Origin of the sequence: Luteimonas terrae (genome assembly GCF_004358165.1) — a bacterium.
In the GTDB taxonomy this organism is placed as follows: domain Bacteria; phylum Pseudomonadota; class Gammaproteobacteria; order Xanthomonadales; family Xanthomonadaceae; genus Luteimonas; species Luteimonas terrae.
Window position 1 is genome coordinate 1 of the sequence record NZ_SMTG01000009.1, and the last position, 54,627, is coordinate 54,627.

Sequence of the window (54,627 nt, forward strand, 5' to 3'; positions counted from 1 at the left end):
CACATCTTACCGCGACTTTCGAGTCTGTCAACACCGTGTGAAGCGTGTTTCGAACTCTGCCCCGTTCGAGCGCTGCGCCGAAGTGCAGCCCGTCAAGCGGGGCGCGAATTATGCATAGATGAAATCGGTTTGGGAACCCTGGATCGAAGATTTTTTTCTTGACGCTCGCAGGGCGCTCTTCGATGGTGCATGCACCCACTACGGACATCCTCCTATGCGCGCGTTCCGCCTCCTTCTGCTCTCTCTGCTTGCGTCCTTCCTGTTGCCCGCCTGCGCCAGCGGTGGCGACTGGGTGGAACTGGCCGGCAATCGATACAAGGTGGAAATTGCGGCCAGCGACGAGGCGCGCGCCCGCGGTCTGATGTTCCGCGACGTCCTAGAGGAAGGCCACGGCATGCTCTTCATCCACGACAGCGAAGCGCCGCAGGCGTACTGGATGAAGAACACGCGCATCGCACTCGACATCCTCTACTTCGACGACGCCCGCAAGCTCGTCTCGCAGCAGCGCGACGTGCCGCCGTGCTCGGGCGGCAACCGCTGCCCGTCGTATCCGAGCGACGCACCCGCACGCTATGTATTGGAACTCAATGCAGGCGAGGCGCAGCGCATCGGGCTGAAGGATGGCGAGACGCTGGTGTTCTCGCCTTCGATTCCCGCGCCCTGATGGAACGCGCTTGCGGGCATTCCGACGCGGGCGCAGGCTGATTCCATGCACACCCCACTGCAACTGCCCGAGTGGACGTCGCTGGCCGCGACAGCGGATGACGCACTCCCGCTGTTCGCCGGTACGTTGCTGATCGCACGCGACGAGTACCCGGCGCTGAATGCCGCACATCTCGATGCAGTGCTTCAGGGCCATGCCGACCACCTCCGCGTCGAGGTCGATGCGATCGAGCGCATGCCGCTGAAGATGCAGGCGATCAACCGGCATCTGTTCGAGGAAGTCGGTTACGCGGGCAACCACGACGCGTACTACGACCCGCGCAACAGCTATCTCAACGAAGTGATCGAGCGGCGTCTCGGCAATCCGATCGCACTGGCGACGGTGCAGATGGACGTCGCGCGTCGTCTGGGCGTGGCGCTGGACGGCATCTCGTTCCCCGGGCACTTCCTGGTGCGTCTGCCGGTGGGCGACGGCATGCTGGTCATGGACCCGTTCAATGCGGGCCGCCCGCTGGACCTCGAAGAGCTGCGCGCCCGGGTGGCGCCGCACATCGACGGCGGCGAAGCGGACGACGACACGCTGGCCCGCCTGCTGCGACCGGCGGGCACGCGCACGATGCTGATGCGCATGCTGCGCAACCTGCACGGCACCTATGCCGAGGCCGAGGACTGGATGCGGGCGGTCCGCTGCGCCGACCGGTTGCTGACGCTGGCGCCAGGTACGCCGGACGCACTACGCGATCGCGGGCTGGGCTATCTGGCGCTTGGCCACGTCGAAGGTGCGCGCGAGGATCTGGGGCATTACGTGCATCGGCATCCGGATGCGGCCGATGCGGAGGCGGTGCGCGAGCAACTGGTACGGATCGGCCTGACCCGCGACCGCGCGCACTAGCCCGGATGGCGCCTCAGAGCGCCATCATCTCGAAGTCGTCCTTGGTCACGCCGCAGTCCGGACAGGTCCAGGTATCGGGCACATCGGCCCAGCGCGTACCGGCCTCGATGCCCTCGTCCGGGATGCCGACCGCCTCGTCATAGATGAAACCGCAGACCACACACATCCAGGTCTGGTAGGCGCCCTGCGTCGTCGGAGTGTTCATCGGATAATGGTCGTGCGGCAGCGGAAGCGGGCCGCATTGTCCCATCGCGCCCTCCCCACCGGAACCCACGTCGATGAACGCCGCCCCGTCCGCCCCGCGCGGTCTGTATCTGCTCACGCCCGACGAACCCGACACCGCGCGCCTGCTGGCCCAGGTCGCCGCCGTCCTGCCGCACGCGACCTGGCTGCAGTACCGCAACAAGCGCGCCGACGCCGCGCTGCGTCGCACGCAGGTGCAGGCCCTGCTGCCACTGTGCCGCGCGACCGGCGTGCCGCTGCTGGTCAACGACGACTGGGCGCTGGCGGCCGAGCTCGGCGCCGACGGTGCGCACGTCGGCGAGGACGACGGTGCGCTGGTCGATGCCCGCGCTGCACTCGGCCCCGGCGCGATCCTCGGCGCGTCCTGCTACGACGACATCACGCTGGCGCAGCGCGCGGTCGAAGCCGGCGCGAGCTACGTCGCCTTCGGCGCGTTCTTTCCCTCGCCGACCAAGCCCGATGCGCGCGTGGCGCACAAGTCGCTGCTGCGCGAGGCCGCGCCGCTCGGCGTGCCGCGGGTGGCGATCGGCGGCATCACGCCGGAGAATGCCCGCCTGCTCGCGGCCGCGGGCGCCGATCTCGTGGCCGTCATCAGCGGCGTCTTCGCCGCCCGCCATCCGGCCGCCGCCGCGCAGGCCTATCGCGCCGCATTCGGCGCCTGACCCTTCTTCACCGGAGTTTCCATGGATACGTCCCGCTCGCATGCCCTGTTCGAACGCGCCCGCACCCTGCTGCCCGGCGGCGTGAATTCGCCGGTGCGCGCGTTCAAATCGGTGGGCGGCGAGCCGTTCTTCGTGCAGCGCGCGGACGGCCCCTACCTGTTCGACGTCGACGGCAACCGCTACATCGATTACGTAGGCTCGTGGGGACCGATGATCGTCGGCCACAACCATCCGAACGTGCGCCAGGCGGTCAAGCGCGTGCTCGGGGATGGCCTGTCGTTCGGCGCACCGACCGAAGCCGAGATCACGATGGCCGAGCGCATCACCGCGCTGGTGCCGTCGTGCGAGATGGTGCGCATGGTCAATTCCGGCACCGAGGCGACACTGTCGGCGATCCGTCTGGCGCGCGGCGCGACCGGCCGGCCGTGCATCGTCAAGTTCGAAGGCTGCTACCACGGCCACGGCGATTCGTTCCTGGTCAAGGCCGGCAGCGGCGCGTTGACCTTCGGCGTGCCGACCTCGCCGGGCGTGCCCAAGGTGTTGGCCGATCTCACGCTGACGCTGCCCTACAACGATTTCGAGGCGGCGACCGCGCTGTTCGAAACCTCCGGTGCCGACATCGCCGGCCTGATCATCGAGCCCGTCGTCGGCAACGCCAACTGCCTGCCGCCGCGCGAGGGCTACCTGCAACATCTGCGCGATCTGTGCACGCAGCACGGCGCACTGCTGATCTTCGACGAGGTGATGACCGGATTCCGCGTCGCGCTCGGTGGCGCGCAGGCACGCTACGGCGTGACGCCGGACATCAGCACCTTCGGCAAGATCATCGGCGGCGGCATGCCGGTCGGCGCCTACGGCGGTCGCCGCGAACTGATGGAGCAGATCGCGCCGGCCGGGCCGATCTACCAGGCCGGCACGTTGAGCGGCAATCCGGTGGCGATGGCGGCGGGTCTGGCGATGCTGGATCTGGTGTCGGCACCCGGCTTCCATGACGCGCTCGAAACGGCCTCGAACACGCTGTGCGACGGCTTGGAAGCCGCGGCGCGCGAGGCCGGCATTGCGTTCACCACGACGCGCGTCGGCGCGATGTTCGGCCTGTTCTTCACCGACCAGCCCTACGTCGACACCTACGCGCAGGCCGTTGCCTGCGACACCGCGGCCTTCAACCGCTTCTTCCACGCGATGCTCGCGCGTGGCGTGTTTCTCGCGCCGTCGGCGTTCGAGGCCGGCTTCATGTCCTCGGCGCACGATGCGTCGGTCATCGACGCCACCATTGCGGCTGCACGCGAGGCTTTCGCCGAACTGGCGGGCGCGCAGGGATGAGCGCGCGCAGGCCGGCACCGCCGGAGGTCGATCCGCAGGCCAGCGTGTTCGAACGCGACTTCCTGCCCGGCAGCCCCACCGGCCTGCGCAATCGTTTCTACCGGCTGCTGTTCCACCACGACACGCCGGCGGAGCGCAATTTCGATCTGGCGCTGATCGCCACGATCGTCGCCAGTGTGGTGATCGTGCTGCTCGACAGCGAGCCCTCGATCAAGGCGCGCTGGCATCAGGCCCTGCTCGTGGCCGAATGGGTGTTCACGATCCTGTTCACCATCGAGTACGGCCTGCGGCTGTGGGCCGTGCGCCGCCCGCTGCGCTATGCGACCAGCTTCTTCGGCGTGATCGATCTGCTGGCGATCCTGCCCAGTTACCTGTCGCTGCTCATCGCCGGCAGCCAGTACCTGCTGGTGATCCGCGTTCTGCGGCTGCTGCGGATCTTCCGCATCCTCAAGCTGGTGCAGTACTCCAGCGAAGCCGGTGTGCTGATCACGGCGCTGATGCGCAGCCGCCGCAAGATCGCGGTGTTCGTCTGCACCGTGGTGACGATCGTGATCATCTTTGGCGCCCTGATGTACGTCATCGAAGGGCCGGCGCACGGGTTCACCAGCATTCCGACCGGCATGTACTGGGCGGTGGTGACGATGGGCACGGTGGGATTCGGCGACATCTCGCCGGGCACGCCGGTCGGGCGCTTCATCACCTCCATCCTGATCCTCATCGGCTACAGCATCATCGCCGTGCCGACCGGCATCTATACCGCCGAACTGGCCAGCACCCTGCGGCCCAAGCGCCGCCAGGTGCGCTGCCCCGAGTGCGCGCTGACCGATCACGAGCAGGAAGCCTGGCACTGCCGGCGCTGCGGTCACAGCCTGCCGGCGGAGACGCGCGAAGGGTGACAGTGGCGCCGCTGCGGCTGGTGCTGTTCGACTTCGACGGCGTGCTGGCGCGCTATTCGCGGGCAACGCGCCTGCGCGCGTTGGCTGCGGCGACCGGCTGCAGCGCGACGCAGGCCGGCGCCGCGCTGTTCGGGTCCGGACTGGAGCGCGCTTACGACAGCGGTGCGCTCGATACGTCCGCCTATCTCGCGCGACTGGGTGATGGCCTGGGGTCGCCGATCGACGCCGCGACCTGGATCGACGCGCGGGTCGCCGCGACGCAGGCGGACACCGGCGCCATCGCGATGGTGCAGACGCTCGCGACACGGATGCCGATCGGCGTTCTCACCAACAACGGCCCGCTGATGCTGCACGCGATCCCACGCATCGTGCCAACGCTGTTCCCGGCGCTCGAAGGCCGCGTGCTGTGCAGCGGGGTGCTGGGCGTGCGTAAACCCCAGCGCGCGATCTTCGACCACGCGCTCACGCACTTCGGCGCGAACGCGCACGAGACGCTGTTCGTCGATGACCTGTTCGTCAACGTGCGGGGCGCCCGCGCCGCCGGCCTGCACGCCGACACGGTGGTCGACGCGCGTTCGATGCGGAAGGTGCTGCGACGTTACGCGCTGGCCTGAGCGCCGAGATGGTCGACCAGCGCCGCGCGCAGGCGCGCCAGACCTTCGGCGATGTCGGCATCGGCGATGTTGAGGGCCGGCACGAAGCGCAGCACGTCGGGACCGGCCTGCAGCATCAGCAGGCCATGGCGCGCGGCATGGTCGAGGATCGCACCGGCCTGGCCGGCGTGTTCGGCACGCAGCACGGCGCCGAGCATCAGGCCGCGACCGCGCACTTCGGAGAACAGGTCGAATTCGGCATCGAGCGCGGCCAGGCCATCGCGCAGCGCGCGTGACTGGCGCACGACGTTGGCGGCGATGTCCGGCGTCGCCAGCTTGCGCAGCGCGACGCGCGCGACCGCCGCGGCGAGCGGGTTGCCGCCGAACGTGGTGCCGTGATCGCCGAACTGCATGGCCTCGGCGACCTTGGGACCGGCCAGCAGGGCGCCGATCGGAAAGCCGCCGCCGAGCGCCTTGGCCAGCGTGACGATGTCGGGCACCACGCCGTCCTGCGGATGCGCGAACAGCGTGCCGGTGCGGCCCATGCCGCACTGGATCTCGTCGAGCACCAGCAGCGCGTCATGGCGATCGCACAGCGCACGCACGGCGGCGAGATAGCCGTCGGCGGCAGGCATCACCCCGCCTTCGCCCTGCACCGGCTCGAGCATCACCGCCGCGACATCGCCCGAGGCCATCGCGTCTTCGAGCTGGCCGATGTCATTGAAGTCGATGTAGCGGAACCCGCCGGGCAGCGGCTCGTAACCGGCCTGGTACTTGGGCTGCGCGGTCGCGGTGACCGCGGCCAGCGTGCGGCCGTGGAAGCTGCCGCGCGCGGTCACGATGACGCGGCGGTGGGGACCGCGGCCCTGCGCGGTCGCCCACTTGCGCACCAGTTTGATCGCGGTCTCGTTGGCCTCGGCGCCGGAGTTGCACAGGAACGCGCGCGTGGCGAAACCGCTGGCTTCGACCAGTTCGGCGACCAGGCGCAGCGGCGGCTCGCTGTAGAAGACGTTGCTGGTGTGCCAGAGCTTGCCGGCCTGTTCGACCAATGCGGCCACGAGGTCGGGATCGTTGTGGCCGAGGCCGCAGACCGCGATGCCCGACGACAGGTCGACGTATTCGCGGCCCTCGCTGTCCCACAGGCGTGCGCCGTCGCCGCGTTCGAGCACCAGCTCGCGCGGCCGGTAGACGGGCAACACGTGGCGCTGGGCGAGGGCGATGAGGTCGGCAGGCGTGGACATGGCGCGGAGTCGCTCGGAGCGTGGGGCTGGCGATTGTACGGTGCGGCCCCGGCGCGTCGTCGCGGCGCGTCAGTCGAGGAACAGGTCCGGCAGCAGCGGCTGCGACGGATCGATCGCGTAGGCGTCGAGCTCGGTGATGCCGGCTTCGGCGAGGACCTCGTCGTCGATCAGGAAACGGCCGTGGAAGCCGGCGGCGTCGCGCACGAGGATCGCGTGCGTGGCGTCGCCCATGATCGCCGGGCTGCGGCCGTTGCCGCGTTCGACGCCCGGAATCATGTTCAGCGCATCGGTGCCGATCAGCGTACGCGGCCACAGCGCATTGACCGCAACGCCCTGCGGGCCGAACTCGGCCGCCAGGCCGAGGGTGACGAAACTCATGCCCATCTTGGCCAGCGTGTACCCGGTATGCGGCGCCCACCATTTGGGGTCGAGCGACGGTGGCGGACACAGGGTCAGGATGTGCGGGTTCGGGGCCTTCAACAGGTGCGGCAGGCAGGCCTGTGCGCACAGGAAGCTGCCGCGGGCGTTGACCTCCTGCATCAGGTCGAAGCGCTTCATCGGCGTGTCGAGCGTGCCGCGCAGCCAGATCGCGCTGGCGTTGTTGACCAGGATGTCGATGCCGCCGAAGGCCTCGACCGTCGCGGCGACGGCGGCGCGGACCTGGTCTTCCTCACGGATGTCGCACTTGAGGGCCAGACCGCGGCCGCCAGCCGCCTCGACCGCGCGTGCGGCGCTGTGGATGGTGCCCGGAAGTTTGGGATTGGCGACATCCGACTTGGCCGCAATGGCGACATTGGCGCCGTCGCGCGCCGCACGCTCGGCGATCGCCAGGCCGATGCCGCGCGAGGCGCCGGTGATGAAGAGGGTCTTGCCGGCCAGCGTCGACATGCCGCGCGTTCCTTCGAAGAAGTCGTCGCCATTATGCGCGCGGGGTCCAAAACCCGTTCAGGCGACGGCGCGATACTGGCGTTTCTTCCGCAGCTGGACCTGCCGATGCGCCACGCCGCCCTTGCGCTGTTCGCCCTGTCGCTCGCCGCCTGCGATGCCGCGCCACCGCCTGCCACGCCCGCGGCGCTCGCGCCGGCCGCCACAGCGACGCCGGCGCAGCCGCCCGCCGATGCCCCGCCACCTGAGCAGGCACCCGATGACCTCGACGCCGCGGCCGATGGCGATCTGGTCGTCCGCGCCGATGCGGTCTGGCAGGGCGACGTGTCCGCCTGCCGCACGGGCCAGACGGATGTCGACGACTGCCTGGTGTCGACGATGCGTGCCGGCGGCGCGTCGCCCGATGCGCTGGCGGCGACGACACGTCTGATCGCGCTGGGCAATCCCGGCTACGTGAGTGCCTGGCGCGAGGTCGACGGTGTCGGCCATGCCGAGATCACCTATCCGTTCCGCGCCAACACCAACCAGGGCCTGTGGCTGGTGGACGCCGAGGGCCGCGCGGTGGACGTGGACGAGAACGTGCTGCCCGCCGGTGCGGCGCGCCTGCGCAGCGAGCTCAAGCCCTTCCTCGAGGCGCATCCCGATGCGATGCCGTTCCCGCCCGCGCGCGCGGTTGGCAGCGAAGCCGCACCCGACGGTGGCCTGCGCCTGCGCTTCGATGTGCCGATGCGCACCTGCCACGCCTGCGAGGACGTCGGCTTCCTGGAGCTGGGCTACGACTTCACCGCCGAGCGGCGTTATGAGGGACGCAGCGTGATCGCATTGCGCGAAGCGAAGTAGGCGCCAAGGCCGACGGGTTTGGCACCGGCGTACCCGCGAAAAAAAACATTCCCGCCTTTCGCTCAGGGCTTCGGCCCCTGCCCCTCGTTGTCTTCCCACTTGAGGATCTTCCGCGTCACGACGCGGTAGACCGGCTTGCCGGTGCGGAACCAGAGATCACGCAGCCACGAGGTGCGCTTGAGCACACGCTTCTCCACCGGCGTCAGCTCGGCGCGGCAGTACATGCGCTTGTGCTTGAGCAGGTGCCGCAGATCCTCGCGCGCCAGCAGGCGCATCCAGCGCGAGCGCGGATCGCCGCGCACGGCCAGCTGGAAATCGATGATCGCCGGGCGGCCGTCGTCGAGCACCAGCCAGTTGGCTTCCTTGGCCAGATCGTTGTGCGCGACGCCGCGCCGGTGCAGCCCCTGCAGCAGGCGCCGCGCGCGACGGAAGTACGCCAGATCGCCGTGCGGCGGACGCTGGTACATCGCCGCACCCGACATGTAGCTGCGGTCCAGTCGACGCCCGTCCCAGGCCAGCAGCTGCGGCACGTCCTGCATGCCGGCGACCGCATCGAGCCCGCGCGCCTCCCGTCTGGCCAGCCACCACGCCGGCAGGCGCAGCCACAGCGGCACGTGGCGCAGGTCGCGCCGCACGAACAGCATGCCGCGCGCATCGCGCATCAGCGAGATGCGACCGAAGCTGTCGGACTTGAGCGCCTGCGTTTCAGTGGCGGTATCGGTGGCGTGGTGATGGCGCATGCGGCGCATTGTACGGAGCGTCGCAGCGCACGGCCGTTCCTGAGCGCCGGCCTGCCGCCGTTACATCCCGCAACATTGGCGCCGGAAGGCCGCTGCCATAATGGAGGGATGCTCACCGACTTCTTCAACAGTCTCGTGACCTGGGTGGGCAACCACCCCGTCGCGGCCGGCATCGTGATCTTCCTCGTCGCGTTCTGCGACTCGGTGATCATCCTCGGCGCGATCGTGCCGGCATTGCCGATCCTGTTCGCGATCGGCGTGCTGATCGGACTGGGCGAGATCTCGGGCCCGTACGCGGTGGCCTGCGCGGCGATCGGCGCGATGGCCGGCGACGGCGTGAGCTACTGGGTGGGACGCCGCTGGGGCCACGGCCTGCGCAACGTCTGGCCGTTCAGCAAGTATCCGCAGCTGCTCGACCGCAGCGAGACGGTGTTCCGCCGCAATGCGATCAAGAGCATCCTCGTGGCGCGCTATGTCGGCCCGATCCGGCCGTTCGTGCCCGCGATTGCCGGCATCGCGCACATGCCGATGCGCCAGTACCTGCCGATCAGCGGCGCGGCCTGCCTGTCCTGGGGCGCGCTGTTCCTGGCGCCGGGCTGGCTGTTCGGCGCGTCCTACGATGCCGTGGCCGCGGTCGCCGACCGGCTGGCCCTGGTGCTCGGCGCCTTGCTGGTGGTGCTGGCGCTGGCCTGGGCCGTCGTCATCTACACCTACCGCTGGTTCGACGCGCACGCCAATTCGCTGCTTGCGCGACTGCTGGCGTGGTCGCGTGCGCACCCCACGCTCGGGCGGTACGCGATGGCGCTGGTCGACCCGAACCGGCCGGAGTCCGCCTCGCTGGCGATTCTCGCGGTCTGCCTGCTGGCCTTCGGCTGGGCCTGCTTCGCGCTGCTGGCGACGGTGATCATGCGCGGCGAGCCGCTGCTGATCGACCAGAGCGTGTTCCAGTTCATGTACGAGCTGCGCAATCCGCTGGCCGACCGCCTGATGGCGGGCCTGGCCTCGATCGGCGACGTGCACGTGCTGGGCCCGGCAGTCGCGCTGACGCTGGGCTGGCTGATCTGGCGCCGGCGCTGGCTGGGCGCGGCGCACTGGCTGGCCGCGCTCGCGTTCGGCATGGCGCTGACCGCGCTGCTCGGCGCGATGGTCGACATGCCGCGCCCGCCCACGGTGCACGGCGGCTTCGGCTTCCCGGCGGTCGAGATCACCATGTGCACCATCGTGTTCGGCTTCTTCGCGGTGCTGATCGCACGCGAGCTGCCGGGCCGCACGCGCGTGTGGCCGTATCTGGTGGCCGGCGTGATCGTGGCGGTGCTCGGTTTCGCCCGGCTGTACCTGGGCGCGCACTGGCTCAGCGACATCGTCGGCGGCGTGCTGCTGGGCAGCGTGTGGCTGCTGGTACTGGGCATCGCCTACCGCCGCCACGTCGAACGCTCGTTCTGGATGCGCCCGGTCGCGCTGATCTTCTACATCACCTTCGGCGTCGCGGCGCTGTGGCATGCGCCGCGTGCGGTGGACCCGCTGCTGGCGAAGTTCGCGCCCAAGCAGCCGCCGATCAGCCTGTCGGCCGACGCCTGGTGGGCCACGGACTGGACGCGCCTGCCCGGCCAGCTGCGCGAGCGCGATCCCGCCCATCGCTGGCCGCTGGACCTGCAGATCGCCGGTCCGCTGGCACCGCTGCAGACGCGTCTGGAAGCGCAGGGCTGGCAGGTGCAGCCGCAGGCGGACTGGATGCGCATGCTCAACCTGCTCGACGACGCGGTGCCCCAGGCCGAGCATCCGGTGCTGCCGGCGACGCTCGATGCGGTCGCCGAGACGCTGCTGATGCGTCGCGACAGCGGCGAGGATCTGGTCGAGGTGCTGCGCCTGTGGCGTGCGCCGGTCCAGCTCGACGACGGGTCCGAGCTGTGGGTCGGCACCAGCCAGTCGATGCGCTACACGCGGCCGTTCAACGCCTTCGGTCTGTGGCAGCCCCAGCCCGATGCGCACGGTGTGCACCGCGGCCTGCGCGAAGTGCTCGATGCGTTCCCCTCGCGCGAAGAGGTGCATCCGCAATCGGGCGTGCCGACCCTGCGCCTGCGAACCGCGGGCGCGGCGCCGGCTTCGGTGCAGGACACATCGCGTTCATAGGCGAGGCGGCGCAGTGTCGGAACGTGCGGCGACGGGTGCGCCTACACGACGGCGCGGCACTCAGTCCTCGATGTCGACCAGCCGCAGCAGCATCGCGAGCCGCTCGTCCGGGTCGTCCTCCTGCAGCAGCAGCTGACGGTCTGTCTGTTCGAGCGGCAGCAGTTCGGCCAGCCGCCAGCCCACCCACGCGGCATTGTCGAAATGCGGCTCGGGAAACGCCTGGTCGCCGCCGTCTATGCGCTCGAGGATCTTGCGCAGCACCACGCCCAGCAGGGCATGTTCGGGCTGCAGGTCGACGTCGGGATCGTCGGCGCACCAGTCCACGTCGGCGACGATCAGCCCGTTGTCGCGCACCCGCGTGCGGCGCACGTGGAAGCGCCGGGTGCCGCGCACGCGCAGCGCGAGGATGCCGTCGGCGCCGACGTCGAAATCCTCGATCACCGCCGCAGTGCCCACGCCGGCCGGTGTCGCGGGCGTGCCGGACTCCTCGCCGTCGAGGATCAGACTGATGCCGAAGCCGGTGCCACGGCGGCCGCACTCGCGGACCATGTCGAGATAGCGCGGTTCGAACACGCGCAGCCCCAGCGCGGCGCCGGGCACCAGCACCGTGCGCAGCGGGAACAACGGCAGGGACGCGTCTTCGGACATGCGGCCAGTCTACGCGGCGCGGCGTCGGCGCTCAGTCGCGCAGGCCGGCGGCGAAACGCCGCGGCGCGCCGTCGAAGCCGCCGTTGGACATGAAGACGACATGGTCGCCAGGGCGCGCGAGATCGCCGAGCGCGGCCAGCAGTGTGTCGACATCGGGCACGGCGCGCGAGTCGCCACGCACCGCGGCCACCACCGCGCCGGCGTCCCAGGCCAGCTCCGGGCGATGCAGGAACAGCACCGCGTCCGCCGCATCGAGCGACGGCGCCAGCGCATCGGCGTGCGCGCCCAGGCGCATCGAATTGCTGCGCGGCTCCATCGCCACGACGATGCGCGCCTGTCCGACCTTCGCCCGCAGGCCGGCCAGCGTGGTCGCGATCGCGGTCGGGTGATGGGCGAAGTCGTCGTAGACGGTGATCCCGCGCGCGTCGCCCAGCACTTCGAGCCGGCGCTTGACGCTGCGGAAACCGGCGAGCGCGGGCAACGCGGTGGCGATGTCGACACCGACCGCCGCGCAGGCCGCCAGCGCGGCCAGTCCGTTGAGCACGTTGTGGTCGCCCAGCAGCGGCCAGTCGACCGTACCGACGTGCGCGCCACCGCGCAGCACGTCGAACGCGCTGCCGTCGTCGCGGCGCTTGACCGCGCACCAATCGAACGCGGGATCGAAGCCGAAGCGCTCGACCGGCGTCCAGCAGCCCATCGCCAGCACCTCGTCCAGACGCGCGTCGTGGCCGTTGACCAGCAGCCGGCCGCGCGCCGGCACCGTGCGCACCAGATGGTGGAACTGGCGCTGGATCGCGGCCACGTCGGGGAAGATGTCGGCGTGGTCGTATTCGAGGTTGTTGAGGATCGCGACCAGCGGGCGGTAGTGCACGAACTTGCTGCGCTTGTCGAAGAACGCGGTGTCGTATTCGTCGGCTTCGACGACGAATTCGCGCCCGCTGCCGATGCGCGCCGACGCGCCGAAATCCTCCGCCACGCCGCCGATCAGAAAACCGGGCGCGCGGCCTGCGGCTTCGAGCAGGAACGACAGGATCGTCGTGGTCGTGGTCTTGCCGTGCGTGCCCGCGACCGCGAGCACGTCGCGGCCGGGCAGCACGTGGTCGCGCAGCCACTCGGCGCCCGAGGTGTAGGGCCGGCCGGCATCGAGCACGGCCTCGACCGCCGCATTGCCGCGCGAGAGCGCATTGCCGATCACGACATGATCGACGTCGGCGCCGATGTGCGCCGGGTCGTAGCCCTGGTGCAGGCCGATGCCCAGCGTCTCGAGCTGGGTCGACATCGGCGGGTACACCGCCTGGTCGCTGCCTTCGACGCGGTGGCCGAGTTCGCGCGCGAGCGCGGCGACGCCGCCCATGAAGGTGCCGGCGATACCCAGGATGTGCAGTTTCAAGCGCGGAATTCCTGCAGGACGACGCGGAAGATCGACAGCCGACGCGAGCCGCGATCAGGCCGCCGCCTGCTCCCGGCCGATCGCCTTGACGATGCGGGCGAATACTTCGTCGAGCGAGCCGACGCCATCGACGACGGTCAGCTGGTCGTGCTCGCGATAGAACGCGATCACCGGCGCGGTCTGCTGGTCGTACACGTTCAGGCGATGGCGCACCGATTCGGGGCTGTCGTCGGCGCGGCCTTCGGCCTGCGCACGGCCGGCGAGGCGCTCGATGATCTGTTCGTTGTCGACTTCCAGTTGCACGGCGGCATCGAACTGCACGCCCAGCTTCTTGAGCAGCGCATCGAGCGCGGCGGCCTGGGCGAGGTTGCGCGGATAGCCGTCTAGGATGAAGCCGGACTGCGTGTCCTCACGCGAGAAGCGGTCTTCGAGCATGCCCAGCAGGATCTCGTCGGACACCAGATCGCCGCGCGCCATGATGGTCTTGGCCTCCAGGCCCAGCGGCGTGCCGGCGGCGACTTCGGCGCGCAGCAGATCGCCGGTGGAGATGTGCGGCACCTGCAGATGGTCCTTCAACCGCGCTGCCTGCGTGCCTTTGCCCGAACCGGGTGCACCGAGAAGAACCAAACGCATCGAACGCTCCTGCAACTGTGGGGGGCCGTACCCGCGCGCGCGTACACTCGGCACACACGGCGGCGGACAGCCGCGCCAGCTTACCGTATCCCGCCCAGCCCCATCGAAAGGACACGCGTCATGGCCTCCGGCACCCTGCTCTACGCCCAGTCCGGCGGCGTCACCGCCGTCATCAACGCCACCGCCTCGGCGGTGCTGCAGGAGGCGCGCAGCCGGCGCGTCAAGGTGCTCGCGGCGCGCAACGGCATCCTCGGCGCGCTGCGCGAGGATCTGGTCGACGCGTCGAAGATTCCGCTGGCGACGGTGCGCGCGCTCGCGCACACGCCGGGCGGGGCGTTCGGCTCGTGCCGCTACAAGCTCAAGTCGGTCGAGGCCGACCGCGCGAAGTACGAACGCCTGATCGAGGTGCTGCGCGCGCACGACGTGCGCTGGTTCCTCTACAACGGCGGCAACGATTCGGCCGACACCGCGCTCAAGGTCTCGCAGCTGGCACAGGAGTTCGACTACCCGCTGACCTGCATCGGCGTGCCCAAGACCATCGACAACGATCTGGCAGTGACCGACTGCTGCCCGGGTTTCGGCTCGGCGGCGAAATACACCGCGGTGTCGGTGCGCGAAGCGGCACTCGATGTCGCGGCGATGGCCGACACCTCGACCAAGGTCTTCGTCTACGAGGCCATGGGCCGCCATGCGGGCTGGCTGGCCGCCGCCGCGGGGCTCGCCGGGCAGGGTCCGGACGACGCGCCGCAGATCATCCTGTTCCCCGAGCGCGACTACGACGAGGCCGCGTTCCTTGCGCAGGTCAAGCGCGTCGTCGAACGCGTGGGTTGGTGCGTCGTCGTGGCCAGCGAAGGCATCCGCGACAAGGACGGGCGCTTCGTTGCCGATGCCGGCGGCGGCCAGGACGCGTTCGGGCACACGCAGCTCGGCGGCGTGGCCTCGCATCTGGCCGGCCGGGTCAAGGACACGCTGGGCTACAAGGTCCACTGGACGCTGCCCGACTATCTGCAGCGCTCGGCGCGGCACGTCGCCTCGAAGACCGATGTCGACCAGGCGATGGCCGTCGGCCGCGCGGCGGTGCAGTTCGCCCTCGCCGGCCACAACGCGACGATGCCCACGATCAGGCGCATGTCCGACGCGCCGTATCGCTGGACGATCGAGGCCGCGCCGCTGGAGCGTGTGGCCAACCACGAGAAGACCATGCCCGCCGGCTTCATCCGTCGTGACGGCTTCGGCATCACCGCGGCCGCGCGCCGGTATCTGGAACCGCTGATCCGGGGCGAGGCACCGCCGCCCTACGGCCGCGACGGGTTGCCGAAGTACGTGACGATCGATCTGCCTGCGATCGGCAAGCGTCTGCCCGGTTGGAACGGCTGATCGAAGGACGACGCCGCGACCGGCGTTCAGCCGCACGGATTGAATCCGCGCGGCGACGCCCGATCTAGAGCGCATGCCCGAACTGCCCGAAGTCGAGACCACCCGCGCCGGACTGGCGCCGCACGTGCTCGGCCGCACGATCCACCACGTGCTGCTGCGCCGGCCCGACCTGCGCTGGCCGATTCCGGCCGAAGTGCCCGACCTGCTGCCCGGCCGTCGCATCGAGGCGATCCGGCGCCGCGCGAAGTATCTGCTGCTCGACACCGACGCCGGCAGCGCGCTGCTGCATCTGGGCATGTCCGGCAGCCTGCGCGTGCTGGCGCCGGACGTGCCGGTGCGTGCGCACGACCACGTCGACATGACGCTCGATTCAGGACAGGTGTTGCGGTTCAACGATCCGCGCCGGTTCGGCTGCCTGCTGTGGCAGGCACCGGGCACGACCCACGACCTGCTGCGCGATCTGGGCCCCGAGCCGCTCGACGACGCCTTCGACGGCGACCATCTGTTCTTCGCCAGTCGCGGGCGACGGGCGCCGATCAAGACCTTCCTGATGGACCAGCGCACCGTCGTCGGGGTGGGCAACATCTACGCCGCCGAGGCGCTGTTCGCCGCCGGCATCTCGCCGCTGCGCGAGGCGGGCCGCGTCTCCCGCGCGCGCTACGCCCGGCTGGCCGACGAAGTGAAGCGGATCCTGGCCTATGCGATCGGCCGGGGCGGCACGACCTTGCGCGACTTCATCAGCCCCGACGGCGCGCCGGGCTACTTCGAACAGGAACTCTCGGCCTACGGCCGTGGCGGCCAGCCCTGCCCGGCCTGCGGGACCGCGCTCCGGCAGGCGTCGGTGGGCCAGCGCGCGACAGTCTGGTGCCCGCGCTGCCAGCGCTGAGCCGCCTCCGCCCGCGCGCCGGATAAGCGCTATAGTCGCCGCGCGGATCGAGGGCGGTGGCATGACCGAAGGGGCCGAGATCACCCAGTGGCTGGACGCTGCGCGCGGCGGCGATCGCGACGCGCTCGATCGGGTGCTCGCCACGCTCTACCAGGAGCTCCACCAGATGGCACGGCGCCAGCTCGCCGGCCAGCACGGGCAGACGCTCGATGCGACCGCACTGGTGCACGAGGCCTATCTCAAATTGATCGGCCGCCACGAGGCACAGTTCGACGATCGCGCCCATTTCTTCGCCTATGCCGCCTCGGCCATGCGCAGCGTGGTCGTCGACTACGCGCGCCAGCGTCTGGCGCAGAAACGCGGCGGTGACCTGCACCGCGTGACCGAGCTGCCGGAGAACATCGAGAGCGGCCTCAAGCTCGACGAGGACACACTGGCGCTGGACATCGCGCTGACGCGGTTGGCCGCGGTCGACACGAAACTGGCGCAGGTCGTGGAGCTGCGTTACTTCGCCGGCCTGTCCGAGCTGGAGATCGCCGCGCTGCTGGACCGTTCCGAACGCAGCATCCGACGCGACTGGCAGAAGGCGCGGATGTACCTGCTGGCGTCCTTGCGGGAAGACTGAGTCACCGCGATGGACGGCGCGCGCTGGCAGCGGCTGTCTCCGGCCCTCGACGCCCTGCTCGAACTGGACGCCGAAGCACGCGCCGCCGCACTCGCAGCCCATCGACGCGAGGACCCGGCACTCGCCGATGAACTCGAAGCGCTGCTGGCGCTGGAGGCCGACCGCGACGATTTCCTCGCCGAGCCGATCGTGTCCACGCTCGGCGGCGTGCTGCCGGGCCACCATGTCGGCCCCTACGCACTGGAACGGCTGCTCGGCGAAGGCGGCATGGGCCAGGTCTGGCTGGCGCGCCGCGCGGACGGACTGTACGAGCGTCGGGTCGCACTGAAGCTGCTGCGTCCGGGGCTCGCCGACCCGGGCCTGCGCCTGCGCTTCACCCGCGAGCGCCAGATCCTCGCGCGGCTCGAACATCCGCACATCGCGCGCCTGCTCGACGCGGGCATCAGCGCCGACCAGCAGCCCTATCTCGCGCTCGACTACATCGACGGCGAACCGGTCACCGACTGGTGCCGCCGACACCGGCCGGGCGTGTCCGAACGCGTGCGGCTGTTCCTGCAGGTCTGCGATGCGGTCAGCCACGCGCACACCAATCTGATCGTGCATCGCGATCTCAAGCCGTCGAACATCCTGGTCACCACGCTCGACGACATCCGCCTGCTCGATTTCGGCATCGCCAAACTGCTCGATACCGCCGGCCACGCGCCCGAGCAGACCCGCACCGGCGTGCGCACCTTCACCCTGCACTACGCCGCGCCCGAGCAGATCCGCGGCGAGCCAGTGACCACGCTCACCGATGTCTATTCGCTGGGCGTGGTGCTGTACGAGCTGCTTGCAGGCCGCAAGCCCTACCAGCCGTCCCATCCCAGCGACGCGCAGTGGGAACAGGCGATTCTCGATACCGATCCACCGCGCCCGTCGCTGGCCCTGCAACGCGCGCAGGACGACGGGCTCGACCCCGTGCAGCGGCGGCGCATGGCGCGCGCGATTGCCGGCGACCTCGACACCATCGTGCTGCGCGCGCTCGCCAAGCTGCCGGCGCATCGCTATCCCTCGGTCGAAGCGCTGGCGCTTGACCTGCGCCGCTGGAGCGAGGGCAAGCCGATCCTCGCGCGGCCGCAGCATCTGGGGTATCGCGTCGCCAAGTATCTGCGGCGGCATCGCTGGGCCGTGTCCAGCGCGGCGGGTGTGGCGCTGACCCTGGTGGCGTCGATGGTCGCGGTGACGTGGCAGGCGAACCAGGCGATCGAGGAATCGGCACGCGCGCAGGCGATGCAGGACTTCGTGGTGAGCCTGTTCGAGCAGGCCGGCACCTCCGTCGGTGGCGCGCCGCTGGACGTGCGGCAGCTGCTCGATGCCGGCGTGCAACGCGGCGATGCGGAACTGGCCTACCAGCCAGCCGCCCGCGCCGAACTCTACGGCGTGATCGCACGCCTGCGCCTGGGGCTGGGCGACTACGAGCCGGCGCTGGCCCTGCTCGAGCGCCAGTCGCTGATCCTGCGCGCGCTCGACAATCCACCGGCCAGCCTGCGTCTGCAGTCGGCCAGCGATCACGGACGCACGCTGCGGCTGCTCGGCCGGCAACACGACGCGATCGACTGGATGCAACCGCTGCAGCCCCTGGCGCTGCAGCGCGAACAGGTATTGCCGCGCCTGGCCGCCGAGCTGTACACGCAACTGGGCCGCGCGCGCCGCGACGTCGGCGAGCTCGAAGCGGCCGGCCTGCTGTTCAAGCGCGCGCTGGTGCTGCGACGCGACGGCCCGGTGCCCGACGAAGCCGGCACGGTCGAGAGCATGGCCGACCTTGCCTCGCTGCACAGCGCGGCCGGCCGGATCCCGCAGGCCCTCGCCGGCACGGATGCCGCGCTGCAACGCCTGCACGCACGCCTCGATGCGCGCCATCCGCTCGCGATCGAACTGCTTCGCACCCGGTGCGCGCTGCTCCGCGTCGAAGGTCGCACGCGGATCGCCGAGCAGAGCTGCCGTGACGCCCTGGCGCTCGCGCTCGAACTGCACGGCGCCCGGCATCCCATGACGCTGGATGCGCGGCGCCAGCTCGCCGCGCTGCACGTCGACCAGGGCCGCTTCGCCGAAGCCGATGCCGAATTCCGAGACGCCCTGGGCTGGACCGTCGCGCGCCTCGGCCCGCGGCATCCCGACGTCGCGCGCATCCACAACAGCATGGGCATCGTGGCCTGGGAACGCGGCGACGAAACCGCGGCGCTGACGGAGCTCGCGCGCACGGTCGACATCTGGCGACAGACCAGCCCGTCGAGCATGCTCGCCGACGGCCTGTTCAACTACGCGATGGTGCTGCACGCCACAGGCCGCGATGCCGAGGCGCGGCCGTTGCTGGAAGAGGCGCTGGCCCTGCGCCGCACGCGCTACGGACCTCGACACGGGCTGATCGGCGACACGCTGCGCATGCTCGGCGAAGTGGAGCACGCGCTGGCCCCCGGCAGCGGGACTGCGCATCTGCAGCAGGCCGCACAACTGACGCGCGACGCCTACGGCCCGGACCATCCCAACGCCCTGCGCGCCGCGCTGTCGCGCGATCGCATCGGCGCCGACGGCGGCGATGCGCAGGCGCTGGTGGCACTCGATCGGCTGGCCCGCATCCCGCCCGACGACGGGGAGCTGCGCAAGATCGCCTGGCTGGCCCGTGCCCACGCCGCCGCGGCCCGCTGTGACGGCGCAGGCGCCACGCGTGCACGCGCCGAGCTGACGGCGCTGGCCGCGCAACTGCGCGAGGCCTTGCCCGAAGGCGGCGCGATCCGCCGCGAAGTCGATGCCGCGCAGCAGCGCTGCGGCGCGCTGCTGGCGCAACGCTAGAACGTCCGGGCGATCAACCCAGCGGCAGCGGCGGCTGCACCGGCTCGATGCGACCCTCGCCACGCGCGATGCGCTTGAACTCCGCGCGACTCACCGACACGTAGCGCTCGTTGCCGCCGATCTCGACCTGTGGCCCGTCCTGCACGGCGTAGCCGTTGTCGTCGACGCGCACGGTCATCGTCGCCTTCTTGCCGGTGTGGCAGATCGTCTTGATCTCGCTGAGCTCGTCCGCCCACGCCAGCAGGTGCTGGCTGCCCTCGAACAGATCGCCACGGAAATCGGTGCGCAGCCCGTAGCAGAGCACTGGAATGCGCAGCGCGTCGACGACTTCCGACAGCTGCCACACCTGCGCCCGCGACAGGAACTGCGCCTCGTCGACCAGCACGCAATGCAGGCCACCCTCGCCCTCGACCAGCCCGCGGATGCAGGCCAGCAGATCGTCGCTGCCGCCGAACGCGATCGCATCGGCCGACAAGCCGATGCGCGACGCGACGCGCCCCACCCCGGCCCGATGGTCGAGTCGCGGTGTCAGGATCGCCACCCGCATCCCGCGCTCGCGGTAGTTGTGCGCGCTCTGCAGCAGCGTCGTGGTCTTTCCGGCGTTCATCGCCGAGTAGTAGAAGTACAGCTTGGCCATCGGGGAATTCTAGCGCCGGGCCGGCGGGTCCCGGCCGGTACAATGGCGGTCGCTGAACGCCGCTTCCGACGATGCACGGTCTCAACCCCCAACAAGCTGCCGCCCTGGGCCATATCGAAGGCCCGCTGCTGGTGCTCGCCGGTGCGGGCAGCGGCAAGACGCGCGTGATCGTCGAGAAGATCGCGCACCTGATCCAGTCGGGGCGCTATCCGGCCAAGCGGATCGCGGCGATCACCTTCACCAACAAGTCGGCCAAGGAAATGCGCGAGCGCATTGCCAAGCGACTGCGTGGCGATGCGGCGGACGGGCTGACGATCTGCACCTTCCATGCGCTCGGTCTGAAGATGCTGCAGATCGATCACGCCAAGCTCGGGCTGCGGCGCGGCTTCTCGATCTTCGATGCCGATGATGCGGCCTCCCAGATCAAGGATCTGCTGCCGGGCGTCAAGCCGGACATGATCCAGCTGCTGCAGGGACTGGTGTCGAAAGCGAAGAACGCCGGTCTGTCGCCGGCGCAGGCGCACGACGTCGCGATCAGCGCGCGCGAGTTCGAGGCCGCCGCGTTGTACGCGCGCTACCAGGAACGCCTGACTGCGTTCAACGCGGTCGATTTCGACGATCTGATCCGCCTGCCGGTGCAGCTGCTCGAATCCGACGAGGACGCCCGCAACGCCTGGCGCGAACGCATCGGCTATCTGCTGGTCGACGAGTGCCAGGACACCAACGATGCGCAGTACCGCCTGCTCAAGGCGATCGCCGGCCCGAAGGGCAACTTCACCTGCGTGGGCGACGACGACCAGAGCATCTACGCCTGGCGTGGTGCGAACCCCGAGAACCTGACCGCGCTCGGGACCGACTACCCCACCCTGCGCATCGTCAAGCTGGAGCAGAACTACCGCTGCAGCAACCGCGTGCTGCGTGCGGCCAATGCGCTGATCGCCAACAATCCGCACGAGCATCCCAAGACGTTGTGGAGCGCGCAGGCCGATGGTGAGCGCATCCGCATCTGGGAATGCCGCGACAGCGGTCACGAGGCGGAAAAGGTCGCCGGGGAGATCCAGTTCCTGCAGTCCTCGCGCAATGTGGAATGGAGCGAGTTCTGCATCCTGTTCCGCAGCAACCATCTGTCGCGCCCGCTGGAAAAGGCGCTGCAACTGCTGCGCGTGCCGTATCACCTGAGTGGCGGCACCGCGTTTCTCGACCGCGGCGAGGTCAAGGACGCGATGTCCTGGCTGCGCGTGCTGGCCAATCCCGAGGACGACTCGGCGTTCCTGCGCGCGGTGCAGTCACCGGCGCGCGGCGTCGGCCAGACTTCGCTGGCGCGCCTGTCGGAACTGGCACGCGAAGCCGAAGTGCCGATGTCGCAGGCGATCGAATCGATGGGCCTGCTCAAGCAGCTGCCGCCGCGCGCGGCGAATGCGCTGAGCGAGTTCGGCGACATCGTGCACGGCCTGCGCAACGACGCGCGGCAGATGGCGCCGGGTGAGCTGGTGCGCACCCTCAACGAGCGATCGGGGCTGATCGCGATGCTCAAGTCGCAGTGCAAGAGCGAGGAGCTGTTCCGCATCCGCTGCGGCAACCTCAACGAACTGGCCGACTGGTTCGAAGGTGCACGCGGCACGGCGCCCGGCGAACTGGCGTCGCAGCTCGCATTGCTGAGCCACGCCGACAAGAGCGAGCCGGGCAATCAGGTGCGGCTGATGAGCATGCACGCGGCCAAGGGGTTGGAGTTCCGCTACGTCTTCATCATCGGCATGGACGACAGCACGCTGCCGCACGAGTCGAGCATCGACGAGGGGCGCATCGACGAGGAGCGGCGGCTGCTCTACGTGGGGATCACCCGCGCGAAGGAGCAGCTGTGGCTCAGCCATCCGCGCGAGACCCAGCGCTGGGGGCAGAAGCTGCGCCTGACGCCGAGCCGGTTCTTCGACGAACTGCCGGCGGCGGAGATCCAGCGCGACGGCGCCGACCCCGTCGCCGACGCGGCGCGCAAGCGCGAGCGTGCCGATCACGGGTTCGCGGCGATCAGGGCCCTGCTGGACAGCTGAGCCATCGCGCGTGGGGTACGTGCGCGCCCCGCACGTCGGCTCAGCCCGGTAGACGGGCCGCCAGTGCGTCCAGCGCCTCGCGCAACGCGGCCACTTCGGCCTCCAGCGCTTCGACGCGCGCGACCCACGCGGCGTCGCCCGCCGACTCGCGCCCGCCGGCCGCAGACGCGGCGATCGCGTCGACGTCCACCGGCCCGCACAGCAGATGCGCGTACCGGTCTTCGCGACGGCCCGCCGACGGGGGAATCCGCACGACCAGCGCCTTGCCCGCCAGACGCTCCAGGTGGTGACGCGCGTCCTCGGCATCGGCGAACGCGTGCAGGCGCTCGCTGCGCGTCACCAGCTCGCCGACCGTCTGCGCGCCGCGCAGCATCAGCAACGCCAGCAGCACGACCTGCGGCTGGGGCACGTCGAGTGCGGTGCCGAGCAGGTGCTCGTGGCGCTCGGCACGCGAGGAGAACGACTGCCGCGCGAAGCGATGCGTCTCCAGCTGGCGCAGCGCATGCTGCACATCGCCGAACGAGACCGACATCACCGGCTCGCGCGCGGTCTTCTGGTTGGCGGCCGATTGCGCGGCATTGACGGTCAGCGGGTAGACGTCGGGCGTGGTGGCCTGCTTCTCGACCAGGCAGCCCAGCACGCGCGCTTCGACCGGTGTGAGCCGCGGCCAGCGGTTCGGATCGTCCATCGTGCTGTGCTCCGGTCTCGAAAACGGGGCGACAGGATGCCGCCCGCACGCCCGCCTGTCATGTCCGGCGCGGAACGGCCCGTTAAACTCGCGTGTTCACACGTTGACCCCGGACCCGACATGCGACTGACCGCACCTGCCCTGTCCCTGCTCGCGAGCGCCCTGCTGCTCGCGGCCTGCAAGCCCACGACGCCGCCCGAAGCCCCTGCCAGCGCCGAGGCTCCGGCTGCGCCGGCCGCATCGCAGACGCCCGCCGCATCCGACCCCAGCGACAACCTCAACGCGGTGCTGTGGATCCAGCGTTCGGAGGAATACAAGGCCAACAGCCTGTCGCTCTTCCGCGCTGCGGCCGACCATCTCGACGCCGCCCTCGCCGAGAAGAACTGGGACGCACTGGTCCCCGAGGAGCGCGAACTGATCGGCGACGCCACGGCGCTGCCGCCGGCGGTGATCATGGATATCGACGAGACCGTGCTCGACAACTCGCCCTACCAGGCGCGGCTGGTGCAGAACGGCTTGGCCTACGACGAAGTCACCTGGGCGCAGTGGGTGGCCGAGAAGAAGGCCAAGCCGGTGCCGGGCGTGCTCGAGTTCGCGAAAGCTGCCGAGGCCAAGGGCGTCACGATCATCTACCTCTCCAACCGCGCGCAACACCTGCAGGACGCGACCATCGAGAACCTGCGCGCCGAAGGCCTGCCGGTGAAGGACGAAAGCGTGTTCCTGGGCTTGGGCACGTTCGTGGAGAACTGCGAACAGCACGGCACCGAGAAGACCTGCCGCCGGCGTCTGGCCGGCCGCGATTACCGCGTCCTGATGCAGTTCGGCGACCAGCTGGGCGACTTCGTCGACATCGTCGCCAATACCCCCGACGCCCGTGGCGCACTGCTCGAACAGTACGGCGACTGGTTCGGCGAGCGCTGGTGGATGCTCGCCAACCCCAGCTATGGCGGCTGGGAACCGGCCCAGTTCAACAACGACTGGGCCCAGCCCGAAGACGCACGCCGCGCAGCGAAACGTCAGGCGCTCCACCTCGCTGATTAATGATATCAATCACTTGAATCACATTATTTCAAGTGTTGCATCAGGTGTGCGCCCGGGTTAGCCTGCGCCGGCCACACCACTGTCCTCCGGCTTCGCCGGTTTGAAGGGAGACCCCAGGGTCTCCTTTTTTTTGGGTGCGACCTGGGTCGCAGAACCGCGCAATCTAGGGTCGACCCTAGGGTGTGCGGTCGCGGCACGACGCCTACCCTCGACGAGCCGTCATCGAAGCGGATCGTCCGCCATCCCGACTGCCATCCAGCCCCCGGAGGCAAACGGTGTCATTCCCCGATCCACTTGGACTGTTCTCGTCCTCGTCCAGCCGCCTGAGCCTGCCGTCCCCCGGACAGCTGCTGCAGTCGCTGCGGTCGGGTTTCGGCCAGACGATGCAGGCCATGCCGTCGCAGCAGGCGCAGTCCATGTTCCCCAACGCCAATCTCGGCGCCGGAAATGCAGGGAACGCGGGGAATCATGGCCACGCGGGCCACGCCGGGCACCCCGGCAACGCGGGCGCTGGCGGCGGGCCACCTGCGCTGCCGCTGCCGGGCGGCGGCTCGATCGCACCGCCGCCGCTGCCCCTGGGGCCCAACAGCGCTGCGCCCGGCGCCGGCATGCAGGGCAACGGGGGCGTTTTCGGCGCGGCCAACAATCTGCTCGGCGCGGTCGGCAACACCGTGTCTTCGCTGTTGAACCCGCGCGCGGCCGTCCCGGTCAACGTTCCGAATCCGCCGTCCCCGACAACGGGTGGACCCCCGACGGCCCCGACGACCTCGCTTCCCCCATCGACCGGGGTCGCGTCCAACGTTCTCGCCACGGCGAACAACGTCGTCAGGACCGTCCTGCCGGGCGCGGTCACGCCGCAGGCGGGCACGCAGGCACCACTCGCTGCCGGCCTGCAGGCGCCGCAATCCGCGCCGCTGCAGCAGGCGGCGGTCGCGCAGCCGACGATGGCCAGCACACCCAGCCAGACCTCGCCCGCGCAGCAGGCGCCGGCGACGGCGCCGCAGTCCCAGGCGTTGCCGCAGCAGGCCGGACAGGCCGCGCTGCCGCAACAGGCGGCGCCGGCACTCGCGCAACGCGCCGACGCTGCGTTCGCGCCGACGGGCAATCCCGCGGCCGACCGCGCCGTGCCCGCCCAGCAGGCGCCATTGCCGAGCCAGCCAGCGCTCAACACCGCGCCCGTCGCCGCCACGCTGCTCGCCGCGGTGCCGATGGCGACCACGGTCGCCCCGGCGCCCGTCGCGCAACAGATCGCCGGCAACCCGCAGGCACAGGCCCCCGGCGGGCCAGTGACCGGCACTGCCGCGCTCGATGCCGGAGGCCCCGTCCGGGTGGAACTGACCGGCACGGGCACGTACACCGCCGACGGCCCCGGCCTGCGTCGCCGCGAGCGCATGAAGGTCGGCGCGCAGCAGATGGGGCAATGGATGCTGGCGATGGCGCAGGGGCGGCTGCATCTGGTCCGGCCGCACGACGACAGCCGTCACGAGGCCGAACGGGTGTTCCAGTGGCTCTTCTGGGTGCTGGCGATCGTGGCCTACGGCAGCCTCGGACTGGTACTGGTGGCCTTCCTGCTGAGCTTCGGCGAGTTGCCGGCGGCGCCGACGCTGCGTCGCTGGACCGGCGAGTTCGCATTCGCCGGTCTTCTGGCTGCGGGCGGCGCCTGGTGGCTGGGCCGACAGCTCACGCGCGCACCGCGACCGCCGCCAGATCCGATCCGCCGCTGAAGTTCCCGACCTGCAGAGACGAGAAGGGCGCCCAGCGGCGCCCTCCTCGTGTCATACCCTGTACGCGATCAGCGCGCGACCAGCCCGCCTTCGCCCAGCGACACCCGTTGCAGGTCCACGCCATTGCCCTGCAGGCCCTGACGCACGCCCGCCGCCAGCGTGCGCAGCCCGTCTCGATTGCCTTCGCGCTTCATCGTCTGGTAGGTCAGCGCGGACACCATCGTCAGATACGCGGTGCGCTCGGCCTGCGCCTGCTTGGCGGCATCGCTCATCGCGGCCACTTCCGGAACCGCGGCCAGCGGCCCAATCAACTGGCGCCGCACGGCGCGCTGGCCAGCGGGCGACTGACGCGAGTCGCGATCGTTGACGACCTCCCACGAGATCAGCAGATGCGCGGCAAGCACATCGCCGAGGTTGGCCGGGTCGTAGCCGTAGCGGCGCAGGATCTTGTCGAACTCGCGCAGCATCTCGCCCGAGCCGATGACCTTCTCGAGGTCGGCGACCTGTTGCGGATTGCGCCCGAACGCGCGGATGGTCTCCTGCTGCACACGCGCACTGACGGCGGGATCGCGGCGGAACGACAGAGCACGGACGGCGGCCGCCTCCACATCGGACGGCGCGGCCCGGGAGACGGCCTGCTGCAGCGCCCGTTGCACGGCAGCGTCGCCGTCAGCGGCACTGACCGAACTGAAGACGACGCATAGCGTCAGCAGTGCGAGTGCTCGAACGAGCCATGAGCCGCGCAATGCGGCGCGATTGGGATTTGCCATGAGGAAACTCCTTGTATCCGGTTGATAAGCCAATCTGCGCCCGAGCGCAGCGAACGGCGAATCAGCGTTCGACGAAGCCGTCTTTCGTCAGGTCGTAGCGCGCCAGATCGTTGTTCGATTGACGCAGAAAGTCATCGCGTACCGTTTCGCGGAACGATGCGATCTCAGCCGCATCCGTCGACCGGGACACGCGCGCGCTCTCACGCATCAGCACCGCGGCCAGAAGTTCGTAAAGGCGCCTCTGGCGTTGTCCTTCGGCCGAACGTTCGAATGCCGCGCTCTTCGTCCACAGCGCGTCCATCTGTTCGCGCAGGCCGCGGACCTGCTCGGGCGAAGCGCGGGTTCCGGCGTACGCCTCCCAGGACGCGACGAACAAGAGCACATTCGCCGACAGAAGCGCGTCGGGACTCAACCCTTCGTCCCGGTATCGGCTCCGCAGCAATGCGTCGGCCTCACCAGAACCCACGAACTGTGCGACATCGGAAATCCGCAGGGCGGTGAGCTGGCTGTAACCGGCGACGAAATCGCGATCCACCGCGGAAGCACCCGCGTCGGGCTGCGGCGACGAAGAATGTGCGTCCGGGCTCTCCTGTTGCGGGTTCGAGAATCCCGCCCGGTACGCCCGCAGGAAGTCCCCGTCCAGCTGCTTCGGATCGGTGGCAAGGGCAGACCCATCGGCAGCGGCCGTGTCGGTCGGCTGACCGGAACAGCCGCCGATTGCACCGCCACCGACCAGCAGAAGCAGCCCGATCTGAAAATGCCAGCGCATTCAGTTGCGCTCGGCCTGGGCGTCACGACGCCCCATCTCGGTGGCCCAGGCATTCGCGCTCGCGGCACCATCGGCCGCGACACGGCGCGCGTATTCCTTGCGCAGAACATCCAGCCGAGCCTCGCGCGTCATGCCGCTACCGGCGTAATCGGCTTCGTCGCGTGAATCGTTGTCCCGGGAATCCTTGTCCATGTTGCGCATTGCCGACTGCGACAGCGCGTTCTGGCCGTATCCCATGCCCAGATCCAGCGTGGCGCCAGGATCGTACTGGGCACCCGCCATCGCGGCCGGCAGCATCATGAGCGCGAAGAGCGCGCCGCGTCGGGCCCGCAGCTGGTGCCATGCCCCGCTCTCCGCCTTTGCCGTCTTTGCGTATCCCATGATCCGGATCTCCTTGCCGACCTGCCCGCGAGCGTCACCCGCATGGCGTAAACGTGATGTCTCCACCGGGTATCGAATTACGAAAACGAAGAAGGGCAGGTGCAATGCACCTGCCCTTCCGAAACGCGACGCGTGATTACTGCTTGCGGGCGTTCGCGGCCAAACCTTCACCGATCGACTTGATGGCCGTCGAAATGGTGTTGGACAGCATGTTGAACATCTGCGACTCGGCCTGGAACTCGGTCTGGGTGGCGCTGAACTCCTGCGCGTCGTCCTTGCCCGTCAAACCATTGAGCTTTTCGCTGAGGTCGTTGAGCTTCTGGGCCTTCTCACCGAGGATGCTGCCCATCGCCTTGGCGATGGCCACCAGCCAGCTTTCACCCTTGCCGCCCTTGCCCTCGCCGCTGATGCTGTCGAGGCCGGCCTGGGCAATCTGCAGATTCACTTCGAAGTTGACGCTCATTGGACTATCTCCTGGGTTTCAAAGTTTTGGAAAAACATGGAATCCGGGGTGACGATCCCGTCGCGCAATGCAACTGCAGCAACCGGTGTACATCGCCATTTCGATCTGATGAGTCGATGCTGCTCGCCAGGGCCGACCTCGACAACTAGGGCGTACCCTAGAAAAGCGGAACGGCGTCAGCGCGTCTCAGGCAGCAGTTCGTTGTCCGTTGCCGTCCTGCCTGGCCAACCAGGCGCGCGCGGCGTCCTCGCCCTGTTCACGCGAGATGCGCGCGAATTCCAAGGCCCGTTTGACGCCCGGGTTGTCGAACACGCGATAGCTCTCGGCGAACGCCTGCTCGACTTCCTCGCTCCCGGCCTGATCGACCAGGCCGCTCGAGTGCAGCACGCCGAGCGTCTGCGCCAGACTCGCTCGAATCTGGGTGACGTCGGACGGGTCCTGCAGCGACGACATGTTGTCGAGCGCCTGCTCCATCTGCGCGAGCATGCTCTCCCGGCTGGCTGCGTCGATGTCACGCTGCTCGCGCAGCTCCGATTCGAAACGCTCGAGCAACGACGCGCGCAGCGCCTTGAAGTCGTTGGACGGGTTGGATGCGGATGACATGCGCTCGAACTCCTTGCTGTGGATTGAGGCGGCCCGTCCGCTCTGGGCGTACGCGACGCGAATGGAATCGTTGAGGCTGCGGGCCGGGGGATGAAGCTTCCGTGGACGCACGCCACGGCCTCGCGGGCTCGTATGGATCATCCTGCCACCGGGACAGTCCCGCATCTAGGTCGGGCCCTAGGCTCCGACAGAGCGCCCCGGAAACACGAATGCCTGCAGCACGGGCCGCAGGCATTCGCACGTACCAGCAGTCCTGCAGAGTCAGGCGTCGGACGTCTGGACCGACGTCAACGAGTCGACCATCCGACGCGCATCCGCACCTTCACGCTCGCCCATCTCGCGCGATCGTTCAGCCAGCCAGGCATCTGCGGCATCCCTGCCGTCACGTTCACTGCGCGATTCGTACTCCGGCACCAGGGCCTTGAGTTCTTCCTGCACCGCTTCCAGACGTGCATCCATATGCCGGATGAGGGTGTTCTCGTCATTTGCATCGATCGCACCCTGCTGTCGCAGCTGGGCGAGACCATCGATCCATGCCTGGCGTTGTGCCTGCTGGTCGTACTGCATGGCTTACTTGCCGCCGAGGTTGAAGCTGAAGTTGAAGCCACCCTTGAACCCTTCACTGACGGCATCCTGCGCCGACTGCGGCAGGCCCAGGCCATCGAACAGGCCACTCAACGCCGAGTCGAACAGCTGGCCGACGAGATCGCCGAGCAGGTTGCCGATGATGCTGCCGAGCGGACCGCCGAACGCGGTGCCGATCAGAGAGCCGATGCCGGAAAAGACGTCACTGGACATGATGGAACTCCTTCTTGATTGAAATGAAAACGAACCCTTGAATCTCTGCGCGCCGGATTGTGGGAACCACATCAGCGCGACTGCAGAGCAAGTGTCCATTCGATTCATCGACGTGACAGCTAGGTCGTACCCCATCTAGGGTCCGCCCTAGATCACGAAGACGGTGTGACATCCGTTCCCACGCTATAAAACGGATATGACGCCGCCGCCTCCCAACCCCATCGTCCCACCGCACGCGGGGCCGGTGTTCTCGCGCAGCGACCTGCCAGTCGATGGTCGCGACTATCCGACCGCCGAACATCTACGCGGACGTCGCATACAACTGCACGGTTTTGCATTCCGGCATGTGATCGATCTGCTGCAGCTGGGTCGCGAGGAGCGCGTCACGCGCATGCTGCTCGACGATCCCATCGCCACGCTCGACGATGCGATGGGCCTGGTGGTCTGGGCAAACAAGCTCTACCGCGAGCGTCCCGGTCTGGGGCTGTGGCACACGCGCGATCGTGCTGGGCGATTCATCGGGCTGTTCTCGTTGACGCCGAGCGGCGACGCGGGGGACATCGCAATCGGCGTGCGGCTGCTGCCCTCGGCCTGGGGCCGGGGCTACGCGATCGAGGGCGGCGCTGCCCTGTGCGCGCACGCCTTCGACACCCTGCAGTTGCCGGCGTTGATCGCGCAGTGCGCGCCTGACAATCGGTCGGTACCGCCACTGCTGCTGCGACTGGGTTTCGAAGAGACCGCGAAGGGAGCGCAGTTCGGCAATCCCGCGCGACGGTTCCGCCTCGCAAGGGAGAACTGGCAGGGCCTGCGCCCGCGGCGCGTGGGCATGGGCGTGCAGGCCGGGCGACCGGCAGCCGAGTAGACGCGCCCGCCGCGCGCAGCAGACGCGAACGACCGGATCCGCGTCGACCGGTCAGCCGTGATAGTGCGGGTCGATCGTCAGCGTGCCCAGGTTCTGCTCGGCGAAACGCCTCGCCAGCTGGGGTCCGGCTTCGCGGATCGCATCGAAGCTGTCGCGCGAGCGGCTATCGGCCCGCAGCACCCAACCATCGGCGCTCTTGCTGAGCAGCAGGTCGGTGCCGGGCAGCGTGGCATCGGCCATGCGCAGCAGCACCTGTCCGTCGCCGCCCGGATCGCGCGCGTCGTGCACGGCCATCTGACGGACATGCTTTTCCATCATGTCGAACAGATGGCCGGCGTTCGATGCCGCTGCCGCCGGAGACGCCGAGGGCGCACCGTCGCGCAGGGCCATCTGCGCCTGCAGCATCGCCGCCGACTCCATGCCCTGTGACTGGGCGCCGAAACCCGGGTCGTGCTGCTGCCGGAAGGTGCGTGCATCGACGACGTCGCTCAGCGACTGGCGTGCCTTGAAGGCTTCCTGCTGGCTGGCCGCTTCGGCCATCTCGCCTTCCTGCAGCCCGCCTTCGCCCTGCAGCACACCTGCTGCGCTGCCCTCTTCCTGCAGTCCGGCCAGATCGCCACGCGCTTGCTGCATCATCGAGCGGAACTGGTCCACACGCTCACGCGGTGGTGCGTCCTTGGCGTCGGCCTTGGCCTGTCGGTCGACCTCGCGGTTGCGCGCGGTCTGGTCCGGCGGACGGGATGCGGAATCGTTGCGCTGTACGCTCATCGTCGTCTCCTCGTGTCCTACTGCCGCGCCATGTAGCGCGCCTGGATCAGGTCTTCGTTGACCGCTTCTTCCTGTCGCTCGAACTGCCCACGCTGCTCGCGCTTCCACAGGTCGCGGCGCTTCTCGAGCGCATCCTGTCGACCTTTCGCCCGGAAGAAGGCGTCACGCGCGTCCTGCAGGACCGTTTCGGCCTGGCGCACTGCCTCCTGCGCCTTCGACAGACGCTGCTGCGCGCCGACGATCTGCTCGCCGAGCAGATCGATGTGCGCCTCGCGCTGCGTCATCGCCGCGGGCCAGGGCACGCCCGGCGGCGGTGGATCGAGCAGCCGCACGCGGTGGTCGCTGCGGTCGCGCTCGAGTCCGGTCAGCTCCGTCTGCACCCGCGTGCAGGCATCGATGCACTGCTGCAGCACGCGCTGCTTCTCCAGCACGACCATGCGCGCCGCCTCGGTGCGGTGCTCGCGCAACTGGAGCAGCGTCTGCAGCGGATAGCGCTTCATCCGAACAGCTTCCGCAGGGCGCCGGCCGACGCGTCGAAGGGTACCAGTTCGTGCTCGGACTGCTGCAGCAGGGTGCGGATCGGGCCGATCTTCTCGATGGCGATGTCGGCGTCGGCGTCGGTGCCTCGCTTGTATTCGCCCAGCTGCAACAACAGCTCGATGTCCTGGTGCTTGGCGAGGTACTTGCGCAGCTGGCCCGCCGCGCGCAGATGCGCCTTGTCGACCACGCGCGGCATCGTGCGGCTCAGGCTGGTGAGCACGTCGATCGCCGGGTAGTGGTACGCGGCCGCGAGTTTGCGCGAGAGCACGATGTGGCCATCGAGGATCGAACGCACTTCCTCCACGATCGGGTCGCCACCGTCCTCGTCTTCGGCCAGCACGGTGTAGAACGCGGTGATCGATCCCTTGTCGTTGTTGCCCGCGCGCTCGAACAGCTTGGGCATCTCGCTGAAGACCGACGGCGGAAAGCCGCGCCGTGCCGGCGGCTCGCCGATCGCCAGGCCCACGTCGCGCAGCGCGCGCGCGAAACGCGTGACCGAGTCCACCAGCAGCAGCACACGCTTGCCCTGGTCGCGGAAATACTCGGCAATCGCGGTCCCGACCCACGCCGCGCGGCTGCGTTCGAGCGCCGGCCGGTCGGAAGTCGCGACGACGACGACCGACTTCGCCAGGCCTTCGGCGCCGAGATTGTCGTGAATGAATTCGTTGACCTCGCGACCGCGCTCGCCGACCAGCACGATCACGTTGACGTCGGCATCGCCGCCGCGCGCCAGCATGCCCAGCAGGGTGCTCTTGCCGCCGCCGGCGACGGCGAAGATGCCGATGCGCTGGCCCTCGCCTGCGGTCATGGTCGCATCGATCGCGCGCACGCCGGTCGAGAACGGGCGTTCGATCAGGGTGCGCGACAGCGGGTTCGGCGACGCGGCGTAGATCGGGCCGTCGGTCGTCGCGCCCAGCGAGCCCTTGTCGTCGATCGGCGCGCCGTGTGCATCGAGCACGCGGCCGAGCAGCCCGTCGCCGACCGGTACCGAGGCCTGTTTGCCGGTCGCATAGACCTCGGTCGTCGAGGCGATGCCATCGAGCGGACCGAGCGGCGTCAGCAGGGTCAGCTGCTTCGACACGCCGACGACTTCGGCAGCGAGTTCGAAGTTCGCGTCGCCGGGATTGCGCAGATAGCAGAGTTCGCCGATCGCCGCGCGCAGGCCGGTGGCACGGATCAGCGTGCCGTAAGCCTCGCTGACGCGACCCACGCGCTCGATCGTCTGCACCTGCCCGAGCGCGTGCAGCAGCGGATCGGGCGCCGCGACGCTGGCGCCGGGGTCGAGCAGGGTCAGGGCGGGGCCGGCCGTCATGCACTCGCCGCCGTGCTGGCCTGCGCCAGTGCCGCGCGAATCGCTTCGATCTGCTGGCTCACGCCCGCGCGGACTTCGCCCGCTTCCGAGACGACCACGCAGCTCAGCGGATCGAGACTTTCGTCGTCGACCAGTTCGATCACGCCCACGCCCGGGTGCGCCTGGCGCACTGCGCCCAGACCCTGCTCCACGCCCTCGCGCGCATCGGGATGCACGCGGATCATCAGGAACTGTTCGGCCTGCGCGGACTCGACGGCGCGCATGACCAGCGCCGGCACCACCTGCGAGGCATCGAAGCTCGGCGCGATGCGGGCGACGATCGCGCAGGCGAGATCACCGATGCGACCCACCGCATCGCCCAGCACGCGCGCACGCCGCTCGTTGAGCGAGGCGAGCTGCTCGGTCATCTGCTGCTTCACGCGCTCCAGGCCTTCGGCGAATCCGTCCGCGTAACCTTGCTCGCGTGCCTTCCGGATCTCCGCCTCGGCCTCGTCGTACAGCGCATTGACCCGCGCGAGCAATGTATCGAGCTCATCGATCGACTGCCATTCGACTGCGCGGATGATCGGTGCGGAGACACCGCGCTGGAACTGGCGACGTTCGAAGACGGCGGCCGCGCGTGACGCGACGCGACGGTTCGGAGCGGCGGACGTAGCGTCGGGTGTCGGCATGCGGGCTCCGTCGGACGTGGCTCAGGCGGCCACGGCACGATTCTGGTGATGGGTATGGACGACCAACAGCGGCTTTTCCGGCAGGTGCGGGGTGGGCAGGTCGTGCGGCGGATACAGCAATTGCGCCCAATCCGCGAGCGCGGGTTCGCGCTGGCGCGCCCATGCCTGGAGTTCGGCGCGCCCCTGCAGTTCGAGCACCTCGAACAGCCGAGGGCCGAAGGCATCGTCGGCCGCCAGCGTATCGGCCAGCGTTGCGGCAAGTCGCGATTGCAGCGCCGGGTCCACCTTGGCGTCCCAGACGCTGCGATCGAGCGCGAGCAGATAGCTGCTCGCGAGCACGGTCTTCAGCCGCTTGACCGCGTCGCGACCGACCTCCGCGCGGATCGCCGGTGCGTAGGCCAGCACGCCGAGGTCACGATGCAGCGCGCGGATGCGCGGAGCATTCCAGCGCGCCACCAGCGCAGCGAAGCCCTCCGGCGATGGCGCCAGCAGATGCGTCGCGGGGCCTTCCGCCAGTGCGCCGGCGAGCAGACGGCGCCCGAGCCGGCTGGTCCGGGCACGCTGCAGCAGGGCTGCGTCGATGCCGTCATCGCCGGCGCCGTGCCAGCGAGGATCGACCTCGGCGAGCAACGCCTCCAGCGACATGGATCAGCCCTGCCAGCGTGCCGGTGCGGCCTTCTCGGCCGTTGCCGGCTTGCGCGACTTCAGACGGCCCGCGAATGCGAACGCGACTGCGAGCAGGGCCACCACGATGGCCGCGATGACGATCGCCATCGGACTCACCGCCGACAGCGCCATCGCCGTCCCGGTCGACGCGGTGGCCTCCGGCGGCGCCGGCATCGAGACGAACTTCACCGACACCTGGTTGATGTCGGTCAAGCCCTCGACACCATCCTTGACCACGATCTTGATGTCGGCCTCGCGGTCACGCACGTTCGCGCCGGGCTGTTCGAAGATCCACACCGCGGCCGAGGTCTTGCCGGTCGAGCCGCCCAGCGGATCGCGCTCCGGCAATGCGAGGTGCACGCGCGCCTGCGCGACGCCGGGCAGCATCGTCAGCGTCTGGGTGATTTCCTGCTGCAGGGCATGCAGATACCGGCCGCGTTCGTCGGTGGCCGACGACGCGAAGCCTTCCTTCTTGAAGATGTCGCCGAGGTTCTGGTAGTTCTGCCGCGGCAAACCGCGTGCACCGAGGATGCTCATCGCCTGCGGGATATCGCTTTCCGCGACGAACACGTCCCAGCCGACCTTGCTCGCCGACGGCTTCTTCTGCGCCTGCACGCCCGAGCCGATGAGCGCGCCCATCATCTCGTTGGCCTGACGCTCGTCGACCGAGCTGTAGAGCGCGGTGCCGCCACAGCCGGCGAGCAGCAGGCACGCCAGCAGCATGCCCATCCACGCAGGCCATCGTTTGGAGACGCTCATAGGGGAAAGGCGCATGCCGGTCACCTCGTGATCAGGACTGCTGGCGGAACAGCTGCTGGATGCCATCGGACGTCCGGTTGGCGACATTCGAGGTCATTTCGCACTGGAACAGGAAGTGATGGGACTTCATCGTCATTTCGATGACCTGGCCCGGCGTCAGCTCGCCGGTGTTCTGGGTCATCGTCTTGGCGAGATCCTGGATGCTCGAGGCCCCACCGTTGAGGTTGTCCATTGCCGACATCAGCATGCGGACACCATCGGACGGCTCCGTCGCACCCGTGCTCGCCACGTCCTGCGTGGCATTGGCGGACGCGGCGGAACTCGCGCCCGCCCGGTCCATCGCCTGGGCGAACTGACCCACTTCGTACGCAGCGGCGACCGGCTGGTTGGCGCCGCCTCCCGATGCCCCCTGTGCCGCGGCTTCGAGCCCCGCGGCCTGGATTGCGTCGACCATGTTGTTCTCCTTGCGCGTGTCTGGAGGGACGAACGTCGCTTACTGCTTGCGACCCAGCGTCTCGAGCGCCTGGCCGACGCTGTTCTGCGAGGTCGAGGCGTTGTTGGACAGGAACTGCATCCGCAGGCTCTCGGCGGTCAGCTGGACCACATTGGACGGCTGGTCGCCACCCTGGCCGATGACGTCGGAAAGATTGGTGATCTTGGTGGCCTGCTGGTCGAGCGTCTGGCCCCAGGCGCGCGACATTGCTTCGTACCAGCTCGAGGAACTGGCACCGCCGCTCTTGCGGACACCATTGTCGTTGTGCATCGAGGCGCGGCCGATGAAGCTACCGATCTGGTCGTTGGAAATCGTGGTCATGCGATGTACTCCTGTGCGACAGCCTGAAATTGCGGGAATGTTGCGGGAAGAATGCGACGCGCCGGGCGCCGCAGGATGATCACTGGCGCGATGCCGGGCTCGGGCCGGTGCCGACCGTGGCGATGGCGCCGGCACGGACGTTGGCCTCGACCTTGGCGAAGCGCGGATCGCCGCCGGCAGCGGCATGGGCCTGCGCCCTTGCGGCCAGCGCCTGCTCCTCCGGCGTCGGTGCCGGCCCCGGGACGATCTTGATGGTGGCGCCGTCGGGCCCGATGACGTGCGCGAATTCGCCGATCGCCACCAGATCGCCCTTGCCGGGAATCTTCTCGCCGACGACGAAGCGACGGCCGTCGGACGACAGCAGATGCGGGTCGTCACCGCGGACGATGCGCACGATGTGCGCCTCCGGCGGCGCCTGCGGCTGCTCGAGCTGCGCGCCAGGGACTGCACCGGTCGGCGTGCGCGGCACGATGCGCTGCACGCCGGGGATGTCGGAGACCGCGCGCGAGGACGCGATCTGGCGGATCTGAGCGTCGTCCTTGAACTCGCCGATCACCTCGACATCGCCGTTGCCGACGTAGCGGGCCTGCACCGGAATCGACTGGCCGCGGAACATTTCCGAGACGTCGCTGGCGATGTGCTCGCCGGTGCGGATCTGCAGGTTCGCGTCGATGTGCTCCGCGCGCACCTGGTTGCGCAGGCGCTCGAGCGTGGCGCCATCGTCGACCGCGCCGGTCACGGTGGGACGACCGCCGGTGCCGTCGGTGATCTGCGCGTTCGCCACGCGATGCTCGTCAAGCAGCGCCGAGAGGCGCTCGCGCTGGTCCGGCCCGTGATCGGGTGCCGGCAGCACGGCGGCGAAGATCGCCAGCGATGCCAGCGACAGCGCCGCGATGCCCGCGATCAGCGGCAGCTTGCGCACGAAGCCCGGACGCGCGACGGCCTCTTCGTCGTTCGGCGCGAACACGGTGACGAATTCATCCCAGGCCGGATCGTCCTCGCGGCCGAAGGCGATCACCGCGTCGCCGATCCGCACCTGCTGCACCACGGACAGTTCGACCGGATCGCCGGGATGGATGTCCTGCGCGCCCACCTTGACGGGCGCGTCCAGCGCGCGCACCAGGAAGCGGCCGCCGACCAGGCTCACGAGCGCGTGGTGGGCGGCGACGGCGTCGTCGGCGAGCACGATGTCGCAGTCCTCACCGCTGCCGACGAGAATCATCTCCTCGTCCGCGAGCACGCGGCTGGCGCCTGCATGCAGGCCGTCGACGATGCGCAGCACGTTGTGCGCCTTGGATTGAGTGCGTTCTGTCATGTCAGTCCTCTCATTGCCTGCGCTGCGGTGACCGCGTCGACCGCGATGACCTCGGAGCGCATGCCCCTGAATGAAGCGACTACGTCATGGTTGGAATCACGCATTGATCTGCCCCGCCTGCACGATGCGCAGGTCCGGCGCCAGTTCCTGGTACGACAGCACCGGCAAGTCGAAGAAATCGACCTCCATGAGCTTGCGCAGATGCCTGCGCACGTCCAGCGAACACAGCAGCACCGGCTTCACGCCCGGCGCCTGGCGGCCCAGGTGCGCACGCACCTCGTTGCCCAGACGCCCGGCCAGTTCCGGCGAGATCGCAAGCTGGCTGGCACCACCCGCCACGCGGACCGATTGCCGCAACTTGTCTTCCAGTTCGGGGTGGATCAACAGTACATGCAGCGTCCGCTCATCGTCTGAATAGCGATCCGCGATCTCGCGCTTCAGCGCCACGCGGACGTACTCGGTGAGCAGCACCACATCCTTCTCGCGACCGCCGACATCGGTGATCGCCTCGAACGCGTCGCGCAGGTTGCGGATCGGCACGCCTTCCTCGGACAGCCGGCGCAGCACGTCGGCCACGCGCTGCGGCGCGACCACGCGCAGCATCTCCTTGACCAGATCCGGATAGTCGCGCTGCATCTTCGCGAACAGGTTCGAGGTTTCCTGGATGCCCAGGAACCCGCCCATGCGACGACGGATCGCGGCCGATGCATGCGCGCCGAGCACGTCGATCGGCGCCTGCGTGCCCTCGCCCTGCGTCTGGACCCACTCGCCGGCGACGACCGCCGGATAGAAGCCCGGCAGCTTCGCCGCGTTGGCGGAATTTGCAGGCTGCGGCTGCAGCAGCGCATCGCTGCGCAGGCGGCCGGTCGCGATGCGTGCGCCGAAAGCGGTCAGACGATATTCGTCGTCGCCGAAGGTCGGCACGATGCGCAACGACGGCACCGGCACGGGCACGCCGTATTCCTCGCGCAGGCGCTGGGCGACCTCGGCCACGCGGGCCTCGAGATTGTGCGCGCCCAGATTGTGGGCGAGCAGCGGCGAGACCTGCAGCTGCAGCGGCGCGGGCGGCGCCAGATCGTCCTGCTTCACGGCCTGCTGGGCATCGGCGACGACTTCTTCCTCGCTGATGCGGAAGGCGCGGCGCAGCACCTCGAACTTGTAGCGGTAGCTCCACGCGCTGAAGGTCAGCAGGCCCACGCCCAGGATCAGGAACACCGGCCAGGGGAAGCCCGGCACGAGAGTCATCAGCAGCGCGAGGATGCCGGTGATCATGATCACGCGCGGCTGGCCGGAGACCTGGCGGGTGATCGCATCGCCGAGGTGGCGATCGTCGATCTCGCCGGTGGTGCGGGTGACGATCAGGCCCGCGGCGATCGTCGACAGGATGGCCGGGATCTGCGAGACCAGACCGTCGCCGATGGTCAGGATGCTGTAGACGCGGGTGGCTTCGCCCAACGGCATGCCCCGCTGGAGCACGCCGATCGCCAGACCGCCGAGCAGGTTGATCAGGATGATGACGATGCCGGCGATGGCATCGCCCTTGACGAACTTCATCGCACCGTCGAGCGAGCCGTGCAGCTGGCTTTCGGTCTCGAGCAGGCGGCGCTTGCGGCGCGCCTCGTCCTTGTCGATTAGGCCGGCGCGCAGATCGGAGTCGATCGAGAGCTGCTTGCCGGGCATCGCGTCCAAGGTGAAGCGGGCGGCGACTTCCGCCACGCGTTCGGCGCCCTTGGCGATCACGATGAACTGCACGACGGTGATGATCAGGAATACCACCATGCCGACCACGAGGTTGCCGCCGGCGACCAGGGTGCCGAAGGTCTCGACGATGTGGCCGCCTTCGGCATGCAGCAGGATCGAGCGGGTGATCGCGATCGAGATCGCCAGCCGGAACAGCGTGGTCAGCAGCAGCACGCTGGGGAAGCTGGAGAAGGCGACCGCCGTGGGGATGTAGATGCCCAGCAGCAGCAGGCCGAAGCCGATCGAGATGTTGACCGCCACCAGGGTGTCGATCACCACCAGCGGCAGCGGCAGGATCATCACGCTGATGATCGTGACCGCGGCAAACGCGAGGATGACGTCGCTGTAGCCGAGCTTCGCGCGCGGCGCAGCGCCCGCGGGCGCACCGGTCAACTGGGCGAATAAGGCCTTCACGGAGACACCACCTTGGACGCACGGACCGGGGGGACGGCCGTCATGTTCCGACGCGACGCGTGACGAACGGGCAGTCCTTCGGAAAGGCCCGGCCCCACGGCGGTCTCGCACACTCCGGTGTCCATTCGGCGCATCTGCCCCTGACCTCGTGCGTCACATTGTGCCGCTCTACGATAGCTGGGCTATGTTATGGACAGGTCAATCCGATGTTGCAAGAAGGTTCCAGCGAAAGTGTGCAATCGGTGTGAAAACGTTTCCTGCGTCACTGTCTCCGGATAAAAACCCAAGCGTCACCACCACTTAACGGTGCGCGTCGATATTGAGAGGTGAATGCGGCGCGGCCATGGAGGCCGCCGGTGGGGGGGCCTGCAGATCGTCAGCATCCAGATCTGTAACGAAGGTCACAGATTGCGCTCCCACGCCGACCGCAAACACCCGGCCCGCGCGCGACTTCACCAGCACCAGCCGTTCGCGCGGACCTAGGGGCAGGATCTGCAGGACCGAAAGTGGGGCATCGTTGCCCGACAACCCGTACCGCCGTCGTACCAGCCGCAGCAGGAACACCAGGCCCACGATGATCAGGACTAGTGGAATCACGATGGCGAACATCTCGCCGACGAACGACTCGCTCGGCGTCGCGCGCGCCGCGGGCGCGGCGGCCTGCGCGGTGGCGGTGGCCAGTCCCATCAGACCGGCGGACGTTGCGGCGATGGCGGAACGGGAAGGACGGTTGGCGCAGGTCATGGGGTCTCGCGTGCGTGGCACCGGGACGGTGCCCGGGCACGTTAGCAGCCAAACGGTGTCGCCCATCGCATGACGCCACGGACCGGAAGCCCCCGCGCGGCCGGCGCGCGCCCTGCCCAGCCGACCGTCCAGGACGGCGCGGCCGCGCTCAACGAGGTGCTCGAGGCGGTGCCGTTCGCTTGCGCCGCGTTCGACCGCGCGACCGGCGCGCTGGTCGCATCCAACAGCCGGTTCGAAGGCGACCTGGGCACGCTGCCCGGCTTCGCGCAGCGCGATGCGCTGCTGGCGACGCTGTACGGCGATCTCACCGGCGATGCGCGCGGCGAAGAAGTCCGCGCGCCCGGAAGCGGCCGCTGGTATGCGCTGCACTGGCGGGATCTCGACTGCGGCACGCGGGCGCTGTCGCTGCTGACCGCGGTCGACATCAGCGAGCGCATCGAGACGCTCGATTCGCACAAGTCGCAGCAGGAGAAGCTGCTCTTCACCTCGCGGATGATGTCGGTCGGCGAGATGGCGGCGACGCTCGCGCACGAGCTCAACCAGCCGCTGGCGGCGATCGTGAACTATCTCAACGGCAGCCTGCGCCTGGTCGACCAGGCGGGCGGGCCGGTGCAGGTCGAGCGCGCCCTGCAGGCCGCACGCACGCAAGCCGAACACGCCAGCGCGGTGATCGCGCGGGTCCGCGAATTCGTGCGCGCCCGCGAGCCGCGTCGCGATGCGCAGGAACTGCCGCTGATCGTCGATACCGTGCTGGAACTGCTGCGGCTGGAGGCCGAGCGCCAGCAGCTGCGCATCGAACTTGCACTCGCGCCCGGACTGCCGGCGGTCTATGCCGACCGGGTGATGGTCGAACAGGTCCTGCTGAATCTGGTCAAGAACGCGATCGAGGCGATGCGCGAAGTGCCGGCGGCGCAGCGCGGCCTGCGCATCGAGGCGCGGGTGAACCTCGATGGCGAAGTGGAAGTGCGCGTCTGCGACCGCGGCCCGGGACTGAGCCAGGCCGAGAGCGAGCAGCTGTTCTCGCCGTTCTACACCACCAAATCCGACGGGCTGGGGATCGGTCTCGCGATCTGCCGCTCGATCATCGAATACCACGAAGGCCGTCTGTTCTTCGAGGCCAGGGAAGGCGGCGGCAGCGTGTTCGGATTCACGCTGCCGCCCCCGGACAGGAGGCTCTGACGCCATGACCGCGACGCGCATCTACCTCGTCGACGACAACGACGGTTTCCGCGATTCCACCGCCTGGCTGCTGGAAACGGCCGGTTTCGAAGTGCGCGCGTTCGCCTCGGGCGCGGCGTTCCTGACCGTCTTCGACAGCACCCGGCACGGGGATGGCGAATGCCTGGTGTCGGACATCCGCATGCCGGAGATGAGCGGCCTGCAGTTGCAGGACGAGCTGCTGCGCCGCGGCTCCACGCTGCCGCTGGTGTTCGTCACCGCGCACGGCGACGTGCCGCTGGCGGTGGAGGCGATGCGCAAGGGCGCGTCGAACTTCCTCGAAAAACCCTTCAGCGACGATGCGCTGATCGATGCCATCCGCAACGCGCTCAGTCGCGATCGCGTGCAGGCCGGCTCGCCGCAGGGCGCGGCGCTCGCCAAGCTCAGTCCGCGCGAGCGGCAGGTGCTCGACCTCGTCGTCGCCAGCAAGCCCAACAAGATCATTGCCGACATCCTCGGCATCAGCATCAAGACCGTTGAACTGCATCGGGCCAACATGATGAGCAAACTCGGAGTGCGTTCCCTCCCCGAACTGATGAAGGTGGCACTGGGCCATGGCTGACGCGACCAGCAGTCCGACGCCGCGCCACGCGCCGCTGCGCGAGCGCCTGCCGCGGCTGTCGGCCACGCAGGCCGACACGCTGCGCAGCCTGCACGCCCGGCCGCGCCAGTGGACGACGGCAGGCGGCACCCTGCAGCTGCGCGGCGGTCGTCCACCGTCCGGCACTGCCGGTGATGGCGGCCTGTTCGAGCTCGACGCCGACGGCGTGCGCCTGGGCCTGCGGCTGTCGTCCGCGCCGCAGGCGGAGGACGACGGCCTGCACTGGCAGGACCGCCGCGGCCGCGCGCGCGTGCTTGCCTGGAGCCTGGCCCACGAGGCCACGCTGGTGCAGATCAGCGAAGCGCTGGGTGCCTCGCTGCTGCCGCTGCCGGATGCGCCGCTCGAGGCGCCGGCCGCCGACACGTTGTGGCTCGATCTCGACTTCGCCGCCGTCGACGGCGCCATCGTGCACGGCACCCTGCGCGCGCCCGCAAGCTGGGTGCAGGCACTGCTCGCCCGCGCCGATGCCGGCCCGCCACCGCAGGTGGATCCCGGTCACTGGCGCCAGCTGCCGGTCATTGCGACGGTCGCCATCGTCGCGCCGCCGCTGACTCTGGCCGATGTCCGCAGCCTGCATCCCGGCGATGTGATCGTCGTCGGCAACACCCGCCTGCCGCCGCTGCACGCCAGCGCCGCCGGTCTGCGCTGGCCGGTCCGGACCGGCCCCGACGGCTGGCGCATCGACGGCCCGCCCACCCCACGCCCCCGACACCAGGAGACACCCCGCATGAGCGAGACCGACGCGACCGACGCCCTGCAGACCGAAGACGCCACGCCCGCCGCCGAGGATCCGGCCGGCCGCCTGCCGGTGGAGGTGGAATTCGAGGTCGGCAAGGTCGAGCTGAAGCTGTCCGACATCGCCGCGCTGCAGCCCGGCTACGTGTTCGCGCTGCCGGTGCACCTGGAAGGCGCCAACGTCACCATCCGCGCCAACGGCCGCGTCGCCGGCCAGGGCGAACTGGTCGCGGTTGGCGATACGCTGGGCGTCCGCCTGCTGTCCTGGAGCTGAGCATGGATTTCAGCACGTTCTCGCCCGCCCTCGTCCTGGTGACGGTGGTCAGCCTCGCGCTGGCCCCGTTCGTGGCGGTGATGGTCACCTCGTTCACCAAGATCGTCGTGGTGCTGAGCCTGCTGCGCAATGCGCTGGGCCTGCAGCAGGTGCCGCCGAACGTGGTCATCAACGGCCTGGCGATCGTGCTGTCGATCTACGTGATGTATCCGGTGATCCTCGACGTCAACGACGCGGTGCAGGCGCGGCTCGAGGGCCGGCCGCCGCCGGCCGCGGTGCAGCGCCAGATCGATGCCCGCGCGCAGGCGCAGGCGGTGCGCGAAGGCCGGCCCATCGACGTGCGCCCGGCGGCGGCGCCTGCCGAGGCGGAGGCCGCTGCGCCCGCACCGAGCAGCCCGGCGGCCGCCGATGCCCTGGCCGCCGAAGCGCAGGCCCAGGGCGCCGGTCAGGCCGCGGTGGATCCGATGTTCGCCGCGGTGCGCGGCGGTTCCAGCAATGATCCACGCGAGGACGACGCGCCTGCGCCGCAGGGTCTGGCCGAGCAGGTCACGCGGATGGGCAGCGGCGCTGCGCCGGCGCCGGCGTCCGGCGGCTTCGACACCAACCGCATGCTGCTGATGATCGACGCCGGCAAGGAGCCGCTGCGCACCTTCCTCATCCAGCATTCCAGCGATTCGGAACGGGCGTTCTTCCTGCGCAGCGTGCAGCGCATGCTGCCGCCCGAGCGCCGCGGCGGCATGACGCCCGACGACTTCATCGTCATCGTGCCGGCCTTCACCGTCAGCGAGCTCACCGCCGCGTTCCAGATCGGCTTCCTGATCTTCCTGCCGTTCCTGATCATCGACCTCGTGGTCGCGAACATCCTGCTCGCGCTGGGCATGATGATGCTCTCGCCGACCACCGTCTCGTTGCCGTTCAAGCTGCTGCTGTTCGTGCTGATCGACGGCTGGGCCAAGCTCGTCCACGGCCTCGTGCTGACCTACGGAGTCACGGGATGAACGAGGTCCTGGAGTTCACCAAGGAAGCGCTGTGGCTGGTGCTGCTGCTGTCCGGTCCGCCGGTCGCGGCGGCCGCGCTCGTCGGCCTGGTGATCGCGTTCCTGCAGGCGGCCACACAGCTGCAGGAGCAGACGTTCCCCTACGCGCTGAAGTTCCTCGCGATCGTGATCACGATCTTCGTCACCGCCTCGCTGATGGGCGGCACGCTGTACGTGTTCGCCAACCGCATCTTCATCGACTTCCCGGGCCTCGTCTGAACCATGGACTTCGGCACCAACCCGATGCTGGCGCTCGCGCTGACGTTGCCGCGCATCGCCGGCGCCTTCCTGATGCTGCCCCTGCTGACCACCGAAACGGTGCCGGCGATGGTGCGCAACAGCTTCATGGTGAGCCTGGCGATCGTCGCGATCCCGATCGCACTGGCCGGTGCGCCGCCGATCGAGGCCGCCGGCACCGCACACTGGTCGGCGATCGTGCTCAAGGAAACCTTCATCGGCATCTCGATCGGGTTCTGCTATGGCATCGTGTTCTGGGCGATCAGCTCGGCCGGCGTGGTCATCGACACCCAGGTCGGCATGTCGATGGCGCAGATCTTCGATCCCATCCAGGGCCACCAGACCTCGCTGCACGGCGAGTTCCTGTCGCAGTTCGCCACGTTCCTGTTCATGGCCAGCGGCGCGTTCCTGGTGTTCCTGGACCTGCTGATGACCAGCTACACGATCTGGCCGGTCATGAGTTTCTTTCCCGATCTCAGACTCAGCGGCATGGCGCTGTTCGTCGGGCAGTTCGGCTATCTGATGACCGCGATGCTGCTGATCGCAGCCCCGGCGATGGTGATCCTGCTGGTCATCGACCTGTCCTTCGGCCTGGTCAACCGCTACGCCCCGCAGCTCAACGTGTTTGCGCTGACGATGCCGATCAAGGCGTGGCTGGCGACGGCGATCATCCTGCTGATGATCGGCGTGTTCGTGGAGATCGTGATGACGCGGCTGGTCGACAACAGCGGGCTGATCGAGGCGCTGAAGCACGCGTTCAACGCGAGGTAGGCAAGCCCCTCGCGTCACGCCTGGCCCGAGCCGCCGAAGCTTTAAGCGTGATTACCGCATCGGATCCCGCGGATCCTCGAACCGGTCCGCGACCGCCGGATCCTCGGCCAGCGGCGGCACCGCATCTTCGGGATTTTCCAGCCCGATCTCGGCCCGCATCTCCGCCGGCGGGTCGAACTCCGGCGGTTCGGGCCGGTGCTCGCCGATGCGCACGCCTTCGGCCCAGTACAGCACCTGCGCGACGGCCTCGAAGAAGTCGTCGCTGATGTAGTCGTCGATCTCGACGCGCGCATTGAGGCCGCGTGCCAACGGGACGTTCTCGAGAATCGGCACGCCGGCTTCCTCCGCGACGCGCTTGATCTCTTCGGCGACATGGCCCTCGCCCTTGGCGACGACCAGCGGCAGGTCGTCATTGCCCTGTTCGTACTGCAACGCGACGGCGATGTGGGTGGGATTGGTCACGACGACGTTCGATCCTCTGACGGCATTGAGCATGTTCTGCTGCGACCACTCCTGGTGCAGCTGCTTGCGGCGTTGCTTGACGTAGGGGTCGCCCTCGTTCTCCTTGACCTCCTGCTTGATGTCGCGCCGGCTCATGCGCAGCTTCTTGATGTAGCTGTACTTCTGATACGAGGCGTCGAGCGCGGAGACGAAGAAGAACACGAAGATCGTCCAGATGCCGATCCACTTGAGCGCGTGCCAGATCGCGCTGCCGATCGCCTGCGGCTGCGCGAACGGCAGCTGCAACAGCGGCGGCAACATGCCCCACAGCACCAGACCGCCGATGCCGATCAGCGCCATGCTCTTGAGCGCGCTCTTGACCAGCTCGACGAGGTTGTCCATCGAGAACATCTTCTTGACGCCGCTGACCGGGTTCAGTTTCGACAGGTCCGGGGTGACCTTCTTCATCGTCGCGACCGGGCCGACCTGCAGGAACTCCACCAGCAGGGCCAGCATCACCGCCAGCAGCAGCAGCGGCAGGGTCATGGCCAGCAGCGTCTGCACGGCCAGCGGCGCGATCGTGCGCAAGGCCGCGTCGAAGGGCTGGTTCATCACCTGCAGCGCCGAATCGAACAGACCGCTGATGCGACGGAACATGTAACCCATCATCATCCAGCCACCGGCCAGCCACCCCATGATCAGCACCGTGCTGGTCAACTCGCGGCTCTTGGCGACATTGCCGTCCTTGCGGGCGTCCTTGAGCTTCTTGCTGGTCGGTTTTTCGGTCTTGTCGGCGCCTTCGTTCTCTTCGGCCATCGGCCCTCCGAGGCAGGGCGCGCACCAGTGTCGCGCGTGGAAGGGCGAGGCTAGCATGGGCTCGTGACGCGTCCGTTCGCCGACGGGAGCCGCTGGATCGGGGTGAAGCGCGGGTGCCCGGCACCGGCCGCAGCCACCCGGGATTCAGCCTGCAGCCCATCAGCGCGGGCCGCGCCGCCGACCTAGGGGCAGCCCGAGATAGGCGGTGCATGGCAGCAGCGTTACAGTCCGCCCATCGCCGCAGAAGCGGTTCGCCCAGCCCACCTCCAGAGATCGACAAGGCAACGCTATCCCGATGAGCAGCATTCCCTCCGACGCCAGCTTCAACGCCGCCAGCCTCGACCGGCTGGGTGGACAGGTCGCGTTCGACGACCTGCGCCATGAGGCGCCCGGGCTCGCCCCGGCGGATGGTGGCCTTGCGGATGTGGCGAGTGGCCCGCTGGCCGATCCGGGAGAGGATGTGCTCAACGTCGCCGCCTGGGACGGTGTGCCGGCCGGAAACCGCCAGCTGCCGGGTGATTTCGCTTTCGAGGCGCGCCTGTCGGCGGTGGACCTGTCGCAGGCGGCGGACCAGGGCGCCGACGCGATCCTCGACGCGCTGGCCTGAGGCCGGACCCGGACCGTACCGGGTTAAAGTCCGGCGGCCTTTCCTTTCGCCGCCACCCTTTCGATGAATGCCGTTCCGTCCGCGCAGGCCCTGCGCGATGCCGCCGACCGTCTGGTCTCGACGCTCGCGGCCCATGCCGACCCGGAGTACCGCCTGACCGTGCTCAAGCGACTGGTGCGGCGGCTGGGCGAGGAGAAGTACCCGGTGTTCCTGCGCCTGCTGGGCGTCGTGGCCGAGAGCGACGACACCCGGGCGCAGCGCCTGCTGGCCGACACCATCGGCACCGCGCTGCGCCGCATGGACCTTCCGGGCGGCGCATTGAGCTCCTGGGGTGCGACCCGCCTGCCCGACAGCGCGGCGCCGGTCTCGGCCAGCGCGTTTTCGGGGCAGTTCTTCGGCGGCACGCCGAGGCGCATGCTGGGGCCGGTGGAATACCTGACCGTGTGGCACCTGCAGCGTACCCAGCGCACCGCGCTGTCGGCCGACACCTTCCGCACCAGTCTGTCGCGGCTGATCGCGCTGCTGAACCAGTCCGAGGATGCGCGCACGCTGTATCCGCAGAAGCTCGCCGTCGATGCGCAGAACGAACTCGAAGGCGCCTACACCCGGGCCACGCGCGAGCGGCTGGCCGCGATCGCGGTCGCCTGGAAGGCGGGCCGCAGCCCGGACGAGATCGCCCAGGCCGCGCTCGATGCCAGCGCCGCCGACACGCCACACGGCTGGGTGCTGCGCGATCTGTGAGGCGCACGGGCGCGACGACGCGCCCGGCCGCGCTTGTCCGGTCATCTGGCGGCTTGCAAGATGCGCTGTCCGGCCCCCGCAGGAAATCCGCCATGCCCGTTCCCGCCCGCTCGCCCGACGCCCGCCGCCGCCGCGGCCGCAGCCGCGCCGCGACGCTGCTGCTGCCGCTGGTGCTGTGGCTGGGCGCGTGCCAGCGCGAAGACGCGGACGCGCCGGCGCCGGCACGCGGCGGCGCAACGCCGGTCGAAGCGGTTGCCGTGCTGACCGCCCACCTGCGCAGCGGGGATCTGGCCGCCTTCGCCCACGATGCGGTGACGCCGGAGTTGGCCCCCGAACTGGATGCCGCCTGGCGTGCGGGCCGCTCGCGCTGGCCGATCAGCGAGCTGCCGCTGTCAGCGCAGTTGCCTGCGGTGCTGACCGCGCTGGGCGCACCGCAGGCCGAGCGGCTGCTGCTGCAGACCTTCAATCGCGAGTTCGCTGGCGCCGAGCGTGAACTGCGTTCGGCGGCGGTCGCGCTGGGGGCCTTCGCCATCCAGTACCTCGAACAGGGCGGCGACTTCAGCCAGGACGAACGCGCCCACTACACCCAGCTGATCGCAGCCGCGAGCGCCTGGGCCGAGACCGCGCCGCTGGCTGACCGGGACCGCGCGCGCGCCACCATCGCTGCGCTGGTGGCCGCCGCACGCGAGGGCGGAATCCCCAGCGACGCGGCCCTGGGCGCGGCCGGCATGCAGGACGGCCTGGCGAAGCTGTCGCCGCTGTTCAAGGCCGGCAAGCTGCGCCTGGCCGCCTACGGCCTGGATCTCGACCGGACCTTCGACAGCGTGGAAACCACGCTGGACACCCAGACCGGCGACACCGCGCAAGTGCGCCTGCGCTACGTGCTCGCCGACAAGCCGGTCGATGCACTGGTGAACGTGGAGCGCCACGACGGCCGCTGGTACGTCAGCGACTTCCTGCGCCACGCCCGCACGGCCGCGGCGCCCGATGCGCCCGCCGCACCGGTCCCGGCGACACCCTGAGTGCGTCCGTGCGCGTGCAGCCCCGACGGGTCGCTTGGGCATAATGCCGCCGATGCCTGATCAACCGACCCTCCAGTTCCCCGACGGCGATCCGCAGCGCCGCACCGATCCATCCGCGGTCGAAGACGTGCCCGGCGATCCCGCGGCTCCGTCTGCCGCGACCGGTGACCCGGCCGCCGACACCGCGCGCGCGCCGGCGACGCCCGTGCTGCCGGTGCCGCTCGCCGCGCCCCGACGCGCGGTCCGCCGCCCCTGGTGGATGGGCCTGCTCGGCCGCGTGATGCAGCCTTGGATCGGCCTGAAGGTCGAGCCGCAGACACCCGAGGCGCTCGTGGACGAGCGCCCGGTCTGCTACGTGCTCGAGGACTACGGCCTGTCGAACGCGCTGATCCTCGAACGCGCGTGCCGCGAGGCCGGCCTGCCCTCGCCGCTGCAGCCGCTGCCCGGCGATCCGCTGGGCCGCAAGCGCGCCTATGTCGCGCTGTCGCGTCGCAACGCCGGCGGCGCGCTGGCGATGGCGACCGGCCAGCCGCAGTCCAAGGCCACGCATTCCGAATCGCTGGCACGACTGCTCGAGGCGCACCGGCGCGACGACCTGCTCGACGTGCAGGTGGTGCCGGTCTCGATCTTCGTCGGCCGCTCGCCGGACAAGAACAATGGCTGGTTCGCGGTGCTGTTCTCCGAGAACTGGACCATCGTCGGCCGCTTCCGCCGGCTGCTGTCGATCCTGCTCAACGGTCGCGACACCCTGGTGCGCTTCGCCGAGCCGGTCGACGTGCGGCCGTTGCTCGACGAGGGCCTCGACCCCGAGCGCACGGTGCGCAAGCTCTCGCGCGTGCTGCGCACGCATTTCAACCGCGTGCGCGAGGCGATCATCGGGCCGGACCTGTCGACCCGTCGCCTGCTGGTCGACAAGGTGCTGGCCTCGACCGCGGTCAAGGACGCGATCGCCGACCAGGCGCGCCGCGACAACAGCAAGCCCGAGGACGCGTGGAAGAAGGCCCACGCCTACGCCTACGAGATCGCCGCCGACTACTCGCACCCCGTCGTGCGTTCGGCCAGCTATCTGCTGACCACGGTCTGGAACCGCATCTTCCGCGGCGTGCTGGTGCACCACATCGACACGCTGAAAGCCGCAGCGCCGGGTCACGAGATCGTCTACGTGCCCAGCCACCGCAGCCACATGGACTATCTGTTGTTGAGCTACCTGCTCTACAACCGCGGCATCGTGCCGCCGCACATCGTGGCCGGCATCAATCTCAACCTGCCGGTGATCGGCACGCTGCTGCGCAAGGGCGGCGCGTTCTTCATCCGCCGCTCGATCCGCGGCAACGCGCTCTACTCGACGGTGCTGGCCGAGTACGTCGCGCAGCTGGTCGCCGGTGGCTATTCGATCGAGTACTTCGTCGAAGGCGGCCGCTCGCGTACCGGCCGCCTGCTGTCGCCCAAGGGCGGCATGGTGTCGATGACCGTGCGCGCCTTCCTGCGCCAGCCCACGCGGCCGGTGCTGTTCCAGCCGATCTACGTCGGTTACGAGAAGCTGATGGAGGGCAACAGTTATCTCGACGAACTCTCGGGCAAGGCCAAGAAGAAGGAATCGATCTGGCAGCTGCTGTGGGGCATTCCGCAGGTGCTGCGCTCGAACTACGGCCAGGTGGTGGTGAACTTCGGCGAGCCGATTGCGTTGGCCGATGTGCTGCTCGAACACGCGACCGGCTGGGACGGCAACGCCGTCGCCGACAGCGAACGGCCGGAATGGCTGTCGCGCACGGTCGACGTCATCGCCGAGCAGATCAACGTCAACATCAACCGCGCGGCCGACGTCAATCCGATCAACCTGCTGGCGCTCGCCCTGCTGTCCACGCCCAAGCACGCGATGGGCGAGGCCGACCTGCTCGCGCAGATCGCGCTGTCCAAGCAGCTGCTGGTCGACGTGCCGTATTCGGACCGCGTCACCGTCACGCCGCACACGCCGCAGGACATCGTGAAACACGGCGAGGAGATCAACGTCCTCGAACGCGTCGCGCACCCGCTGGGCGACGTGTTCCGCGTCGACGACGAGAAGTCGGTCCTGCTGACCTACTTCCGCAACAACGTGCTGCACCTGTTCACCGCGTCGGCGTGGATCGCGTGCTGCTTCCTGCACAACCGCCGCATGAGCCGGCACACGCTGCTGCGTCTGGGCCGCACGATGTACCCGTTCCTGCAGGCCGAGCTGTACCTGCCCTGGAACGAGGACGGCTTCGCCGAGCGCATCGCGCTGACGCTGCAGACCTTCGAGCGCGAGGCGCTGCTGGAACGCGTCAGCGACGAGGACGACGGCATCTACGCCCGCAACGCCGGCCAGACCGACGAGGTGTTCCGCCTGCGCGCGCTGAGCCACCCGCTGCAGCAGGCGTTCGAGCGCTATTACATCGCGATCTCGGTGCTGGCCAAGAACGGCCCGGGCACGCTGGGCGCCGGTGAACTCGAAGGCCTGTGCCAGCTCGCCGCGCAGCGCCTGTCGTTGCTGTACGCGCCGGCCGCGCCGGAGTTCTTCGACAAGTCGCTGTTCCGCGGCTTCATCCAGAAGCTGCGTGAGCTCGGCCTCGTCAAACTCGACGGCAACAGCAAGCTGGTCTTCGACGACCGCCTCGCCAACCTCGCCAAGGACGCGAAGGTGATCCTGGGCCGTGAACTGCGGCACTCGATCGAGAAGGTCAGCCCGGAAGCGGTGAAGCCGGCGGAGCCGGTGGCCGTGCAGGAGTAGGCGGCCCGCAAGGCGGGCTTCGATGGGGATCTTCTGAACTTTTTGTACGGATTCCGATGGCGCGTTCTGCTGCCCACGACCATCGCCATCGTCATCGCGCTGTCGGTCTATTACCTGGGCGACAGAACACAGGTGTCGATCGTGTCTGCCTTCGCGATCGGAGTAAGCGGCTTCGTTGTGGGTCTCGTCTGGACGGTCATCCATCGGCGCTTCGGCTGATCGCGGACTTGCACGTTCGAGCGCACGTGCGCATCACGGCCGAACGAATCGCTGATCGCGCCAGTGGCACCAAAATCGGCATCAGACGTGGTGCGTCACGGATGCAGCGGGGCCGCAGTTTCAGATCACGCTGATCTCAAGCCGGCTCGTCGGGAATCAGTTTCGATTCCAGCCGGGCGATGCAGTCCTTGAGCTGCAGCTTGCGCTTCTTCATGCGCTGGAGCGCCAGGATTTCGTGGCCCGGAACGGCCTGGAGTTCAGCGACGGCGGCGTCGAGCGTGCGGTGCTCGGCGCGCAGGCGCATCAGCAGCGCGGCGGGACTCTGGTCGATGTCGGGCGTGTCGGTCGACATGCGGCCAGCTTATCGCAAGGCCACGGCCGTCCGGTGCGCTTGGCGGCGCGGAACGGCGCTGCAACAATGCGCTCGCGTCGTTCAGGGGGCCGGCGCGACGCCGGCGCTGCCGCCCGCGTGACGTCCTTCCGCGACGCCCCCGGCCGCATCGTCAAGGAAACAGGATGTCCCGACCTTCGAACCGCCGCGCGCCCGCGCGTCTCGCCGCCGCCCTGCTCGGCCTCGCGGCCGCCACCGGCGCAAGCCACGTCGCCGCACAGGACAAGTACGACGGCTATCTCTGCTGCAACCTGCGCAGCGACGGCAGCTGGATCAGCGACAGCAACTACGCCGAGAACGGCAAGCGCGTGATTCCGGTCGGCACGCCGACCAGCGTCACCGGCTACGGCCGCCATCGCGTCAACGTGCGCATCGATGGTGCGCGCCAGTCGATCGGCAACGACTACAGCCGCGACATCGCCCTGCCCGATTTCGCCAGACGCTACGTCGTGACCGAAGATCCGGCGGCGAAGATCGCCGGCTATCCGGCCAAGATCCAGGACGCGATCAAGCGCGCCAAGGTCACGCCCGGCATGACCCGCGAACAGGTGCTGATGGCGCTGGGCTATCCGATCAGCAGCGAGAACCCGGATCTGGACGCGAACCTGTGGCGGTACTGGATGAGCAGCTTCGCCGAGTTCCAGGTGCAGTTCGATGCGAACGGCCGGGTCAGCGAGATCACCACCGATCCGAACACGCGCAATCTGGTGTGGGTGCCCTGAGCCGGGCCACCCTCGTGTGATCGATACGGGCGCCTCGGGGCGCCCGCGTCGTATCCGGCGCCCGTCATGCGAGCGTCAGCGTGTCGGCATCGAGCTGCAGCCGGTGCGTCAGATCGAGCGCGTCGAGCAGCGCGGGGTCGTGGCTGACCACCAGCAGTGCGCCGGGCCAAGCCCGGAGCAGCGCAACGAGCGCATCGACGCTGTCGAAGTCGAGATGGCTGGCCGGCTCGTCCAGCAGCAACAGCGGCGCGACAGGTCGCGACCATGCCGCTGCGGCGATCGCGACCCGCATGCGCTCGCCGCCCGACAAGTCGCCCATCGGTTGCCGCGCGCGCGTGCCGGGCAATCCCAGCAGCGCAAGACGGGTCGCGATGTCGGCCGGCGCGATGTCCGGCATGCGCACCTGCAGCCAGTCGAGCGCCGGCACGGCGGGCGGCACACCCGCAAGCTGCTGGTCGATCGACTGCACCGGCACATGCGCGATCACGCGGCCGTGCGCGAGCGCGCCGTGCCCGGCGATCGCGCGCACCAGCGTCGACTTGCCGCTGCCGTTGCGGCCCTCCAGTCCGATGCGCACCGGGCCACTGCAGGTCCAGTCGAGCGTGCGACGCGGTGACGGCGCACACGGGTGCGCGTCCTCGAACGTGAGCACCTGACGGCCTTCCGGCAACGCGATCGCAGCGGCGTCCACGAAGTCCGGCGCGGCGACGTTTTCCATCGCGGCGTAGGCACGGCGCACCGCGGTATCGGTGGCGTCGATGCGGCCGGCGAGCCCGGCCTGCGTGCGTGCACGACTGCGATCCGCGCGATCGGCGCGGTGATCGAGCAGCAGCGGCGACTGGTTCTCGGTCCGTGCGTCGCGTCGACCCCGCGCGCTGCGCCGCTCGATGCGTTCGCGTGCGACCACCGCATCGCGACGTGTCCGGGACCGCTCGCTGCGCGCCGCGTCCAGCGCGTCCGCTTCGAGTCCGCGACGCGTCGCCTGCGCCGCGCGCCAGACGTCGAGGTTGCCTTCGGTCCTGTGCAGGGCGCCGTCGCGCAGCTCGAGGATTGTCGGCATCGCCGTGAGCCATGCAGGGTCGTGCGTCACCACCAAGACCGCACCGGGATGCGCCAGGACCCGCTCGCGCCAGTACGCGGATGCCGCCGCATCGAGAAAGGTGCTGGGCTCGTCGAGCAGCAGCACATTCGCGTCACCGCGCATCAATGCGAGCAGACGCAGCTGCTGGCGTTCGCCGCCGGACAGGTTCGCAGGATCGGCATCGAGATCGATGGCCCCAAGACCGGCCGCATCGAGTTGCGCACGCAGGTCCGTTTCCAGCGTCCAGTCGTCATCGATGCAGGCGAGATCGCGTGCATCGCCGCTGCCGGCGAGCAACCGGCGCAGCGCACCCACGTGCGGGCCTGCGCCCAGCAGGTCGACGACACGCGCCGGCAGCGCGTCCTGCAGCTGCGGCAGCCAGGCGATGCGAGCGTCGGTGTCGATGCTCGCCCCACCCGGCGGCAGCGCGCCGGCCAGCAGGCGCAGCAGCGTGGTCTTGCCACTGCCGTTGGCGCCGATCAGCGCGGTGGGGCCGCGCAACAGGACGAGTTCGAGACTGGTGAACAGCGCGCGGCCGTCGTCGAGCACGGCCGCCAGGTGGCGGGCGCGCAGGATCGGGGACGACACGGCATCGCCGGCGCGACGTGCGCGCGGCCAGGACGGAGATGGCATGGGAAACCTCGCAGCAACAGCGGACAGGTGCAGGCCCGGTGCGGGCATGCAGGCAATCGGATGTCAGGCGATGGAATCCACGCGGGCGATACTCCGGGGCGGGCGCGGATGGCCCGGCGAGGGCAGCAGTCTAACGGCCGTACCGCCGCTGCGGCTGAACGTGGGCCGCCGCTGCGCCGTGCGGCACGTGCGGGCGCGATGCGCCGGAGTCGCCCGGTAAACTAGTCACGATGAGTACCGTCCTGCCCCTGATCGACCCCCGGCCACGCCTGCGCGCGCCGCAGACCGCTTCGCCCGCATTGCAGAAGCT

At 69.2% G+C, this 54,627-nt stretch carries 59 protein-coding genes (1 of these 59 only partly in view); 29 read left to right on the forward strand and 30 right to left on the reverse strand.

The features are described from left to right. Positions 1–214: 214 nt before the first annotated feature. The gene (locus E2F49_RS15240) at positions 215–664 is read left to right on the forward strand and encodes a DUF192 domain-containing protein (protein WP_133394686.1); all 450 of its coding nucleotides are present in this window, start codon (positions 215–217) and stop codon (positions 662–664) included. A 45-nt stretch (positions 665–709) separates the two neighbouring features. Further along, complete coding sequence (locus E2F49_RS15245; RefSeq protein ID WP_133394687.1) at positions 710–1,555, forward strand: SirB1 family protein; 846 nt, start codon at positions 710–712, stop codon at positions 1,553–1,555. 13 nt (positions 1,556–1,568) lie between these two features. Here the strand turns inward: E2F49_RS15245 and E2F49_RS15250 are convergent, their stop codons facing one another. Beyond that, positions 1,569–1,760, reverse strand: a complete 192-nt coding sequence (locus E2F49_RS15250) for a rubredoxin (protein WP_425481397.1) — start codon at positions 1,758–1,760, stop codon at positions 1,569–1,571. A 73-nt stretch (positions 1,761–1,833) separates the two neighbouring features. On the opposite strand from E2F49_RS15250, the gene thiE reads away from it, so the two are divergent. From thiE to E2F49_RS15270, 4 genes are read left to right on the forward strand one after another with little or no spacing between them, the layout of a single operon-like run. Beyond that, positions 1,834–2,460 (forward strand): thiamine phosphate synthase, encoded by a 627-nt coding sequence (gene thiE, locus E2F49_RS15255; RefSeq protein ID WP_133394688.1) that lies wholly within the window; start codon positions 1,834–1,836, stop codon positions 2,458–2,460. 21 nt (positions 2,461–2,481) lie between these two features. Further along, positions 2,482–3,783, forward strand: a complete 1,302-nt coding sequence (gene hemL / locus E2F49_RS15260) for a glutamate-1-semialdehyde 2,1-aminomutase (RefSeq protein WP_133394689.1) — start codon at positions 2,482–2,484, stop codon at positions 3,781–3,783. Next, positions 3,780–4,679 (forward strand): ion transporter, encoded by a 900-nt coding sequence (locus tag E2F49_RS15265; protein WP_133394690.1) that lies wholly within the window; start codon positions 3,780–3,782, stop codon positions 4,677–4,679. Before hemL ends, E2F49_RS15265 begins: the two co-directional genes overlap by 4 nt. After that, positions 4,676–5,293 (forward strand): HAD-IA family hydrolase, encoded by a 618-nt coding sequence (locus E2F49_RS15270; protein WP_133394691.1) that lies wholly within the window; start codon positions 4,676–4,678, stop codon positions 5,291–5,293. The genes E2F49_RS15265 and E2F49_RS15270 overlap by 4 nt, the downstream gene beginning before the upstream one ends. Here E2F49_RS15270 and E2F49_RS15275 read toward each other — a convergent pair. Beyond that, on the reverse strand, positions 5,278–6,513 hold the full coding sequence (locus tag E2F49_RS15275) for an acetylornithine transaminase (protein WP_133394692.1): 1,236 nt from the start codon (positions 6,511–6,513) through the stop codon (positions 5,278–5,280). The genes E2F49_RS15270 and E2F49_RS15275 overlap by 16 nt on opposite strands. A 69-nt stretch (positions 6,514–6,582) precedes the next feature. Further along, on the reverse strand, positions 6,583–7,401 hold the full coding sequence (locus E2F49_RS15280; RefSeq protein WP_133394693.1) for an SDR family oxidoreductase: 819 nt from the start codon (positions 7,399–7,401) through the stop codon (positions 6,583–6,585). 105 nt (positions 7,402–7,506) lie between these two features. Between E2F49_RS15280 and E2F49_RS15285 the strand changes: the two genes are divergently transcribed. Further along, entirely contained in the window at positions 7,507–8,238 is a 732-nt protein-coding gene (locus E2F49_RS15285; RefSeq protein ID WP_133394694.1) for a hypothetical protein, read from the forward strand. 62 nt (positions 8,239–8,300) lie between these two features. Here the strand turns inward: E2F49_RS15285 and E2F49_RS15290 are convergent, their stop codons facing one another. Then, positions 8,301–8,978 carry a protein kinase family protein gene (locus tag E2F49_RS15290; protein ID WP_133394695.1) on the reverse strand — a complete coding sequence of 226 codons (678 nt, stop codon included), beginning with the start codon at positions 8,976–8,978 and terminating at the stop codon, positions 8,301–8,303. A 108-nt stretch (positions 8,979–9,086) separates the two neighbouring features. Between E2F49_RS15290 and E2F49_RS15295 the strand changes: the two genes are divergently transcribed. Next, the gene (locus E2F49_RS15295) at positions 9,087–11,108 is read left to right on the forward strand and encodes a bifunctional DedA family/phosphatase PAP2 family protein (RefSeq protein WP_133394696.1); all 2,022 of its coding nucleotides are present in this window, start codon (positions 9,087–9,089) and stop codon (positions 11,106–11,108) included. 60 nt (positions 11,109–11,168) lie between these two features. Here E2F49_RS15295 and E2F49_RS15300 read toward each other — a convergent pair whose 3' ends face one another. The 3 genes from E2F49_RS15300 to E2F49_RS15310 are packed head-to-tail and all read right to left on the reverse strand — an operon-like array spanning position 11,169 to position 13,779. Beyond that, entirely contained in the window at positions 11,169–11,756 is a 588-nt protein-coding gene (locus E2F49_RS15300; protein ID WP_133394697.1) for an LON peptidase substrate-binding domain-containing protein, read from the reverse strand. 31 nt (positions 11,757–11,787) lie between these two features. Beyond that, positions 11,788–13,146, reverse strand: a complete 1,359-nt coding sequence (mpl, locus tag E2F49_RS15305) for a UDP-N-acetylmuramate:L-alanyl-gamma-D-glutamyl-meso-diaminopimelate ligase (RefSeq protein ID WP_425481399.1) — start codon at positions 13,144–13,146, stop codon at positions 11,788–11,790. A gap of 54 nt (positions 13,147–13,200) precedes the next feature. Next, positions 13,201–13,779: an adenylate kinase gene (locus tag E2F49_RS15310; RefSeq protein WP_133394698.1), complete on the reverse strand. Its 579-nt coding sequence runs from the start codon at positions 13,777–13,779 to the stop codon at positions 13,201–13,203. A gap of 120 nt (positions 13,780–13,899) precedes the next feature. Between E2F49_RS15310 and E2F49_RS15315 the strand changes: the two genes are divergently transcribed. The 4 genes from E2F49_RS15315 (at position 13,900) to E2F49_RS15330 (ending at position 19,496) form a co-directional block, all read left to right on the forward strand. Continuing rightward, complete coding sequence (locus tag E2F49_RS15315) at positions 13,900–15,156, forward strand: 6-phosphofructokinase (protein ID WP_133394699.1); 1,257 nt, start codon at positions 13,900–13,902, stop codon at positions 15,154–15,156. Between the two features lie 73 nt (positions 15,157–15,229). Further along, positions 15,230–16,042, forward strand: a complete 813-nt coding sequence (gene mutM, locus E2F49_RS15320) for a bifunctional DNA-formamidopyrimidine glycosylase/DNA-(apurinic or apyrimidinic site) lyase (RefSeq protein ID WP_133394700.1) — start codon at positions 15,230–15,232, stop codon at positions 16,040–16,042. A 61-nt stretch (positions 16,043–16,103) separates the two neighbouring features. Beyond that, positions 16,104–16,667, forward strand: coding sequence for an ECF-type sigma factor (locus E2F49_RS15325; protein WP_133394701.1), 564 nt, complete (start codon positions 16,104–16,106; stop codon positions 16,665–16,667). A gap of 9 nt (positions 16,668–16,676) precedes the next feature. Continuing rightward, positions 16,677–19,496: a serine/threonine-protein kinase gene (locus E2F49_RS15330; protein WP_133394702.1), complete on the forward strand. Its 2,820-nt coding sequence runs from the start codon at positions 16,677–16,679 to the stop codon at positions 19,494–19,496. Positions 19,497–19,509: 13 nt separating this feature from the next. Here E2F49_RS15330 and E2F49_RS15335 read toward each other — a convergent pair whose 3' ends face one another. Next, a complete protein-coding gene (locus E2F49_RS15335) occupies positions 19,510–20,133 on the reverse strand; it encodes a thymidine kinase (RefSeq protein WP_055250245.1) in 624 nt (207 codons plus the stop codon). Between the two features lie 71 nt (positions 20,134–20,204). Between E2F49_RS15335 and E2F49_RS15340 the strand changes: the two genes are divergently transcribed. After that, a complete protein-coding gene (locus tag E2F49_RS15340; protein ID WP_133394703.1) occupies positions 20,205–22,181 on the forward strand; it encodes a UvrD-helicase domain-containing protein in 1,977 nt (658 codons plus the stop codon). 40 nt (positions 22,182–22,221) lie between these two features. On the opposite strand, the gene E2F49_RS15345 is transcribed toward E2F49_RS15340, so the two are convergent. Beyond that, positions 22,222–22,869, reverse strand: coding sequence for a YceH family protein (locus E2F49_RS15345; protein ID WP_133394704.1), 648 nt, complete (start codon positions 22,867–22,869; stop codon positions 22,222–22,224). Between the two features lie 120 nt (positions 22,870–22,989). Between E2F49_RS15345 and E2F49_RS15350 the strand changes: the two genes are divergently transcribed. Both E2F49_RS15350 and E2F49_RS15355 read left to right on the forward strand, forming a co-directional pair. Further along, positions 22,990–23,910, forward strand: a complete 921-nt coding sequence (locus tag E2F49_RS15350; protein WP_133394705.1) for a 5'-nucleotidase, lipoprotein e(P4) family — start codon at positions 22,990–22,992, stop codon at positions 23,908–23,910. Between the two features lie 275 nt (positions 23,911–24,185). Continuing rightward, positions 24,186–25,634: a hypothetical protein gene (locus tag E2F49_RS15355; RefSeq protein WP_133394706.1), complete on the forward strand. Its 1,449-nt coding sequence runs from the start codon at positions 24,186–24,188 to the stop codon at positions 25,632–25,634. Between the two features lie 68 nt (positions 25,635–25,702). On the opposite strand, the gene E2F49_RS15360 is transcribed toward E2F49_RS15355, so the two are convergent. The 7 genes from E2F49_RS15360 to E2F49_RS15390 form a co-directional block, all read right to left on the reverse strand. Then, on the reverse strand, positions 25,703–26,404 hold the full coding sequence (locus tag E2F49_RS15360; RefSeq protein WP_133394707.1) for a DUF6683 family protein: 702 nt from the start codon (positions 26,402–26,404) through the stop codon (positions 25,703–25,705). 61 nt (positions 26,405–26,465) lie between these two features. Beyond that, on the reverse strand, positions 26,466–27,173 hold the full coding sequence (locus E2F49_RS15365; RefSeq protein WP_133394708.1) for a hypothetical protein: 708 nt from the start codon (positions 27,171–27,173) through the stop codon (positions 26,466–26,468). Then, a complete protein-coding gene (locus tag E2F49_RS15370; RefSeq protein ID WP_133394709.1) occupies positions 27,174–27,659 on the reverse strand; it encodes a hypothetical protein in 486 nt (161 codons plus the stop codon). It abuts the gene before it with no gap. 31 nt (positions 27,660–27,690) lie between these two features. Next, entirely contained in the window at positions 27,691–28,017 is a 327-nt protein-coding gene (locus E2F49_RS15375; RefSeq protein WP_133394710.1) for a hypothetical protein, read from the reverse strand. 186 nt (positions 28,018–28,203) lie between these two features. Next, positions 28,204–28,761, reverse strand: coding sequence for a hypothetical protein (locus tag E2F49_RS15380; protein ID WP_165971262.1), 558 nt, complete (start codon positions 28,759–28,761; stop codon positions 28,204–28,206). A gap of 120 nt (positions 28,762–28,881) precedes the next feature. Beyond that, positions 28,882–29,187, reverse strand: a complete 306-nt coding sequence (locus tag E2F49_RS15385) for a hypothetical protein (protein WP_133394712.1) — start codon at positions 29,185–29,187, stop codon at positions 28,882–28,884. 3 nt (positions 29,188–29,190) lie between these two features. Beyond that, on the reverse strand, positions 29,191–29,418 hold the full coding sequence (locus E2F49_RS15390) for a hypothetical protein (protein WP_133394713.1): 228 nt from the start codon (positions 29,416–29,418) through the stop codon (positions 29,191–29,193). A gap of 196 nt (positions 29,419–29,614) precedes the next feature. Between E2F49_RS15390 and E2F49_RS15395 the strand changes: the two genes are divergently transcribed. Next, on the forward strand, positions 29,615–30,280 hold the full coding sequence (locus tag E2F49_RS15395) for a GNAT family N-acetyltransferase (RefSeq protein WP_133394714.1): 666 nt from the start codon (positions 29,615–29,617) through the stop codon (positions 30,278–30,280). A 51-nt stretch (positions 30,281–30,331) separates the two neighbouring features. On the opposite strand, the gene E2F49_RS15400 is transcribed toward E2F49_RS15395, so the two are convergent. From E2F49_RS15400 to E2F49_RS15450, 11 genes are all read right to left on the reverse strand, one after another. Then, positions 30,332–31,048, reverse strand: coding sequence for a hypothetical protein (locus E2F49_RS15400; protein WP_133394715.1), 717 nt, complete (start codon positions 31,046–31,048; stop codon positions 30,332–30,334). Positions 31,049–31,065: 17 nt separating this feature from the next. Next, positions 31,066–31,548: a hypothetical protein gene (locus tag E2F49_RS15405; RefSeq protein WP_133394716.1), complete on the reverse strand. Its 483-nt coding sequence runs from the start codon at positions 31,546–31,548 to the stop codon at positions 31,066–31,068. Further along, positions 31,545–32,900, reverse strand: a complete 1,356-nt coding sequence (locus E2F49_RS15410; RefSeq protein WP_133394717.1) for a FliI/YscN family ATPase — start codon at positions 32,898–32,900, stop codon at positions 31,545–31,547. Before E2F49_RS15410 ends, E2F49_RS15405 begins: the two co-directional genes overlap by 4 nt. Then, positions 32,897–33,571, reverse strand: a complete 675-nt coding sequence (locus E2F49_RS15415; protein ID WP_133394718.1) for a FliH/SctL family protein — start codon at positions 33,569–33,571, stop codon at positions 32,897–32,899. The genes E2F49_RS15410 and E2F49_RS15415 overlap by 4 nt, the downstream gene beginning before the upstream one ends. A gap of 21 nt (positions 33,572–33,592) precedes the next feature. After that, positions 33,593–34,201, reverse strand: a complete 609-nt coding sequence (locus E2F49_RS15420; RefSeq protein ID WP_133394719.1) for a hypothetical protein — start codon at positions 34,199–34,201, stop codon at positions 33,593–33,595. Between the two features lie 18 nt (positions 34,202–34,219). Further along, positions 34,220–35,011: an EscJ/YscJ/HrcJ family type III secretion inner membrane ring protein gene (locus E2F49_RS15425; protein WP_165971263.1), complete on the reverse strand. Its 792-nt coding sequence runs from the start codon at positions 35,009–35,011 to the stop codon at positions 34,220–34,222. 16 nt (positions 35,012–35,027) lie between these two features. Then, entirely contained in the window at positions 35,028–35,450 is a 423-nt protein-coding gene (locus E2F49_RS15430) for a hypothetical protein (protein WP_055250285.1), read from the reverse strand. 39 nt (positions 35,451–35,489) lie between these two features. After that, entirely contained in the window at positions 35,490–35,810 is a 321-nt protein-coding gene (locus tag E2F49_RS15435) for a hypothetical protein (RefSeq protein ID WP_133394721.1), read from the reverse strand. A 79-nt stretch (positions 35,811–35,889) separates the two neighbouring features. Beyond that, positions 35,890–37,125, reverse strand: a complete 1,236-nt coding sequence (locus E2F49_RS15440) for an FHA domain-containing protein (RefSeq protein WP_133394722.1) — start codon at positions 37,123–37,125, stop codon at positions 35,890–35,892. A 96-nt stretch (positions 37,126–37,221) separates the two neighbouring features. Continuing rightward, positions 37,222–39,279, reverse strand: a complete 2,058-nt coding sequence (sctV, locus tag E2F49_RS15445) for a type III secretion system export apparatus subunit SctV (RefSeq protein ID WP_165971264.1) — start codon at positions 39,277–39,279, stop codon at positions 37,222–37,224. A gap of 300 nt (positions 39,280–39,579) precedes the next feature. After that, a complete protein-coding gene (locus tag E2F49_RS15450; protein WP_165971265.1) occupies positions 39,580–40,023 on the reverse strand; it encodes a FliO/MopB family protein in 444 nt (147 codons plus the stop codon). Between the two features lie 69 nt (positions 40,024–40,092). On the opposite strand from E2F49_RS15450, the gene E2F49_RS15455 reads away from it, so the two are divergent. Genes E2F49_RS15455 through sctT form a run of 6 tightly spaced genes read left to right on the forward strand, consistent with a single transcriptional unit; the run spans position 40,093 to position 44,895 of the window. Beyond that, positions 40,093–41,202: a sensor histidine kinase gene (locus E2F49_RS15455; protein ID WP_133394725.1), complete on the forward strand. Its 1,110-nt coding sequence runs from the start codon at positions 40,093–40,095 to the stop codon at positions 41,200–41,202. 4 nt (positions 41,203–41,206) lie between these two features. Then, on the forward strand, positions 41,207–41,803 hold the full coding sequence (locus E2F49_RS16740; protein WP_055250294.1) for a response regulator transcription factor: 597 nt from the start codon (positions 41,207–41,209) through the stop codon (positions 41,801–41,803). Continuing rightward, the gene (gene sctQ, locus E2F49_RS15465; RefSeq protein ID WP_133394726.1) at positions 41,796–42,851 is read left to right on the forward strand and encodes a type III secretion system cytoplasmic ring protein SctQ; all 1,056 of its coding nucleotides are present in this window, start codon (positions 41,796–41,798) and stop codon (positions 42,849–42,851) included. The genes E2F49_RS16740 and sctQ overlap by 8 nt, the downstream gene beginning before the upstream one ends. A gap of 2 nt (positions 42,852–42,853) precedes the next feature. Beyond that, complete coding sequence (locus E2F49_RS16745; protein WP_279487381.1) at positions 42,854–43,849, forward strand: EscR/YscR/HrcR family type III secretion system export apparatus protein; 996 nt, start codon at positions 42,854–42,856, stop codon at positions 43,847–43,849. Continuing rightward, the gene (sctS, locus tag E2F49_RS15480; protein ID WP_055250297.1) at positions 43,846–44,106 is read left to right on the forward strand and encodes a type III secretion system export apparatus subunit SctS; all 261 of its coding nucleotides are present in this window, start codon (positions 43,846–43,848) and stop codon (positions 44,104–44,106) included. The genes E2F49_RS16745 and sctS overlap by 4 nt, the downstream gene beginning before the upstream one ends. A 3-nt stretch (positions 44,107–44,109) precedes the next feature. Then, positions 44,110–44,895, forward strand: a complete 786-nt coding sequence (gene sctT, locus E2F49_RS15485) for a type III secretion system export apparatus subunit SctT (RefSeq protein ID WP_055250299.1) — start codon at positions 44,110–44,112, stop codon at positions 44,893–44,895. Positions 44,896–44,946: 51 nt separating this feature from the next. On the opposite strand, the gene sctU is transcribed toward sctT, so the two are convergent. Next, positions 44,947–46,152 carry a type III secretion system export apparatus subunit SctU gene (sctU, locus tag E2F49_RS15490; RefSeq protein ID WP_165971266.1) on the reverse strand — a complete coding sequence of 402 codons (1,206 nt, stop codon included), beginning with the start codon at positions 46,150–46,152 and terminating at the stop codon, positions 44,947–44,949. A 295-nt stretch (positions 46,153–46,447) separates the two neighbouring features. Between sctU and E2F49_RS15495 the strand changes: the two genes are divergently transcribed. The 5 genes from E2F49_RS15495 (at position 46,448) to E2F49_RS16525 (ending at position 51,490) form a co-directional block, all read left to right on the forward strand. Further along, positions 46,448–46,759 carry a hypothetical protein gene (locus E2F49_RS15495; RefSeq protein WP_133394728.1) on the forward strand — a complete coding sequence of 104 codons (312 nt, stop codon included), beginning with the start codon at positions 46,448–46,450 and terminating at the stop codon, positions 46,757–46,759. Between the two features lie 63 nt (positions 46,760–46,822). Then, on the forward strand, positions 46,823–47,500 hold the full coding sequence (locus E2F49_RS15500; protein WP_133394729.1) for a hypothetical protein: 678 nt from the start codon (positions 46,823–46,825) through the stop codon (positions 47,498–47,500). 92 nt (positions 47,501–47,592) lie between these two features. Then, the gene (locus E2F49_RS15505) at positions 47,593–48,522 is read left to right on the forward strand and encodes a hypothetical protein (protein ID WP_133394730.1); all 930 of its coding nucleotides are present in this window, start codon (positions 47,593–47,595) and stop codon (positions 48,520–48,522) included. 43 nt (positions 48,523–48,565) lie between these two features. Beyond that, the gene (gene plsB / locus E2F49_RS15510) at positions 48,566–51,271 is read left to right on the forward strand and encodes a glycerol-3-phosphate 1-O-acyltransferase PlsB (protein ID WP_133394731.1); all 2,706 of its coding nucleotides are present in this window, start codon (positions 48,566–48,568) and stop codon (positions 51,269–51,271) included. 42 nt (positions 51,272–51,313) lie between these two features. After that, positions 51,314–51,490 carry a hypothetical protein gene (locus tag E2F49_RS16525; RefSeq protein ID WP_165971267.1) on the forward strand — a complete coding sequence of 59 codons (177 nt, stop codon included), beginning with the start codon at positions 51,314–51,316 and terminating at the stop codon, positions 51,488–51,490. Between the two features lie 136 nt (positions 51,491–51,626). On the opposite strand, the gene E2F49_RS15515 is transcribed toward E2F49_RS16525, so the two are convergent. Continuing rightward, the gene (locus E2F49_RS15515) at positions 51,627–51,842 is read right to left on the reverse strand and encodes a YdcH family protein (RefSeq protein ID WP_133394732.1); all 216 of its coding nucleotides are present in this window, start codon (positions 51,840–51,842) and stop codon (positions 51,627–51,629) included. A gap of 164 nt (positions 51,843–52,006) precedes the next feature. Between E2F49_RS15515 and bamE the strand changes: the two genes are divergently transcribed. Then, entirely contained in the window at positions 52,007–52,603 is a 597-nt protein-coding gene (gene bamE, locus E2F49_RS15520; protein WP_133394733.1) for an outer membrane protein assembly factor BamE domain-containing protein, read from the forward strand. A 64-nt stretch (positions 52,604–52,667) separates the two neighbouring features. Here the strand turns inward: bamE and E2F49_RS15525 are convergent, their stop codons facing one another. Next, positions 52,668–54,317 carry an ATP-binding cassette domain-containing protein gene (locus tag E2F49_RS15525; RefSeq protein ID WP_165971268.1) on the reverse strand — a complete coding sequence of 550 codons (1,650 nt, stop codon included), beginning with the start codon at positions 54,315–54,317 and terminating at the stop codon, positions 52,668–52,670. A gap of 230 nt (positions 54,318–54,547) precedes the next feature. On the opposite strand from E2F49_RS15525, the gene ttcA reads away from it, so the two are divergent. Then, a protein-coding gene (gene ttcA, locus E2F49_RS15530; RefSeq protein ID WP_133394735.1) for a tRNA 2-thiocytidine(32) synthetase TtcA crosses the window boundary here: on the forward strand, positions 54,548–54,627 show its 5' portion. Its footprint extends 817 nt past the window's final position; the window shows 80 of its 897 coding nt (coding positions 1–80); its start codon is at positions 54,548–54,550; its stop codon lies beyond the right edge, outside the window.

Excerpts from the sequence above, each read along its gene's own strand:
- E2F49_RS15505 (WP_133394730.1), top strand. The coding sequence starts at position 47,593 with ATGCCCGTTCCCGCCCGCTCGCCCGACGCCCGCCGCCGCCGCGGCCGC.
- E2F49_RS15275 (WP_133394692.1), bottom strand. The coding sequence starts at position 6,513 with ATGTCCACGCCTGCCGACCTCATCGCCCTCGCCCAGCGCCACGTGTTG.
- E2F49_RS15330 (WP_133394702.1), top strand. The coding sequence starts at position 16,677 with ATGGACGGCGCGCGCTGGCAGCGGCTGTCTCCGGCCCTCGACGCCCTG.
- E2F49_RS15515 (WP_133394732.1), bottom strand. The coding sequence starts at position 51,842 with ATGTCGACCGACACGCCCGACATCGACCAGAGTCCCGCCGCGCTGCTG.
- E2F49_RS15450 (WP_165971265.1), bottom strand. The coding sequence starts at position 40,023 with ATGACCTGCGCCAACCGTCCTTCCCGTTCCGCCATCGCCGCAACGTCC.
- E2F49_RS15285 (WP_133394694.1), top strand. The coding sequence starts at position 7,507 with ATGCGCCACGCCGCCCTTGCGCTGTTCGCCCTGTCGCTCGCCGCCTGC.
- E2F49_RS15240 (WP_133394686.1), top strand. The coding sequence starts at position 215 with ATGCGCGCGTTCCGCCTCCTTCTGCTCTCTCTGCTTGCGTCCTTCCTG.
- E2F49_RS15395 (WP_133394714.1), top strand. The coding sequence starts at position 29,615 with ATGACGCCGCCGCCTCCCAACCCCATCGTCCCACCGCACGCGGGGCCG.
- thiE (WP_133394688.1), top strand. The coding sequence starts at position 1,834 with ATGAACGCCGCCCCGTCCGCCCCGCGCGGTCTGTATCTGCTCACGCCC.
- E2F49_RS15440 (WP_133394722.1), bottom strand. The coding sequence starts at position 37,125 with ATGACAGAACGCACTCAATCCAAGGCGCACAACGTGCTGCGCATCGTC.
- E2F49_RS15385 (WP_133394712.1), bottom strand. The coding sequence starts at position 29,187 with ATGCAGTACGACCAGCAGGCACAACGCCAGGCATGGATCGATGGTCTC.
- E2F49_RS16745 (WP_279487381.1), top strand. The coding sequence starts at position 42,854 with ATGGATTTCAGCACGTTCTCGCCCGCCCTCGTCCTGGTGACGGTGGTC.
- E2F49_RS15415 (WP_133394718.1), bottom strand. The coding sequence starts at position 33,571 with ATGCCGACACCCGACGCTACGTCCGCCGCTCCGAACCGTCGCGTCGCG.
- bamE (WP_133394733.1), top strand. The coding sequence starts at position 52,007 with ATGTCCCGACCTTCGAACCGCCGCGCGCCCGCGCGTCTCGCCGCCGCC.
- E2F49_RS15430 (WP_055250285.1), bottom strand. The coding sequence starts at position 35,450 with ATGGTCGACGCAATCCAGGCCGCGGGGCTCGAAGCCGCGGCACAGGGG.
- E2F49_RS15290 (WP_133394695.1), bottom strand. The coding sequence starts at position 8,978 with ATGCGCCATCACCACGCCACCGATACCGCCACTGAAACGCAGGCGCTC.
- E2F49_RS15525 (WP_165971268.1), bottom strand. The coding sequence starts at position 54,317 with ATGCCATCTCCGTCCTGGCCGCGCGCACGTCGCGCCGGCGATGCCGTG.
- E2F49_RS15410 (WP_133394717.1), bottom strand. The coding sequence starts at position 32,900 with ATGACGGCCGGCCCCGCCCTGACCCTGCTCGACCCCGGCGCCAGCGTC.
- E2F49_RS15345 (WP_133394704.1), bottom strand. The coding sequence starts at position 22,869 with ATGGACGATCCGAACCGCTGGCCGCGGCTCACACCGGTCGAAGCGCGC.
- E2F49_RS15390 (WP_133394713.1), bottom strand. The coding sequence starts at position 29,418 with ATGTCCAGTGACGTCTTTTCCGGCATCGGCTCTCTGATCGGCACCGCG.
- sctT (WP_055250299.1), top strand. The coding sequence starts at position 44,110 with ATGGACTTCGGCACCAACCCGATGCTGGCGCTCGCGCTGACGTTGCCG.
- E2F49_RS15265 (WP_133394690.1), top strand. The coding sequence starts at position 3,780 with ATGAGCGCGCGCAGGCCGGCACCGCCGGAGGTCGATCCGCAGGCCAGC.
- mutM (WP_133394700.1), top strand. The coding sequence starts at position 15,230 with ATGCCCGAACTGCCCGAAGTCGAGACCACCCGCGCCGGACTGGCGCCG.
- E2F49_RS15280 (WP_133394693.1), bottom strand. The coding sequence starts at position 7,401 with ATGTCGACGCTGGCCGGCAAGACCCTCTTCATCACCGGCGCCTCGCGC.
- E2F49_RS15325 (WP_133394701.1), top strand. The coding sequence starts at position 16,104 with ATGACCGAAGGGGCCGAGATCACCCAGTGGCTGGACGCTGCGCGCGGC.
- E2F49_RS15500 (WP_133394729.1), top strand. The coding sequence starts at position 46,823 with ATGAATGCCGTTCCGTCCGCGCAGGCCCTGCGCGATGCCGCCGACCGT.
- E2F49_RS15425 (WP_165971263.1), bottom strand. The coding sequence starts at position 35,011 with ATGCGCCTTTCCCCTATGAGCGTCTCCAAACGATGGCCTGCGTGGATG.
- plsB (WP_133394731.1), top strand. The coding sequence starts at position 48,566 with ATGCCGCCGATGCCTGATCAACCGACCCTCCAGTTCCCCGACGGCGAT.
- E2F49_RS15340 (WP_133394703.1), top strand. The coding sequence starts at position 20,205 with ATGCACGGTCTCAACCCCCAACAAGCTGCCGCCCTGGGCCATATCGAA.
- E2F49_RS15495 (WP_133394728.1), top strand. The coding sequence starts at position 46,448 with ATGAGCAGCATTCCCTCCGACGCCAGCTTCAACGCCGCCAGCCTCGAC.
- E2F49_RS15335 (WP_055250245.1), bottom strand. The coding sequence starts at position 20,133 with ATGGCCAAGCTGTACTTCTACTACTCGGCGATGAACGCCGGAAAGACC.
- hemL (WP_133394689.1), top strand. The coding sequence starts at position 2,482 with ATGGATACGTCCCGCTCGCATGCCCTGTTCGAACGCGCCCGCACCCTG.
- E2F49_RS15400 (WP_133394715.1), bottom strand. The coding sequence starts at position 31,048 with ATGAGCGTACAGCGCAACGATTCCGCATCCCGTCCGCCGGACCAGACC.
- E2F49_RS15455 (WP_133394725.1), top strand. The coding sequence starts at position 40,093 with ATGACGCCACGGACCGGAAGCCCCCGCGCGGCCGGCGCGCGCCCTGCC.
- E2F49_RS15245 (WP_133394687.1), top strand. The coding sequence starts at position 710 with ATGCACACCCCACTGCAACTGCCCGAGTGGACGTCGCTGGCCGCGACA.
- E2F49_RS15300 (WP_133394697.1), bottom strand. The coding sequence starts at position 11,756 with ATGTCCGAAGACGCGTCCCTGCCGTTGTTCCCGCTGCGCACGGTGCTG.
- E2F49_RS15380 (WP_165971262.1), bottom strand. The coding sequence starts at position 28,761 with ATGATCCATACGAGCCCGCGAGGCCGTGGCGTGCGTCCACGGAAGCTT.
- E2F49_RS15315 (WP_133394699.1), top strand. The coding sequence starts at position 13,900 with ATGGCCTCCGGCACCCTGCTCTACGCCCAGTCCGGCGGCGTCACCGCC.
- E2F49_RS15375 (WP_133394710.1), bottom strand. The coding sequence starts at position 28,017 with ATGAGCGTCAACTTCGAAGTGAATCTGCAGATTGCCCAGGCCGGCCTC.
- E2F49_RS15310 (WP_133394698.1), bottom strand. The coding sequence starts at position 13,779 with ATGCGTTTGGTTCTTCTCGGTGCACCCGGTTCGGGCAAAGGCACGCAG.
- E2F49_RS15435 (WP_133394721.1), bottom strand. The coding sequence starts at position 35,810 with ATGACCACGATTTCCAACGACCAGATCGGTAGCTTCATCGGCCGCGCC.
- E2F49_RS15405 (WP_133394716.1), bottom strand. The coding sequence starts at position 31,548 with ATGAAGCGCTATCCGCTGCAGACGCTGCTCCAGTTGCGCGAGCACCGC.
- E2F49_RS15360 (WP_133394707.1), bottom strand. The coding sequence starts at position 26,404 with ATGGCAAATCCCAATCGCGCCGCATTGCGCGGCTCATGGCTCGTTCGA.
- E2F49_RS16740 (WP_055250294.1), top strand. The coding sequence starts at position 41,207 with ATGACCGCGACGCGCATCTACCTCGTCGACGACAACGACGGTTTCCGC.
- E2F49_RS15250 (WP_425481397.1), bottom strand. The coding sequence starts at position 1,760 with ATGAACACTCCGACGACGCAGGGCGCCTACCAGACCTGGATGTGTGTG.
- E2F49_RS15350 (WP_133394705.1), top strand. The coding sequence starts at position 22,990 with ATGCGACTGACCGCACCTGCCCTGTCCCTGCTCGCGAGCGCCCTGCTG.
- sctU (WP_165971266.1), bottom strand. The coding sequence starts at position 46,152 with ATGGCCGAAGAGAACGAAGGCGCCGACAAGACCGAAAAACCGACCAGC.
- sctS (WP_055250297.1), top strand. The coding sequence starts at position 43,846 with ATGAACGAGGTCCTGGAGTTCACCAAGGAAGCGCTGTGGCTGGTGCTG.
- E2F49_RS15295 (WP_133394696.1), top strand. The coding sequence starts at position 9,087 with ATGCTCACCGACTTCTTCAACAGTCTCGTGACCTGGGTGGGCAACCAC.
- E2F49_RS15365 (WP_133394708.1), bottom strand. The coding sequence starts at position 27,173 with ATGCGCTGGCATTTTCAGATCGGGCTGCTTCTGCTGGTCGGTGGCGGT.
- sctQ (WP_133394726.1), top strand. The coding sequence starts at position 41,796 with ATGGCTGACGCGACCAGCAGTCCGACGCCGCGCCACGCGCCGCTGCGC.